General features: G+C 70.9%; 53 protein-coding genes and 1 rRNA gene. 37 read left to right on the top strand and 17 right to left on the bottom strand.

Features of this window, described 5'->3' with window-relative positions; genetic code table 11:
* From rrf to ACGFN2_RS31540, 9 genes are all read left to right on the top strand, one after another.
* Positions 1 to 91: ribosomal RNA gene (gene rrf / locus ACGFN2_RS31500) — 5S ribosomal RNA — on the top strand; the annotation flags it as partial.
* Between the two features lie 77 nt (positions 92 to 168).
* On the top strand, positions 169 to 837 hold the full coding sequence (locus tag ACGFN2_RS31505) for an HAD family hydrolase (RefSeq protein ID WP_393366069.1): 669 nt from the start codon (positions 169 to 171) through the stop codon (positions 835 to 837).
* Between the two features lie 92 nt (positions 838 to 929).
* Positions 930 to 2,168 carry an MFS transporter gene (locus tag ACGFN2_RS31510; protein ID WP_393366072.1) on the top strand — a complete coding sequence of 413 codons (1,239 nt, stop codon included), beginning with the start codon at positions 930 to 932 and terminating at the stop codon, positions 2,166 to 2,168.
* Positions 2,137 to 3,312: an acetoin utilization protein AcuC gene (locus ACGFN2_RS31515; protein ID WP_393366074.1), complete on the top strand. Its 1,176-nt coding sequence runs from the start codon at positions 2,137 to 2,139 to the stop codon at positions 3,310 to 3,312. The genes ACGFN2_RS31510 and ACGFN2_RS31515 overlap by 32 nt, the downstream gene beginning before the upstream one ends.
* 197 nt (positions 3,313 to 3,509) lie before the next feature.
* Entirely contained in the window at positions 3,510 to 4,325 is an 816-nt protein-coding gene (locus tag ACGFN2_RS31520) for a phosphatase (protein WP_362609082.1), read from the top strand.
* Between the two features lie 128 nt (positions 4,326 to 4,453).
* A complete protein-coding gene (locus tag ACGFN2_RS31525) occupies positions 4,454 to 4,663 on the top strand; it encodes a helix-turn-helix domain-containing protein (RefSeq protein ID WP_006604741.1) in 210 nt (69 codons plus the stop codon).
* A 120-nt stretch (positions 4,664 to 4,783) separates the two neighbouring features.
* Complete coding sequence (locus ACGFN2_RS31530) at positions 4,784 to 4,882, top strand: 30S ribosomal protein bS22 (protein WP_003948845.1); 99 nt, start codon at positions 4,784 to 4,786, stop codon at positions 4,880 to 4,882.
* Between the two features lie 198 nt (positions 4,883 to 5,080).
* Entirely contained in the window at positions 5,081 to 6,130 is a 1,050-nt protein-coding gene (locus ACGFN2_RS31535) for an NAD-dependent epimerase/dehydratase family protein (protein ID WP_362609083.1), read from the top strand.
* A gap of 14 nt (positions 6,131 to 6,144) precedes the next feature.
* Positions 6,145 to 7,140 (top strand): lysophospholipid acyltransferase family protein, encoded by a 996-nt coding sequence (locus tag ACGFN2_RS31540; RefSeq protein WP_362609084.1) that lies wholly within the window; start codon positions 6,145 to 6,147, stop codon positions 7,138 to 7,140.
* 49 nt (positions 7,141 to 7,189) lie between these two features.
* Here the strand turns inward: ACGFN2_RS31540 and ACGFN2_RS31545 are convergent, their stop codons facing one another.
* The 4 genes from ACGFN2_RS31545 to ACGFN2_RS31560 all read right to left on the bottom strand — a co-directional run bounded on the left by ACGFN2_RS31545 (position 7,190) and on the right by ACGFN2_RS31560 (position 11,593).
* Positions 7,190 to 8,386: a DUF5667 domain-containing protein gene (locus ACGFN2_RS31545; protein WP_393366077.1), complete on the bottom strand. Its 1,197-nt coding sequence runs from the start codon at positions 8,384 to 8,386 to the stop codon at positions 7,190 to 7,192.
* 273 nt (positions 8,387 to 8,659) lie between these two features.
* A complete protein-coding gene (locus ACGFN2_RS31550; RefSeq protein WP_362609087.1) occupies positions 8,660 to 9,445 on the bottom strand; it encodes an ECF subfamily RNA polymerase sigma factor, BldN family in 786 nt (261 codons plus the stop codon).
* Between the two features lie 330 nt (positions 9,446 to 9,775).
* Positions 9,776 to 10,717 carry an HAD-IB family hydrolase gene (locus ACGFN2_RS31555; protein ID WP_362609151.1) on the bottom strand — a complete coding sequence of 314 codons (942 nt, stop codon included), beginning with the start codon at positions 10,715 to 10,717 and terminating at the stop codon, positions 9,776 to 9,778.
* A gap of 597 nt (positions 10,718 to 11,314) precedes the next feature.
* Positions 11,315 to 11,593 carry a glutaredoxin family protein gene (locus ACGFN2_RS31560; RefSeq protein ID WP_393366079.1) on the bottom strand — a complete coding sequence of 93 codons (279 nt, stop codon included), beginning with the start codon at positions 11,591 to 11,593 and terminating at the stop codon, positions 11,315 to 11,317.
* 332 nt (positions 11,594 to 11,925) lie between these two features.
* Here ACGFN2_RS31560 and ACGFN2_RS31565 point away from each other — a divergent pair, with 332 nt between their 5' ends.
* From ACGFN2_RS31565 to ACGFN2_RS31580, 4 genes are read left to right on the top strand one after another with little or no spacing between them, the layout of a single operon-like run.
* Entirely contained in the window at positions 11,926 to 12,696 is a 771-nt protein-coding gene (locus ACGFN2_RS31565) for a redox-sensing transcriptional repressor Rex (RefSeq protein ID WP_362609089.1), read from the top strand.
* A complete protein-coding gene (locus ACGFN2_RS31570; RefSeq protein WP_362609091.1) occupies positions 12,693 to 14,060 on the top strand; it encodes a glutamyl-tRNA reductase in 1,368 nt (455 codons plus the stop codon). Before ACGFN2_RS31565 ends, ACGFN2_RS31570 begins: the two co-directional genes overlap by 4 nt.
* Positions 14,057 to 15,046 carry a hydroxymethylbilane synthase gene (gene hemC, locus ACGFN2_RS31575; RefSeq protein WP_362609093.1) on the top strand — a complete coding sequence of 330 codons (990 nt, stop codon included), beginning with the start codon at positions 14,057 to 14,059 and terminating at the stop codon, positions 15,044 to 15,046. The genes ACGFN2_RS31570 and hemC overlap by 4 nt, the downstream gene beginning before the upstream one ends.
* Positions 15,043 to 16,692 (top strand): bifunctional uroporphyrinogen-III C-methyltransferase/uroporphyrinogen-III synthase, encoded by a 1,650-nt coding sequence (locus tag ACGFN2_RS31580; RefSeq protein ID WP_362609095.1) that lies wholly within the window; start codon positions 15,043 to 15,045, stop codon positions 16,690 to 16,692. Before hemC ends, ACGFN2_RS31580 begins: the two co-directional genes overlap by 4 nt.
* Before the next feature lie 84 nt (positions 16,693 to 16,776).
* On the opposite strand, the gene ACGFN2_RS31585 is transcribed toward ACGFN2_RS31580, so the two are convergent.
* Entirely contained in the window at positions 16,777 to 17,568 is a 792-nt protein-coding gene (locus tag ACGFN2_RS31585; protein WP_393366083.1) for an alpha/beta fold hydrolase, read from the bottom strand.
* A 99-nt stretch (positions 17,569 to 17,667) separates the two neighbouring features.
* Here ACGFN2_RS31585 and ACGFN2_RS31590 point away from each other — a divergent pair, with 99 nt between their 5' ends.
* The 3 genes from ACGFN2_RS31590 to ACGFN2_RS31600 all read left to right on the top strand — a co-directional run bounded on the left by ACGFN2_RS31590 (position 17,668) and on the right by ACGFN2_RS31600 (position 20,088).
* Positions 17,668 to 18,615, top strand: coding sequence for a MerR family transcriptional regulator (locus tag ACGFN2_RS31590; RefSeq protein ID WP_393366085.1), 948 nt, complete (start codon positions 17,668 to 17,670; stop codon positions 18,613 to 18,615).
* Between the two features lie 150 nt (positions 18,616 to 18,765).
* Positions 18,766 to 19,755 carry a porphobilinogen synthase gene (gene hemB, locus ACGFN2_RS31595; RefSeq protein ID WP_362609100.1) on the top strand — a complete coding sequence of 330 codons (990 nt, stop codon included), beginning with the start codon at positions 18,766 to 18,768 and terminating at the stop codon, positions 19,753 to 19,755.
* A 150-nt stretch (positions 19,756 to 19,905) separates the two neighbouring features.
* Entirely contained in the window at positions 19,906 to 20,088 is a 183-nt protein-coding gene (locus tag ACGFN2_RS31600) for a CsbD family protein (protein WP_042155638.1), read from the top strand.
* Positions 20,089 to 20,202: 114 nt separating this feature from the next.
* Here the strand turns inward: ACGFN2_RS31600 and argS are convergent, their stop codons facing one another.
* Positions 20,203 to 21,966 (bottom strand): arginine--tRNA ligase, encoded by a 1,764-nt coding sequence (argS, locus tag ACGFN2_RS31605; RefSeq protein WP_393366088.1) that lies wholly within the window; start codon positions 21,964 to 21,966, stop codon positions 20,203 to 20,205.
* Positions 21,967 to 22,142: 176 nt separating this feature from the next.
* On the opposite strand from argS, the gene lysS reads away from it, so the two are divergent.
* Both lysS and ACGFN2_RS31615 read left to right on the top strand, forming a co-directional pair.
* Positions 22,143 to 23,891, top strand: coding sequence for a lysine--tRNA ligase (lysS, locus tag ACGFN2_RS31610; RefSeq protein WP_362609104.1), 1,749 nt, complete (start codon positions 22,143 to 22,145; stop codon positions 23,889 to 23,891).
* 123 nt (positions 23,892 to 24,014) lie between these two features.
* Positions 24,015 to 24,230 (top strand): hypothetical protein, encoded by a 216-nt coding sequence (locus ACGFN2_RS31615; RefSeq protein ID WP_362609105.1) that lies wholly within the window; start codon positions 24,015 to 24,017, stop codon positions 24,228 to 24,230.
* A 54-nt stretch (positions 24,231 to 24,284) separates the two neighbouring features.
* On the opposite strand, the gene ACGFN2_RS31620 is transcribed toward ACGFN2_RS31615, so the two are convergent.
* From ACGFN2_RS31620 to ACGFN2_RS31630, 3 genes are all read right to left on the bottom strand, one after another.
* A complete protein-coding gene (locus ACGFN2_RS31620) occupies positions 24,285 to 25,547 on the bottom strand; it encodes a DUF2637 domain-containing protein (protein WP_393366091.1) in 1,263 nt (420 codons plus the stop codon).
* A 211-nt stretch (positions 25,548 to 25,758) separates the two neighbouring features.
* Complete coding sequence (locus ACGFN2_RS31625; RefSeq protein WP_362609107.1) at positions 25,759 to 26,469, bottom strand: DUF3558 domain-containing protein; 711 nt, start codon at positions 26,467 to 26,469, stop codon at positions 25,759 to 25,761.
* Between the two features lie 234 nt (positions 26,470 to 26,703).
* The gene (locus ACGFN2_RS31630; RefSeq protein ID WP_393366093.1) at positions 26,704 to 27,624 is read right to left on the bottom strand and encodes a hypothetical protein; all 921 of its coding nucleotides are present in this window, start codon (positions 27,622 to 27,624) and stop codon (positions 26,704 to 26,706) included.
* A gap of 162 nt (positions 27,625 to 27,786) precedes the next feature.
* Here ACGFN2_RS31630 and ACGFN2_RS31635 point away from each other — a divergent pair, with 162 nt between their 5' ends.
* Positions 27,787 to 28,980 (top strand): RtcB family protein, encoded by a 1,194-nt coding sequence (locus ACGFN2_RS31635; protein WP_362609110.1) that lies wholly within the window; start codon positions 27,787 to 27,789, stop codon positions 28,978 to 28,980.
* A gap of 28 nt (positions 28,981 to 29,008) precedes the next feature.
* On the opposite strand, the gene ACGFN2_RS31640 is transcribed toward ACGFN2_RS31635, so the two are convergent.
* Positions 29,009 to 30,637 carry an alpha/beta hydrolase gene (locus ACGFN2_RS31640; protein WP_393366095.1) on the bottom strand — a complete coding sequence of 543 codons (1,629 nt, stop codon included), beginning with the start codon at positions 30,635 to 30,637 and terminating at the stop codon, positions 29,009 to 29,011.
* Positions 30,638 to 30,903: 266 nt separating this feature from the next.
* On the opposite strand from ACGFN2_RS31640, the gene ACGFN2_RS31645 reads away from it, so the two are divergent.
* Positions 30,904 to 32,379: an APC family permease gene (locus tag ACGFN2_RS31645; RefSeq protein WP_393366097.1), complete on the top strand. Its 1,476-nt coding sequence runs from the start codon at positions 30,904 to 30,906 to the stop codon at positions 32,377 to 32,379.
* Positions 32,380 to 32,430: 51 nt separating this feature from the next.
* On the opposite strand, the gene ACGFN2_RS31650 is transcribed toward ACGFN2_RS31645, so the two are convergent.
* Both ACGFN2_RS31650 and ACGFN2_RS31655 read right to left on the bottom strand, forming a co-directional pair.
* The gene (locus tag ACGFN2_RS31650; RefSeq protein ID WP_362609115.1) at positions 32,431 to 33,189 is read right to left on the bottom strand and encodes an SDR family oxidoreductase; all 759 of its coding nucleotides are present in this window, start codon (positions 33,187 to 33,189) and stop codon (positions 32,431 to 32,433) included.
* Positions 33,190 to 33,266: 77 nt separating this feature from the next.
* A complete protein-coding gene (locus tag ACGFN2_RS31655) occupies positions 33,267 to 33,602 on the bottom strand; it encodes a YnfA family protein (protein ID WP_362609117.1) in 336 nt (111 codons plus the stop codon).
* 124 nt (positions 33,603 to 33,726) lie between these two features.
* Here ACGFN2_RS31655 and ACGFN2_RS31660 point away from each other — a divergent pair, with 124 nt between their 5' ends.
* On the top strand, positions 33,727 to 34,467 hold the full coding sequence (locus tag ACGFN2_RS31660) for an AAA family ATPase (protein ID WP_393366100.1): 741 nt from the start codon (positions 33,727 to 33,729) through the stop codon (positions 34,465 to 34,467).
* On the opposite strand, the gene ACGFN2_RS31665 is transcribed toward ACGFN2_RS31660, so the two are convergent.
* Entirely contained in the window at positions 34,424 to 36,037 is a 1,614-nt protein-coding gene (locus ACGFN2_RS31665) for an FAD-dependent monooxygenase (protein ID WP_393366102.1), read from the bottom strand. The two genes, ACGFN2_RS31660 and ACGFN2_RS31665, sit on opposite strands and share 44 nt — an antisense overlap.
* Positions 36,038 to 36,159: 122 nt before the next feature.
* Here ACGFN2_RS31665 and ACGFN2_RS31670 point away from each other — a divergent pair, with 122 nt between their 5' ends.
* The 4 genes from ACGFN2_RS31670 to ACGFN2_RS31685 all read left to right on the top strand — a co-directional run bounded on the left by ACGFN2_RS31670 (position 36,160) and on the right by ACGFN2_RS31685 (position 38,569).
* The gene (locus ACGFN2_RS31670) at positions 36,160 to 36,810 is read left to right on the top strand and encodes a TetR family transcriptional regulator (RefSeq protein ID WP_362609121.1); all 651 of its coding nucleotides are present in this window, start codon (positions 36,160 to 36,162) and stop codon (positions 36,808 to 36,810) included.
* A gap of 70 nt (positions 36,811 to 36,880) precedes the next feature.
* Complete coding sequence (locus ACGFN2_RS31675) at positions 36,881 to 37,036, top strand: hypothetical protein (protein WP_393366104.1); 156 nt, start codon at positions 36,881 to 36,883, stop codon at positions 37,034 to 37,036.
* A 178-nt stretch (positions 37,037 to 37,214) separates the two neighbouring features.
* Entirely contained in the window at positions 37,215 to 37,730 is a 516-nt protein-coding gene (locus ACGFN2_RS31680; RefSeq protein WP_362609123.1) for a cupin domain-containing protein, read from the top strand.
* Positions 37,703 to 38,569: an SDR family NAD(P)-dependent oxidoreductase gene (locus ACGFN2_RS31685; protein WP_393366107.1), complete on the top strand. Its 867-nt coding sequence runs from the start codon at positions 37,703 to 37,705 to the stop codon at positions 38,567 to 38,569. The genes ACGFN2_RS31680 and ACGFN2_RS31685 overlap by 28 nt, the downstream gene beginning before the upstream one ends.
* A gap of 49 nt (positions 38,570 to 38,618) precedes the next feature.
* Here the strand turns inward: ACGFN2_RS31685 and ACGFN2_RS31690 are convergent, their stop codons facing one another.
* On the bottom strand, positions 38,619 to 39,215 hold the full coding sequence (locus ACGFN2_RS31690) for a hypothetical protein (protein WP_362609153.1): 597 nt from the start codon (positions 39,213 to 39,215) through the stop codon (positions 38,619 to 38,621).
* 325 nt (positions 39,216 to 39,540) lie between these two features.
* On the opposite strand from ACGFN2_RS31690, the gene hemL reads away from it, so the two are divergent.
* The 7 genes from hemL to ccsB all read left to right on the top strand — a co-directional run bounded on the left by hemL (position 39,541) and on the right by ccsB (position 47,248).
* The gene (gene hemL, locus ACGFN2_RS31695) at positions 39,541 to 40,848 is read left to right on the top strand and encodes a glutamate-1-semialdehyde 2,1-aminomutase (RefSeq protein ID WP_362609127.1); all 1,308 of its coding nucleotides are present in this window, start codon (positions 39,541 to 39,543) and stop codon (positions 40,846 to 40,848) included.
* A 57-nt stretch (positions 40,849 to 40,905) separates the two neighbouring features.
* Positions 40,906 to 41,586 (top strand): histidine phosphatase family protein, encoded by a 681-nt coding sequence (locus ACGFN2_RS31700; protein ID WP_362609128.1) that lies wholly within the window; start codon positions 40,906 to 40,908, stop codon positions 41,584 to 41,586.
* Between the two features lie 145 nt (positions 41,587 to 41,731).
* Positions 41,732 to 42,955 carry a hypothetical protein gene (locus ACGFN2_RS31705; RefSeq protein WP_362609130.1) on the top strand — a complete coding sequence of 408 codons (1,224 nt, stop codon included), beginning with the start codon at positions 41,732 to 41,734 and terminating at the stop codon, positions 42,953 to 42,955.
* A 78-nt stretch (positions 42,956 to 43,033) separates the two neighbouring features.
* On the top strand, positions 43,034 to 43,648 hold the full coding sequence (locus ACGFN2_RS31710; protein WP_362609131.1) for a TlpA disulfide reductase family protein: 615 nt from the start codon (positions 43,034 to 43,036) through the stop codon (positions 43,646 to 43,648).
* A gap of 4 nt (positions 43,649 to 43,652) precedes the next feature.
* On the top strand, positions 43,653 to 44,414 hold the full coding sequence (locus ACGFN2_RS31715; protein WP_362609132.1) for a cytochrome c biogenesis protein CcdA: 762 nt from the start codon (positions 43,653 to 43,655) through the stop codon (positions 44,412 to 44,414).
* A 3-nt stretch (positions 44,415 to 44,417) separates the two neighbouring features.
* Complete coding sequence (locus tag ACGFN2_RS31720; protein WP_393366111.1) at positions 44,418 to 46,160, top strand: cytochrome c biogenesis protein ResB; 1,743 nt, start codon at positions 44,418 to 44,420, stop codon at positions 46,158 to 46,160.
* Entirely contained in the window at positions 46,157 to 47,248 is a 1,092-nt protein-coding gene (ccsB, locus tag ACGFN2_RS31725) for a c-type cytochrome biogenesis protein CcsB (protein WP_393366113.1), read from the top strand. Before ACGFN2_RS31720 ends, ccsB begins: the two co-directional genes overlap by 4 nt.
* Before the next feature lie 151 nt (positions 47,249 to 47,399).
* On the opposite strand, the gene ACGFN2_RS31730 is transcribed toward ccsB, so the two are convergent.
* Positions 47,400 to 48,827, bottom strand: coding sequence for an alkaline phosphatase family protein (locus ACGFN2_RS31730; RefSeq protein ID WP_362609137.1), 1,428 nt, complete (start codon positions 48,825 to 48,827; stop codon positions 47,400 to 47,402).
* Positions 48,828 to 49,234: 407 nt separating this feature from the next.
* Here ACGFN2_RS31730 and ACGFN2_RS31735 point away from each other — a divergent pair, with 407 nt between their 5' ends.
* Positions 49,235 to 50,155 carry an aminoglycoside phosphotransferase family protein gene (locus ACGFN2_RS31735; RefSeq protein WP_393366116.1) on the top strand — a complete coding sequence of 307 codons (921 nt, stop codon included), beginning with the start codon at positions 49,235 to 49,237 and terminating at the stop codon, positions 50,153 to 50,155.
* A gap of 6 nt (positions 50,156 to 50,161) precedes the next feature.
* On the opposite strand, the gene ACGFN2_RS31740 is transcribed toward ACGFN2_RS31735, so the two are convergent.
* The gene (locus ACGFN2_RS31740; protein WP_393366117.1) at positions 50,162 to 51,499 is read right to left on the bottom strand and encodes a sporulation protein; all 1,338 of its coding nucleotides are present in this window, start codon (positions 51,497 to 51,499) and stop codon (positions 50,162 to 50,164) included.
* Between the two features lie 347 nt (positions 51,500 to 51,846).
* Here ACGFN2_RS31740 and ACGFN2_RS31745 point away from each other — a divergent pair, with 347 nt between their 5' ends.
* The 3 genes from ACGFN2_RS31745 to ACGFN2_RS31755 all read left to right on the top strand — a co-directional run bounded on the left by ACGFN2_RS31745 (position 51,847) and on the right by ACGFN2_RS31755 (position 52,672).
* Complete coding sequence (locus tag ACGFN2_RS31745; protein ID WP_393366119.1) at positions 51,847 to 52,068, top strand: hypothetical protein; 222 nt, start codon at positions 51,847 to 51,849, stop codon at positions 52,066 to 52,068.
* Positions 52,065 to 52,403 carry a hypothetical protein gene (locus ACGFN2_RS31750; protein WP_393366121.1) on the top strand — a complete coding sequence of 113 codons (339 nt, stop codon included), beginning with the start codon at positions 52,065 to 52,067 and terminating at the stop codon, positions 52,401 to 52,403. Before ACGFN2_RS31745 ends, ACGFN2_RS31750 begins: the two co-directional genes overlap by 4 nt.
* An 80-nt stretch (positions 52,404 to 52,483) precedes the next feature.
* Positions 52,484 to 52,672 (top strand): hypothetical protein, encoded by a 189-nt coding sequence (locus ACGFN2_RS31755; protein ID WP_393366123.1) that lies wholly within the window; start codon positions 52,484 to 52,486, stop codon positions 52,670 to 52,672.
* Between the two features lie 400 nt (positions 52,673 to 53,072).
* On the opposite strand, the gene ACGFN2_RS31760 is transcribed toward ACGFN2_RS31755, so the two are convergent.
* Positions 53,073 to 54,467 (bottom strand): hypothetical protein, encoded by a 1,395-nt coding sequence (locus ACGFN2_RS31760; protein WP_393366125.1) that lies wholly within the window; start codon positions 54,465 to 54,467, stop codon positions 53,073 to 53,075.
* A 375-nt stretch (positions 54,468 to 54,842) separates the two neighbouring features.
* Between ACGFN2_RS31760 and ACGFN2_RS31765 the strand changes: the two genes are divergently transcribed.
* Positions 54,843 to 55,001, top strand: coding sequence for a hypothetical protein (locus ACGFN2_RS31765; protein ID WP_393366127.1), 159 nt, complete (start codon positions 54,843 to 54,845; stop codon positions 54,999 to 55,001).
* Positions 55,002 to 55,009: the final 8 nt, after the last annotated feature.

A 55,009-nucleotide genomic window follows, 5' to 3' on the forward strand; every position in this document is an offset into this window, starting at 1 on the left:
GCCCGGTTACATTCCGAACCCGGAAGCTAAGCCTTTCAGCGCCGATGGTACTGCAGGGGGGACCCTGTGGGAGAGTAGGACGCCGCCGAACAATCATTGTGGGAAAGCCCCGCACCTTATGGTGCGGGGCTTTTTCGCGTTTCCGGGCAGGTCATTAGGCTCTTGGGTATGCGCTATGACCTGATCATTTTCGATAACGACGGTGTCCTGGTGGACAGCGAGCCGATCTCCAATCAGATACTTGCCGACCACCTCACCGCAGCGGGTCATCCCACCAGCTACGAGGATTCGCTGCGCGACTACATGGGCGGTGCGATGCACCGAATTCATGAGAGTGTGCTGCGGCGGTCCGGGAAGCGCCTGCCGGCTGGGTTCGACGAGAGCTTTCATGCCCGGGTCTTCGAGGAGTTCCGCAGGAGTCTGGAGCCCGTGACGGGCGTGGGCGAGGTGCTGGAGAAGCTGGCCGTGGACGGGGTGCCGTACTGCGTCGGGTCGTCGGGGAGCCATGAGCGCATTCGGGTGGCGTTGACGAAGACCGGGCTGTGGGAGCGGTTCGCGGGGGCCGGCGGCGGTGCCGGTGAGCGGGTCTTCTCCTCGCAGGACGTGGGTCGGGGGAAGCCGGCACCGGATCTTTTTCTGCATGCGGCACGGGAGATGGGGGTGGCGCCGGAGCGGTGTGCGGTGGTGGAGGACAGTCCGCTGGGGGTGCGGGCCGCGGTCGCGGCGGGGATGGACGTCTACGGCTTCACGGCGATGACGCCGCCGGAGAGACTGACGGAGGCCGGGGCCAGCGCGCTGTTCGGCCGTATGGCGGAGCTGCCGGCGCTGTTGCAGTAGGACACCGCCCCCGCCACCCGCCAGACGCCCGGTGGAATCGGTGCGGTGATCCATCTGCCCAGTGGTAGCGGGGAGTTCTACGCTGAGCGGCCATGACGGCCCCTCGGGTACCAGGAGCGCAGCTGCGGCACGGTCGGGCCTCGCTGGCCCTGAGCTTCTTCATCCAGGGTGCGGTCTTCGCCCTCCTCGTGACCCGAATACCCGCGATCCAGGACCGCTACGGGATCTCGGACGGTCTGCTGCCGGTGTTCCTGGCGGCGGTGCCCGTGCTGGCCGGGGCCGGCAGCGTCGTCACCGAGCAGCTGGTGAAGCGGGTGCGGCCCGGCCGGGTACTGCGCGGGGTGCAGCCGGTGGTGTGCCTGGCGCTGGCGGCGGTCGGGTCGGTCGGCTCGATGGCGCAGGCCGCGGTGGCGCTGGCCGTGTTCGGGCTGTCGGTGGGGGCGCTGGACGCCTCGATGAACATGCTCGGGGTGAGCCTGCAGCGGGCGTACGGGCGGAGCATCATGCTCGGGTTCCACGCCGCGTACAGCCTGGGCGGCATCGTGGGCGCCTCGCTGGCCTGGGCGGGTGCGCACGGAAGGCTGTCGCTCGCGCTGCTCTACGGGCCGGTGGTGGCCGTCCTGGTGCCGCTGGGGCTGATCGCGGGCCGCTGGTTCGTGGACCAGGACCGGCGGGCTCCGGACGGGAGCGGGGAGGGGCCTACGGGGGCCGTGGTGCCCCTCGCGATGCGGCTGTTGGTGCCGCTGTGTCTGGTGATGGCGTTCGCGTACATCGGGGACTCGACCGTCTCCAACTGGAGCGCGAAGTATCTGCAGGACGTCCTGGGGAGCTCCGAGCCGCTCGCCACCGTTCCGTACAACGTCTATATGGTCACCACGCTGCTCGGGCGGGCGGTCGGGGACCTGGGGGTGCGGCGCTTCGGGGCGGTCGCGGTGGTGCGGTCCGGGGCGGGGCTCGCGGCGGGCGGGTTCGCGGTGGTGGCGGCGGCTCCGGGGGCCTGGACGGGGATGGCGGGGTTCACGCTGCTGGGGCTCGGGCTCTGTGTGATCGTGCCCCAGACGTTCGCTGCGGCGGGGAGGCTGGCCTTCGAGAAGCACGGTCCCGAGGCCGCGGACCGGGCCGTGGCGCGGCTGAACCTCTTCAACTACGTGGGCTTCCTGATCGGCTCTCCGCTGGTCGGTGCGCTCGGCGAGATCTGGAGCTACCGGGGGGCCATGCTCGTACCGATGGTCCTGGTCCTGGTGACGCTGGTGTACGCCCGCTCGTTCGGTGCGCCGGAGGCCCGATACGGTGACGGACATGAGCGGCCGCGCACAGCTGATGTGGGATGAGGCAGTAACGGGCTACGACTTCGGGTCCGGGCATCCGATGGACCCGGTCCGGCTCGCGCTGACCATGCGTTTGGTGGAGGCGTTCGAGCTGGACCGCGGGCCGCTGGAGGTGGTCGCGGCCAAGCCGGCCGGCGACTCCACCCTGCGGCTGGTGCATCGCGAGGACTACATCGCGGCGGTGCGCAGGGCCTCGGCGGACCCGGCGGCCGCGGATCTGTCGTACGGGCTGGGGACGGCGGACGATCCGGCGTTCGTGCGGATGCATGAGGCGTCCGCGCTGATCGCCGGGCAGTCGGTGGGTGCGGCGGAGGCCGTGTGGCGGGGCGACGCGGCGCACGCGGTGAACTTCGCCGGCGGGCTGCACCACGCGATGCCGGGCGGGGCGGCCGGCTTCTGTATCTACAACGACGCGTCGCTGGCGATCGCCCGGCTGCTGGAGCTGGGCGCCGAACGGGTCGCGTACGTGGATGTGGACGTCCACCACGGCGACGGGGTGCAGGCGGCGTTCTGGGAGGACCCGCGGGTCCTGACGATCTCGCTGCACGAGCATCCCCGGACGCTCTTCCCGCAGACCGGCTGGCCGGAGGAGACCGGCGGGGCGGGCGCCGAGGGCACCGCGGCGAACGTGGCGCTGCCGGCCGGGACCGGGGACGAGGGCTGGCTGCGGGCGTTCCACGCCGTGGTCCCGGAACTGCTGGGGGCCTTCCGGCCGCAGGTGATCGTGACGCAGCACGGCGCCGACACCCACTTCGAGGACCCGCTGGCGCATCTCGCGGTCAGTCTGGACGCTCAGCGGGCCGTGGCGGAGGCCTGCCACGACCTGGCGCACGAGCACGCGGACGGCCGGTGGGTCGCGCTCGGTGGGGGCGGCTACGCGGTGGTGGACGTGGTGCCGCGCAGCTGGACGCATCTGGTCGCGATCGCGGCGGGCCGGCCGATCGAGCCGACCACGATGGTGCCGGAGCCCTGGCGGCACGAAGTGTTCCGCCGGACCCGGCAGTTGGCGCCGCACCGGATGACGGACGGCCGTACGCCGCAGTGGCGGGACTTCATCGACGACGGCTACGACCCGGCCGACCGGTTGGACCAGGCGGTGCTGGCCACCCGCCGGGCGGTCTTTCCGGCGCACGGCTTGCTGCCGTAGGACTCCCGGTCCCCCACGCTGCCCCTGTAACGCCGTTACGGCGCCCCGGAAGAGCTCCAGGGTGGCAGTTCCCCGCGAGCCCGTCCTCCGGCCGTCCACCGCTCCGTACGGCTGGGCCCGGCGCCGCGCCCCACGGATGTGTGACTACCCGTCGGTCAGGGCAACCGTAGGCCGACCAACCGGACAGTATGGGACGCGTGTTGGGAACCGGGGCGCTGCGGGCGCACCTGATCGAGGCGCGGCTCGCGGGCACCATCGCGACCACGCGGGAGAAGAGCCTGGCGCGCTACCGGCTCTTCGCGGCACGCGACCCCAGGGCGCTGCTGGGGCTGGACCCCGAACGGGACTGGCCGCTCGGTGAAGTACTGCGACTGATGGGGCGGAAGTGCGGGGTTTCGGCCGATCCCGCGCACAGTTCCGGCCCTGATGTGATCGACCCGGACCGTACGCTCGCCGCGCTGGACGGGTTCGCCGAACGGGTCGCCGCGGCGGCCGGCCGCCGGGCACCGGTGCTGCTCGGCACCGGCCATCCGCACCGGCTGCTGGAGTTCTACGCCGCCCTCGCAGACGCCCTCTCGGCGGCGGGCTGCCCCGTCCTCACCCCGGCGTATGGCGCCCGTGTCGACATAGCGACCCGGTTCGGGGTACGTCCCTGCACCCTCACCTACGTACGGGGAGTCGCGCTGATGCGAGAACCCGGCGTGGGGGGCGCGCCCGGGGCCGGGGGCGTACACACCCATTCCCCGCTCCCGGTACGGACCGCTCTGGCGGCCGCCGCGGACGTCCCCGGGCCGCTGCCGGCGCTGGTGATCGGGGACCACGGCTGGGTCTGCGGGGCAGGTCAGCTGGGCTTTGAGGCGATCGGACTGGCGGACACGGACGACCCGGCGCCGTTCGTCGGCCAGGCCGAGGGACGGGTGTCCGTGGTGGTGCCGCTCGATGACGCCGTGCGGGCCGAGGATTATCGGCCGCTGGCCCGTTACGTCATCAATCGTGCCGGTCTGTCACGTTAGGCGGCTGTTCGCTGCTCCTCTTCCCCACTCGCATCACCCGCCCCTAATCTGGGGAGTGAGCGCATAGCGACGAAGAGTCACCGGAGGGGAAGCCGGTGTCCGTCTTATGCGGAAGGTGCAGGTGTGACATGGCGGCAGACCAGAGGCCTCTGAACGAGGTCGTGTTCCTGACAGTGGCGGAGGTCGCCACGGTGATGCGAGTGTCGAAGATGACCGTGTACCGCCTGGTGCACAGCGGTCATCTGCCCGCGATTCGCGTGGGGAGGTCATTCCGGGTTCCGGAGCAGGCGGTTCACGACTACCTCCGGGAGTCCTTTGTGGGGGTGGAATCAGCCTGACGCGTCCGTCACCGACCCTCGGATTACGCCGTTCGCCCGGCGCCGGGTAGGCTGGCCCGATGTAGGTAGTGTGGGCTCGGACGCCCCGCACCGAGTGATTCGAAGTGAGCGAGGGTAGTCGTGGGCTCTGTTATCAAGAAGCGGCGCAAGCGGATGGCTAAGAAGAAGCACCGCAAGCTGCTCAAGCGCACCCGTGTTCAGCGTCGTAACAAGAAGTAAGCGACGCTGATCGCGAATTCGCGGCCCCCCATCGCCTTGTGCGATGGGGGGCCGCGGTGCGTTGTGGGCCGTATGGACGGTGGTCGGACGGAAATGCGGCCACGGGCATCCTGCGGTCATCACTGCGCAACAACGACCCGATAGCGTGGTCCGCACACCCCGACCAGGCGCGGTCGCGGCGGGAAGGAAGGGCTGATCTTGGGCAAGGTCGTGCTCGTCACGGGAGTCGCACGGCAATTGGGCGGCCGGTTCGTCCGCCGTCTCCAGCGCGACCCCGACGTCGACCGGGTGATCGGAGTCGACGCCGTGCCACCGGAGCACCATCTGGGCGGCGCCGAATTCCTCAGAGCCGATATCCGGCATCCGGCCATTGCCAGGGTCCTGGCCGAGACGGGCGTCGACACCGTCGTCCACATGGACATCAACGGCACGCCGTTGGGCAAGCGCGGCGGCCGCGCCTCGGTGAAGGAAACCAACGTCATCGGGACGATGCAGCTGCTCGGCGCCTGCCAGAAGGCCCCGAACGTGCAGCGGCTGGTCATCAAGTCCAGCACCAGCGTCTACGGCTCCGCGCCCCGGGACCCCGCCGTCTTCACCGAGACCACCACACCGAAGTCGCTGCCCAGCGGCGGCTTCGCCAAGGACATCGTCGAGGTCGAGGGGTACGTACGCGGCTTCGCCCGCCGCCGCCCGGACGTGGCGGTGTGTGTGCTGCGCTACGCCAACATCCTCGGGCCGTGCGCGGACTCCCCGCTCGCCGAGTACTTCTCGCTGCCCGTGTGGCCCACCGTCCTCGGCTACGACCCGCGGCTGCAGTTCGTCCACGAGGACGACGCCCTCGACGTGCTGCGGATCGCCGCCGCCGCGCCCCGCCGCGGCACGCTCAACAGCGGCACGTTCAACATCGCCGGAGACGGGGTGCTGCTGCTCTCGCAGACCTCCCGGCGGCTGGGGCGGCCCACCGTCCCGCTGCTGCTGCCGACCGTCACCTGGGCCGGTACGGCGCTGCGGTCGATCGGCATCACGGACTTCTCGCCGGAGCAGATCCGGCTGCTCACGCACGGCAGGGTCGTCGAGACGACACAGATGCGCGAGACACTGGGGTTCCACCCGAAGTACACGACGGCGGAGACCTTTGCGGAATTCGCCCGCAGCCGCGGACCCGGGCTGCTGCCGCCCGAGTCCCTCGCCCGCACCGTCGACCGGCTCGCCCACGTGCTGCCCGCACGCAGCGGCCCGACCCAGTGAGGAGTTCATCCACGATGGCGGACGCCAAGGTCATTCCCTTCGGCGAGGAGCCCCGGGCGCGCAGGAAGGCCAGGCGGGCCGGGCGCGGGGGAGGCGGTGCGCCGCTGGCGCCCGTACCGGAGGCACGGACCGAGCACCCGCCGGCAACGCCCCCGAAGCAGAGCCCCGGGCGGTCCCTGGACGAGCGGATCGCGGGCGGGCTGGCCTTTCTGCGGCGGCGGATCACCGGCGACTACGAGGTCGACGACTTCGGGTACGACGAGGAACTGACCGACCAGGTCCTGATGTCGCTGCTGCGGCCCTTCTACGAGAAGTACTTCCGGGTCGAGGTGAAGGGGATCGAGAACATCCCCTCCGACGGCGGCGCGCTGATCGTCGCCAACCACTCCGGGACGCTGCCGCTGGATGGCCTGATGCTGCAGGTCGGGGTGCACGACAACCACCCTGCGCAGCGTCATCTCCGGCTGCTGGCCGCCGACTTGGTGTTCGTGCTGCCGGTGATAAACGAACTGGCGCGCAAGGCGGGGCACACCCTCGCCTGCGCGGAGGACGCCCAGCGGCTGCTGGAACGCGGTGAGATCGTCGGGGTGATGCCGGAGGGCTTCAAGGGCATCGGCAAGCCCTTCGCGGACCGCTACAAGCTCCAGCGCTTCGGACGGGGCGGCTTCGTCTCGACGGCGCTCAAGGCCGGGGTGCCGATCGTGCCGTGCTCGATCGTGGGCGCCGAGGAGATCTACCCGATGATCGGGAACTCCAAGACGCTGGCGCGGGTGCTGGGGCTGCCGTACTTCCCGGTCACGCCGACCTTCCCGTGGCTGGGTCCGCTGGGCGCGGTGCCGCTCCCGACGAAGTGGACGATCCAGTTCGGCGAGCCGATCCCGACGGCCGGCTATCCGCCGGAGGCGGCGGACGATCCGATGCTGATGTTCAACCTGACCGACCAGGTACGGGAAACGATTCAGCACACCCTCTACAAGCTGCTGGTACAGCGACGCTCGGTGTTCTTCTGAGGGAAGGACCAGAAGAACACCGAGCGCGTCGGTGCCGGGGACCGCTCCGCTACTTCGGGAGGTCCTCGCCGTCGATGCCCAGACCGGGAAGCAGCCCCGGGATCAGCGGCGGGAGGGTGACGTCGGGCTGACCGCCGGTCTCCTTGCCCCGGTCGTGCGGTGACGGGCTGCTGCCCTTGGACGGCGGGTCGAGCAGCCCGCCGGTGTTGCCGCCGAGCAGGCCGTCCTCCTGGGACGGCGACGCCGACGGACGCGGGGCGTGCGAACCGCTGCGGTGCTTGCCGTGAGCGGACTTGCTGCCGGACGGCGCCGGGCGGCCTTCGGAGCCGGAGCCGGTGCCCCCGGAGGCGTGCGTGTCGCGGTGGTGGCGCTTGCTGTCCGGGGTGGGCGGCAGCAGCGAGCGGAGCGGGCCGACCTCCTTGTCCATGGCGTCGAAGACCGAACTGACCTCGTCCCGGACGTCCGTGAGCTGCACCGGGAGCTTGTCGCGCAGATGCGACCAGGTGCCGCGATGGGACCGGGTGAAGGAGTTCAGCGCCTGGATGGGGCCGAGCGAGCCGTCGCGTTCATAGGCCGCGTGCAGCAGGCGGTGGCCCTCGCCCGCGTCGTGCCGGATGCCGGAGAGCGCCTTGCGGATCTCACCGAGCGACTCGTGGTCGAGATCGGCGAGCCGGGCGCGCTCCATCAGCCGACGGACCTCCATCATGCGGGTGGAGGCCTGGTCCAGCAGGAGCCGCCCGCGGTCGGAGTCGTCGTCGGCCATACCCAGCCGGAGATCCTCCATGCCCCGCTTGAGGCCGTAGAGGGAGTCGCCGGGGAGGGCGTCGGAGCTGGCCGCCGCGACCCCGCTGAAGGCGCCGGCGGCGACGCCGACCGTCAGCCCGCCGGCCGCCAGCCCCTTGGAGAGGCGGGAGCGCGGGCGCAGTCGGCCGATCGATTTGGTGGCGCGGTGCGCGCCCTTGTGTTCGCGCTGCTCGGGCACCCTGGCACCGTCGGACGGAGCGCCTTCGGCGAAGGCGGCCTCCATCGCAGCGATGAGCTGGGCGCGCTGGACAGTCTTGACCTCGGTGGCCATCTCCGGCCCCGGGAGTTTCCCGAGGCCGTCGGCGACCGCCAACAGCCGTGCTTCGCCCGGCGCTTGCGCCGGCTCGACCTGGTCCTCGGCCGCCGCGCCCTCGAGGACCTGCTCCTCCAGGGCCTGGGCGAAGGCGTTGGCCCGCCGGTGCACCGAGACATTTGCGATCACGGGCGGCACCTCCTCTCGTCATCCCGCTCGACTCCCCGGACTGGCTTTGACTGTCCAGATGGACCGGAGGGTTGCACGCCCGGTCCGCGGCCACTCGAACGAGTGAGAGGCAGCGGGCATGGCGTGACCGCATGGAGCCTGCATCCCGCACAACGAGCGGCGCGGCACTCGGGTTACGCACTCACGATGATCTGACCGACCGGGTACGGGAGGTCACCAAGAGTGAGCGTATGACGGCGTGGGACTGGTCGTCGGCCCATGTGGACAGGGGGGTCAGCGGGCGTCTTCGGGGAGCAGCCGCGCGAGGGTGCGGACCGCGCGGTACTGGAGGGTCTTGATCGCGCCCTCGTTCTTGCCCATGACGCGGGCGGTCTCGGCGACCGAGAGGCCCTGCAGGAAGCGCAGCGTGACGCACTCCTGCTGTTGGGGGTTGAGCTTGCGTACCGCCTCCAGCAGGGCGGCGTTGGAGAGGGACTCGAGGACCGATTCCTCGGGGCTGCGCTCGACCTCGTTGGCGTCGAGCATCTCTCCGGTGGTGACTTCCAGGCGGAAGCGGGAGGACTTGAAGTGGTCGGCGACGAGGTTGCGGGCGATGGTCACCAGCCAGGCGCCGAAGTCACGGCCCTGCCAGGTGAACGTGCCGATGCGGCGCAGGGCGCGCAGAAAGGTCTCGCTGGTGAGGTCCTCGGCCGTGGCGCGGCCGCCCACGCGGTAGTAGATGTAGCGGTAGACCGTGTCGGCGTACTGGTCGTAGAGGCGGCCGAAGGCCTCGGCCTCGCCGGCCTGGGCGCGTTCGACCAGGTCCATCATGCGACGGCTGTCGCTGTCGGCGGGGCGGCGGGCGGTGGTCGTGCCGGTGCCGGAGCGGCGGGTTCTGCCGGCGGCCTTGCCGACCGCAGCGCTCCCGTCGGCCAGGGCGTAGCAGGGTCCGGCGGTGGGGACGGCTGAGGCGAATGCGGGGACGGCGTACGCGGTGGGGACAAAACTGCGCAGGTGGTCGACGAGTGTCGTACGCAGCGTAGCCAGGCCCGAGGCGTCAACCCCGACGTGTGGGTACACGGGACTCCCAGAGGCAGAGCTTCCATCACGTGCAGTGCGGGACCGTTCACTCGTCGTAGGGACGTGTGGGTTCCGGATTGCGTCTGAGGAGAATAACGCTTCGTACAGGCAGCGCTACACCCAGTTGCTCAAATCATCGATTAGTTACGGTCCGTGCCGGGTTGGTGGCAGAATCAGTATCGATTACTGAGCAACTATTGATCGGAAGGGAACGCAATCTGCCTGGTTGGAAGGCGTGTTGTGGCTGGCCGACAGCCGCGGGACTGACGGGACGGCGAGGGGGGTAGGGAGAGGGGATGGCCGTCCGGTCGGCGGGGTGATCAGACCTGGTCAGCGGCGTCGGCGCTGGAGCGCGACGGCGGCCGCTGCGCCGCCGGCGAGGGCCCCGACCCCGGCCGCGGCGGGGATGCCGATCTTGGCCGCTTTCCGGCCGGTGCGGTAGTCGCGCAGCCGCCAGCCCTGCTCCCGGGCGTGCTTGCGCAGCCGGCTGTCGGGGTTGATCGCGTACGGGTGCCCGACGAGCGAGAGCATCGGGATGTCGTTGGCGGAGTCGCTGTAGGCGGCGCAGTGCGACAGGTCCAGGCCCTCGCCGGCGGCCAGGGCGCGGACCGCCTCGGCCTTGGCCGGGCCGTGCAGCGGCTCGCCGACCAGCTTGCCCGTGTAGACCCCGCCGACGGACTCGGCGACGGTGCCCAGCGCGCCGGTCAGGCCGAGCCGGCGGGCGATGATGGTCGCGGTCTCGACCGGGGCCGCGGTCACCAGCCAGACCTTCTGGCCGGCGTCGAGGTGCGCCTGGGCCAGGGCGCGGGTGCCGGGCCAGACCCGCTCGGCCATGTACTCGTCGTAGATCTCCTCGCCGATCGACATCAGCTCGGCGACGCGGTGGCCCTGGACGATGGACAGCGCGCTGTTGCGGACGTCCGCCATGTGCTCGGGGTTCTCCGAGCCGGCGAGGCGGAAGTAGACCTGCTGCCAGGCGAAGCGGGCCAGGTCGCGCTTGTGGAAGAAGCGCCGCTTGTACAGGCCGCGGCCGAAGTGGAAGAGCGCGGCGCCCTGCATGACGGTGTTGTCCAGGTCGAAGAACGCGGCGGCCGCGGTGTCCCCGACGACCGGGAATTCGGGCTCCGCCGGCGTCTCCTCGACGGGCGGTGCCTCCTGGGAGGACTTGCGGGCGGCCTCGGCCGCGGCCTCCCCGGCCAGCACGCTGCGGGCCGTGGCGGGACGTCGGCGGCGCGGGAGCCAGCCCAGGTCGAAGAGCGCCCCGGAGGGCATCCAGCCGGTTCGGCGAGCGGGCGACATGCCGACAGCGTAGCCAGTTTGTTCGGTGCAGCCGGTTACGGGCGCGTGTCAGCGAGGCCCGGAGAGGGGGAAGGGTGCATTACGGCCAGCTCCGTGGGGTCCTAGGGGCCAGCTCCGCGGGGCCCTAGGTGAGGGGCGAACACTTCCCGTAGGGGAGGCGTGGGCCCCTTCGGGCCACAACGTTGCGGGGGGAAGGGGTATTCCCGGGGCGGGGCGTCGGGGCGGTGGGCGGTGGGGTGGCGCGGCGGTGGGCGGGGGGGGCGGGGGGGGGGGTGGGGGGGGGGGGGCCCCGCCGGGCGCGGCGGGGCCCCGCGGGGCCCCGGGGGGCCCGTGGGGGGGGGCCGCCGCGGGCCGGGGGGGGGGGGGGGGCCCCGGGGCGCCGGGGGGGGGGGGGGGGGGGGGGGTTGCCGGGGGGGGGGGGGGGGGGGGGGGGGGGGGGGGGGGGGCGCGGCGGTGCCCGGCGGGGCCGGGCGGTGGGATTGGCGCGGCGGGGCCAGGCGGTGCCCGGCGGGACCAGGCGGGACCAGGCGGGGCCAAGCGGGCCCGGGCGGTGGGGTTGGCGGGGTGGGCTCAGGTGCCCAGGGCCGTGCGGAGGCGTTTTGGGTCGACGCGCCAGAAGTCGTGCTGGGCGCCGTCGACGAGGATGACCGGAATTTGCTCCCAGTACTTGCGGTGCAGCTCGGGGTCCTCGGTGATGTCCTTCTTCTCCCACGACGCGCCGGTCTCGGCGCAGACCTTCTCGATCACGGCCTGGGCGTCGTCGCAGAGGTGGCAGCCCGGCTTGCCGACGAGGGTGACCATCCGGTCGGCGGGGCTCTTGCGGGGGCTGCGGCTGAACAAGGGGGCCATGCAGTCATTGTGCCGGGTCGCGACGGTGCCGGGTGCGGTCCGGTTCGACTACCATCGTTGGGCGATTTGTAGGTATCCGGGGGTATGGCGAAGAGGAGTGAGGGCGCGTGCTCCCGCTGCTGCCGCCCCGTCTGACCGGTGGCGCGAGTGAACGGTGTGACGTGGGAGTTGGTTCCGCGGAGGCCTGTAATACCCGCGTGACCCCGGTCACTTTGGGCGGACAAACCGGACACCATCTTTGTGCACGCGTTCACAAAGACATAGCCTGCAGAAGACAGGGCGGTCGGGTTCCATACGGCCGCCCGCAGCCCCGCTCTACCCGCAGGAGCACCGTGGCAACTGGCCGAACTCACCGACCGGCGACCCGAAGCCGAGGGATTCCCGAGGCCACCGTCGCCCGGCTTCCGCTGTATCTGCGTGCGCTGACCGCGCTCTCCGAGCGTTCGGTACCCACGGTCTCCTCCGAGGAGCTCGCGGCCGCGGCGGGGGTCAATTCCGCCAAGCTGCGCAAGGACTTCTCCTACCTCGGCTCGTACGGGACCCGCGGCGTCGGCTACGACGTGGAGTACCTCGTCTACCAGATCTCGCGTGAACTGGGGCTGACCCAGGACTGGCCGGTCGTCATCGTCGGTATCGGTAACCTCGGCGCCGCGCTCGCCAACTACGGCGGCTTCGCCTCGCGTGGCTTCCGTGTCGCCGCGCTGATCGACGCGGACCCGGCCATGGCCGGCAAGCCCGTCGCGGGCATCGCGGTCCAGCACACCGATGAGCTGGAGCACATCATCGAGAGCAACGGCGTCTCGATCGGCGTCATCGCCACGCCCGCCGGGGCCGCCCAGCAGGTCTGTGAGCGCCTGGTCGCGGCCGGTGTCACCTCGATCCTCAACTTCGCGCCGACCGTGCTGACCGTGCCCGACGGGGTGGACGTGCGCAAGGTCGACCTGTCGATAGAGCTGCAGATCCTCGCCTTCCACGAGCAGCGGAAGGCCGGCGAGGAGGTCGGTTCCGGCGGCGAGGGGTCGGCCGCCGCGCGCGCCGCCGCCGCGGTCGCGGACGACCGCAAGGGACCTGACGGGGACATGCCCGCCGTGATGCCGGCATGACACTCCTGGTCGTCGGACTGAGCCATCGCAGCGCGCCGGTGAGCGTGCTGGAGCGGGCCGCGCTCGCCCCGGAGGCGCGCGGCAAGCTGCTGCAGGACACGGTGTCGGCCGAGCCGGTCACCGAGTCCGCGGTGCTCTCCACCTGCAACCGCATCGAGCTCTACGCCGACGTGGACAAGTTCCACGCCGGAGTCGCCGAGCTGTCCTCCCTCCTGGCCCGGCACAGCGGTGCCGGCCTGGAGGAGCTGACCCCTTATCTCTACGTCCACTACGAGGACCGGGCGGTCCACCACCTCTTCTCGGTGGCCTGCGGCCTGGACTCGATGGTCGTCGGCGAGGGCCAGATCCTCGGGCAGATCAAGGACGCGCTGGCCGTCGCGCAGGAGCAGCACACCGCGGGCCGGCTGCTGAACGACCTGTTCCAGCAGGCCCTGCGGGTGGGCAAGCGCGCCCACAGCGAGACCGGCATCGACAAGGCCGGCCAGTCGCTGGTCACCTTCGGGCTGGAGCAGCTCGCGGGCGGCCGGGACGTCGAGGACTGGGCGCACGGCAAGCGGGCGCTGGTCATCGGCGCCGGTTCGATGTCGTCGCTGGCCGCCACCACCCTCGTACGGGCCGGTGCCGGCGAGCTGGCGGTCGCCAACCGCACCGTCGAGCGCGCCGAGCGGCTCGTGCAGATCCTCACCGAGCCGGGCGGGCCCGGTGCCGCCACCGGGGTCGCCGCCCGCGCGGTGGCGATGACCTCCGTCCCCGAGGAGCTGGCGCTCGCCGACATCGTGGTGTCCTGTACCGGCGCGACCGGCCTCGTCCTGGCGGGCGAGATGGTCGCCGCCGCGCGCGACGGGCGCGAGGCGCCGCTGGCGCTGCTCGATCTCGCCATGCCGCGGGACATAGATGCCGCGGTGCACCGGATCGAGGGCGCGCACCTCGTCGACATCGAGTCGCTGGCCGACGCGTCCGCGGACGCACCGATGGCGGCCGACGTGGACAAGGTGCGCGGCATCGTCTCCGACGAGGTCGCCGCGTTCGGCGCCGCCCAGCGGGCCGCGCACATCACCCCCACCGTGGTCGCCCTGCGCACCATGGCGGCGGATGTCGTTGCCGGTGAGATCACCCGGCTCGACGGCCGCCTTCCCGACCTGGACGACAAGCAGCGCGCCGAGATCACCCAGACCGTGCGCCGCGTCGTCGACAAACTCCTGCACGCGCCCACTGTCCGGGTCAAGCAGCTGGCCAGCGAGCCCGGCGGCGCCGGGTACGCGGACGCCCTGCGGGAACTCTTCGACCTCGACCCCCAGACGGTCGCCGCCGTCAGCCGGGCCGACACGCGCGCCGACAGGCACGATGCACGGGAGCGGGCATGACCGACAGCACGACGAGAGCACTGCGGCTGGGCACGCGGCGCAGCAAGCTCGCCATGGCCCAGTCCGGGCAGGTCGCCGAGGCGGTGCGCCGGCTGACGGGCCGCCCGGTCGACCTCGTGGAGATCACCACCTACGGCGACACCTCCCGTGAGCACCTCGCGCAGATCGGCGGCACCGGTGTGTTCGTCTCCGCGCTGCGCGACGCGCTGCTCGCCGGGGAGATCGACTTCGCCGTCCACTCGCTCAAGGACCTGCCCACCGCGCAGCCCGGCGAGCTGACCCTGGCCGCGATACCCGTACGGGAAGACCCCCGGGACGCGCTGATCGCCAGGGACGGGCTCACCTTCGAGCAGCTGACCGCCGACGAGGACCGGGTGGCCCGCATCGGCACCGGCTCGCCCCGGAGGATGGCGCAGCTCAACGCCTGGGCCAGGTCGCTGGGCCGGCGTGTGGAGACCGTGCCGATACGCGGGAACATCGACACCCGCATCGGCTTCGTCGAGAAGGGTGAACTGGACGCGGTCGTACTGGCCGCCGCCGGGCTCACCCGCATCGGCCGGATCGACGAGGCGACGCAGCTGCTGTCGCCCGACGTGGTTTTGCCCGCCCCCGGCCAGGGGGCACTGGCGATCGAGTGTGCCGCGGTCAACGTGGACCTCGCCGCCCGGCTCGCCGAGCTCGACGACCCGGACACCCGGGCCGCCGTGACCGCCGAGCGTTCCCTGCTCGCCGCCCTGGAGGCCGGCTGTTCCGCACCCGTCGGAGCACTGGCCGACCTCAAGCGTGACGAGCAGGCTGTCACCGAATTGCATCTGCGTGGTGTCGTCGGCACGACCGACGGCAGCACGCTGGTGCAACTGTCCACCACCGGGCACGTACCCGCCTCTCCCGACGACGTGGCGACCCCGCTGAACATGGGTCGTGAACTCGCCGCCGAGATGCTCGCCAAGGGTGCGGCCGGTCTTATGGGGGAGCGAGCACTTTGAACCCCACCGCCCCAAACCACTCCGCCTCCGGTCAGGTCACCTTCCTGGGTGCCGGGCCGGGAGACCCGGGTCTGCTGACGCTGCGTGCCGTGGAGGCGCTGGCCTCCGCGGACGTACTGATCGCTGACCCGCAGGTGCTGGACGTCGTGCGCGTGCATGCCCGCGCACAGGTGGACACACCACTCCAGGCATCAGCTGACGAGGCGTCAATCCCCGCGGATGTGCCTGCCCTTAGGGACACCGCCAATCTTGTCATGACGGCCGCCCGTGCGGGCAAGCGGGTCGTCCGTGCCGTTACCGGGGACCCCGGCCTCGACGGCTATGTCGCCGAGGAGATGCTGGCCTGCGCCGCCGAAGGCATCGTCTTCGAGGTCGTGCCCGGTATCGCCGCGGCCGTCGGCGTGCCCGCGTACGCCGGTGTCCCGCTGCGGGACGCGGAGGGCACCGACGTCCGTTTCGTCGACGCCCGCACCGCCGACGCGCGCTGCTGGTCCGAGGTGGGTGCCAGTGACGCCACCGCCGTCGTCTCGACCTCCCTCGACTCGGTGGCCGCGGCCGCCGGGGAGCTGGTGTCGGCCGGCCGCAAGCCGGACACCCCGCTGACCGTCACCGTCGCCGGCACCACCACCCGCCAGCGCACCTGGACCGCCACCCTCGGGTCGGTCGCCCAGGTGCTCAAGGCCGCCAAGGTGCTGCCGTCGCCGGACGGCGGCCAGCCGGTCATAGCCGTGGTCGGTGAGCGATGCGCCGCGGCGCAGCGCGACCGCCTCTCGTGGTTCGAGTCCAAGCCGCTCTTCGGCTGGCGGGTGCTCGTGCCGCGGACGAAGGAACAGGCCGCGTCGCTCTCCGACCAGCTCGTCTCGTACGGCGCGGTGCCGCACGAGGTCCCGACCATCGCCGTCGAGCCGCCGCGCACCCCGCAGCAGATGGAACGCGCGGTCAAGGGCCTGGTCACCGGCCGCTACGAGTGGATCGCCTTCACCTCGGTCAACGCCGTCAAGGCCGTCCGGGAGAAGTTCGAGGAGTACGGCCTGGACGCCCGCGCCTTCGCGGGGATCAAGGTCGCCGCGGTCGGCGAGCAGACCGCCAAGGCGCTGGTCGCCTTCGGTGTGAAGCCCGACCTGGTGCCGAGCGGCGAGCAGTCGGCCGCTGGTCTCCTGGAGGACTGGCCGCCCTACGACGCGGTCTTCGACCCGATCGACCGGGTCTTCCTGCCGCGCGCCGACATCGCCACCGAGACCCTGGTCGCCGGGCTGATCGAGCTGGGCTGGGAGGTCGACGACGTCACCGCCTACCGGACCGTGCGCGCCTCGCCGCCGCCGGCCGAGACCCGTGAGGCGATCAAGGGCGGCGGCTTCGACGCGGTGCTCTTCACCTCGTCGAGCACCGTGCGCAACCTCGTCGGCATCGCCGGCAAGCCGCACAACGTCACCGTGATCGCGTGCATCGGCCCGGCCACCGCGAAGACGGCCGAGGAGCACGGGCTGCGGGTCGATGTCATGTCGCCCGAGCCGTCGGTGCACAAGCTGGCCGAAGCCCTCGCGGACTTCGGTGCGGCGCGCCGCGATGCCGCCATCGAGGCCGGGGACCCGGTCACGCGGCCGAGCGAGCGGCGGCCGGGGTCGCGCCGCCGGGCCCGCAGCTGAGCGGTCGCAGCAGGAACGCGTGAAGGGCGCCCCTCCGGGGGCGCCCTTTGTGCGAGGGCCGGCGGCCGCTCTCGCCGAGCGGGACTACGCGGTCACCCGCTGCCCTTCACCCGCGGCGGCCCGGAGCAGCACCCCGGTGAGCTCGTCCGGGACGGAGAGCATCGGCCAGTGCCCGGTGGCGAGTTCGAAGAAGCCCACCTGGGGCTCCGCGAGCACCTGGAAGCGCGGGTCCCCCGACCGCACCAGGGACTCGACCATGGCGATGTTCATCCCCGTGCCGGTACAGAAGACGCCGGTGCTGGGCAGCTCGGCGGCAGCCCCCGACAGCCGGAGCGGCTGGGTGAGCGTACCCAGCGGCTGCGGCGCGGCCAGGCGGACGAGCCGGGCCAGCGCGTCCGCGGGGACGTCCGCGACGCTGTTCCAGGCCTGCACGTCGGCGGGTGACGGCGGGGGAATCCGCCAGCCGTCCTCGGCCTGTCCGGCCCGCTGCCGCCACCTGTCGCGGACCACCGGATCGGGCTCGAACTCCTCCACCAGGCTGTGCACCGAGAAGCCGTCCATCGGCAGGGGCGCCGACACGTACACGATCCGGGACACCCGTTCCGGGCGCCGGTCGGCGGCGCCCAGCGCCGGAAAGCTGCCGTGGCAGTGGGCGACGAGCACCACCTCCGGCGCATCCACATGATCGATGAGCTGCACCAGATCCTCGATATGGGTCTCCAAGTCCGTTTCCGGGACCGCCAGATGGCGGCGGTCGCCCATGCCTGTGAGCGTCGCCGCGTGGGCCTCGGCTCCCCGCTCCCGCAGCCGGGCCACCACGTCCCGCCACAGCCAGCCACCCATATGACCGCCCGCCACCAGCACATACGCCGTCATCAACGCCTCCTCGCACAGTCCGGCCGCGCGGCCGGACCCCCGTTGACCCGGCCGCGCATGCCGCTACCGTAGGAACTCCCCCTGAGGGAGGTTCAAGGCATGACCGTGCCCGCGTCCCCGGACGGCATGTGGAGCATCGGCGAACTCGCCGAGCAGGCAGGCGTCACCGTCAAGACCGTCCGCTTCTACTCGGACCGCGGCCTGCTGCCCGAGGCCGGCCGCAGCGCCGGGGGCCACCGCCGGTACGGCCCCGGGGCCCCGGACCGGCTCCGCCTGATCCGTTCGCTGCGCACCCTCGACCTGCCCCTGCCGCAGGTCGACCGGATCGTCGCCCAGGAGGACACGCCGGGTGCGGCCGACGTCCTGGAGGACGCCGTCGCGGGGCAGCTCAGGGAACTCGGCACGCAACTGGCCTCCCTGCGCTGGCGGGAGGCCGCCCTGCACCTGCTCCGCGACTGCACCCCCGGGGAGCGCGCCGACCGCCTGCGCCTGATCGGTGCCGTGAACCTCCCGCCCGACACGGACGCCCTGGCCCGCTTCTGGCGGCACGTACTCCCCGCGCGGCTCCCGGCCCGCCTGCTCTCCACGGTGCTCGAAGCGGCGGTGCCGCAGCCCCCCGCCGACCCGACCCCGTCCGAGGTGCTGGTCTTCGCCCGGCTGCACGCCGTCGCCACCGACCGCCGCGTCGTCGACATCAACCTCCGCCGCCTCACCCGCCGGACCCCCGACGCGGCCTGCCGCCCGGCCGTCCTCTACGAAGGGCTGGTCGAGGCCTGTGCGCTCGCCTCGGCGGACGTACGGGACCGACGGCCCCCGTACGCGGGCGAGGCCCTGGACTGTTTCGTCGCCGCCCACGCCGGACTGCACCACACGCGGGACACCCCCGCCTTCCGCCGCCAACTCAGCGCCCAGCTGGGGCAGCTCGCGCACCCCCTCATCGACCGCTACTGGCAACTCGTCGGCGAACTCCCCTCCGCCTCCCGGCAGCCGACCATCGGCGCCACGGACGACTGGCTCCGCGCCGCGCTGGACGCGCAGGTCGCCTAGGAGCGGGCCGGTGCGGTGCGGGCGGCGGCCGGTGCCGGGGCCGGGAACCGGGGCGCTGCCGGGGCTGCCGGGGGCGGGCCGCCGCCGGGCCCGGTCCCTCCGACGGGCCGTCGGCAAAGGCAGGCACAAAGCGGGCGTAGCGTGTTCGGTATGACGAAGTACGGAAGCTTCCCAGGGGCGCGGCCGCGGCGCCTGCGCACGACCCCCGCCATGCGGCGGATGGTCGCGGAGCACCGGCTGCATCCGGCGGACCTGATCCTCCCGGCGTTCGTCCGGGAAGGGGTCAGCGAGCCGGTGCCGATCTCCGCCATGCCGGGTGTCGTCCAGCACAGCCTCGACACCCTGCGCAAGGCCGCCGCCGAGGCGGCGGCGGCCGGGGTCGCCGGGATCATGCTCTTCGGCGTGCCCGAGGACGCGAAGAAGGACGCCCTCGGCACGGCGGGCACCGACCCCGACGGCATCCTCCAGCAGGCCATCCGCGCGGTGCGGTCCGAGGTCGGCGACGCGCTCGTCGTCATGTCCGACCTGTGCCTGGACGAGTACACCGACCACGGGCACTGCGGTGTCCTGGACGCCGACGGCCGGGTCGACAACGACGCGACGCTGGAGCGCTACGCCGAGATGGCGCAGGTCCAGGCCGATGCGGGCGTCCATGTCGTGGGCCCCAGCGGGATGATGGACGGCCAGATCGGCGTCATCCGGGACGCGCTCGACCAGACCGGCCACGAGGACGTGTCGGTCCTCGCGTACACCGCCAAGTACACGTCGGCGTTCTACGGGCCGTTCCGGGAGGCCGTCGGGTCGTCCCTCACGGGCGACCGCAAGACCTACCAGCAGGACCCGGCCAACCTCCGCGAGTCGCTGCGCGAGCTGGCGCTCGACCTGGAGGAGGGCGCCGACATGGTGATGGTCAAGCCGGCGCTGCCCTACCTCGACGTGCTGGCGAAGATCGCGGACGAGACGGACGTACCGGTCGCCGCGTACCAGATCTCCGGCGAGTACGCGATGATCGAGGCGGCCGCCGAGAAGGGCTGGATCGACCGGGACAAGGCGATCCTGGAGACGCTGACCGGCATCAAGCGGGCCGGGGCGAACATGATCCTGACGTACTGGGCCACGGAGGTCGCGCGGGGGCTGTGAGGTCCCGGCGGCCCGTAGGGCGCCGCTGCTCCCGTCCCCGGTATCCGGGGGCGGGAGCTTTGCTGTGTGACGGTGACGTTTTGTCCGCCTGGTTCCGGGCACGCACCGGTTGTCAGGGAAGACCGCGACCGGACCGAGGAGCGAGTCACCATGACTGCCAAGCGCAAGATGCAGGCCAAGGGCGCCCAGGTCATCGGCGCCATGAAGGAAGTCGTCGGCAAGGCCACGCACAACCGCAAGCTGGAGGCCGAGGGCAAGGCGGAGAAGACCGCCGGCCAGGGCCTCGACGTGAGCGAGAAGACCAAGGACGAGGTGCGCAAGCGCTGGCCGTGAGGCCGGCCCTCCCCGTCCCCGGCCCGGAACGGCCAACGGCCCCGTACAGCACAACACCTGTGCGGTACGGGGCCGTTGGGCCGGTGCGGGTGGCCGGTGCGGCCCGCGCGCCGGTCAGAGGCGCTCGGGCGTCCGGATGCCGAGCAGGGCCATGCCCTGGTGGAGGGTGCGGGCGGTCAGCTCGCACAGGAACAGCCGGTTCGCGATCTGGTCAGCGCCGCCCTCGGCCTTCAGGACCGGGCACTGGTCGTAGAAGGTCGTGAACAGCGAGGCGAGGCTGTAGAGGTACGCGGCGACCTTGTGCGGCTCGTAGGCCGCGGCGGCCTCGGCGAGGGTCTCGCCGAACTGGTCGAGGTGCAGGCCCAGCGCCCGCTCCGCCGGGGCCAGCGCCAGCTCCGGATGCGCCGCCGGCGCCACGTCACCGGCCTTGCGGAAGATCGACCGGATACGGGCGTAGGCGTACTGGAGGTAGACCGAGGTGTCGCCGTTCAGCGAGACCATCTGGTCCAGGTCGAACTTGTAGTCCCGGCTCGGCGACGTCGACAGGTCCGCGTACTTCACCGCGCCGATACCCACCTGCGCACCGTTCTCGGTGATCTCCTGCTCGGTCAGGCCGACCGCCGCGCCCTTCTCGCGCACCACCGCGGTCGCCCGCTCGGCCGCCTCGTCGAGCAGGTCCTCCAGGCGCACGGTCTCGCCCGCCCGGGTCTTGAACGGCTTGCCGTCCGCACCGAGGACCGTGCCGTAGCCCATGTTGTGCGCGGTGACGTCGTCGCTCAGCCAGCCCGCCCGGCGGGCCGTCTCGAAGACCATCCGGAAGTGCAGCGACTGGCGGACGTCGACGACGTACAGCAGCGTCGTCGCCTTCAGGTCGAAGACGCGGTCACGGATCGCGGAGAGGTCGGAGGCCGCGTAGCCGAAGCCGCCGTCCGCCTTCTGCACGATCAGCGGCACCGGCTGGTCGTCCTTGCCGCGGATCTCGTCGAAGAAGACCACCAGCGCGCCCTCGGAGCGGACGGCGACGCCCGACTCCTCCAGCTGCCGCGCCGTCTCGGCCATCATGGCGTTGTACGCGGACTCGCCGACGATCTCGTCGTCGCGGATCTCCATGTCCAGCTTCTCGAAGACCGAGTAGAAGTAGACCTTCGACTCGTCCACGAACCGCTGCCACAGGTCGAGGGTCTCCGCGTCGCCGGACTGGAGCGCCACGACCCGCTTGCGGGCCCGCTCCTTGAACTGCTCGTCGGAGTCGAAGACGGCGCGCGAGGCCTTGTAGACGCGGTTGAGGTTGCTCATCGCCTGCTCGCCGTCGACGTCGGCCGCCGGGGCCAGCTCGCCGGGGTTCTCGATCAGGTACTGGATGAGCATGCCGAACTGGGTGCCCCAGTCGCCGATGTGGTGCCGGCCGATCGTCCGCTCACCGGTGAAGTCCAGCATGTGGCGCAGGGCGTCGCCGATGACCGCCGAGCGCAGGTGCCCGACGTGCATCTCCTTGGCGACGTTCGGCTGGGCGTAGTCGATGACCGTGACGCCGGGGTTCTCCTTCAGCGGGACGCCGAGCCGGTCGTCGGCGGCGCGCGCGGCCAGCGTCTCGGTGATCGCCCGGTCGGTGACCGTGATGTTGAGGAAGCCGGGGCCGGAGACCTCGACCTCCTGGAAGAGGGCGTCCTCGCCGATCTCCCCGACGACCTTGGTCGCCAGCTCCCGCGGGTTGCCCTTGAGCTTTTTGGCCAGCGCCAGCATGCCGTTGGCCTGGAAGTCGGCCCGGTCGCTTCGTCGCAGCAGCGGGTCGGCGGAGCCGGCCTCCGGCAGGGCTGCCGAGAGGGCGTCCGCGACGCGCTGGTGGACCGATGCTGCGAGGGAAGTGACCGAGGCCATGGAGATGAGCTCTCTTCCAGAGGGAGGTGTTCGCTGGAGCGGAAAGGGTTTGCCAATGAGTATCCCACGGCACTACCACTGATTTTCCGTCTGGGAGAATGGGCACCGTCAGGCTTTTGTGCGTCCGCGCGCAGGACGGCGCAATCAGGAAGCACCAGGAAGAGGAAGGGCCGATCGTGGCTCAGCAGAGCACCGAGACCGACTGGGTCTCCAGGTTCGCGGACGAGGTCATTGCCGAGGCGGAGCGCCGCGCCCCGGGCAAAGTGACATCAGGTGCCTCCGCACCGGTGGTCGTCTGCGCCTCGGGCCTGAGCCCGTCGGGCCCGATCCACCTGGGAAACCTCCGCGAGGTCATGACCCCGCACCTGGTCGCCGACGAGGTCCGCCGCCGCGGGTACGAGGTCCGCCACCTCATCTCCTGGGACGACTACGACCGCTACCGCAAGGTCCCGGCCGGCGTCGCGGGCGTCGACGAGTCCTGGGCCGAGCACATCGGCAAGCCGCTGACCTCCGTACCGGCACCGGCCGGCTCGGCGTACCCGAACTGGGCCGAGCACTTCAAGGCCGCGATGAGCGAGGCGCTCACCGAGCTGGGCGTCGAGTACGACGGCATCAGCCAGACCGAGCAGTACACCTCCGGTGTCTACCGCGAGCAGGTCCTGCACGCGATGAAGCACCGCGCGGAGATCGACGCGATCCTCGCCCAGTACCGCACGAAGAAGGCGCCCGCCAAGAAGTCGCAGAAGCCGGTCGACGAGGCCGAACTGGAGGCCGCCGAGGGCTCCGGCGCGGCCGGCGAGGACGACGGCAGCAGCGGCTCGGCGGGCTACTTCCCGTACAAGCCGTACTGCGGACAGTGCGCGAAGGACCTCACCACGGTCACCTCGTACGACGACGAGACCACCGAGCTGGCCTACACCTGCACCGAGTGCGGGTTCGGCGAGACGGTCCGGCTGAGCGAGTTCAACCGCGGCAAGCTGGTCTGGAAGGTCGACTGGCCGATGCGCTGGGCCTACGAGGGCGTGATCTTCGAGCCGTCCGGTGTCGACCACTCCTCGCCCGGCTCGTCGTTCGTCGTCGGCGGCCAGATCGTCCGCAAGATCTTCGGCGGCGACCAGCCCATCGGCCCGATGTACGCCTTCGTCGGCATCAGCGGGATGGCCAAGATGTCCTCCTCGCGCGGCGGGGTCCCGACCCCGGGCGACGCGCTGAAGATCATGGAGGCGCCACTGCTGCGCTGGCTGTACGCGCGCCGCAAGCCCAACCAGTCCTTCAAGATCGCCTTCGACCAGGAGATCCAGCGGCTCTACGACGAGTGGGACAAGCTGGAGGCGAAGGTCGCGGACGGCACGGTGCTGCCGGCCGACGCCGCCGCGTACTCCCGCGCCGTCCGCACCGCCGCCGGTGAGCTGCCCCGTACGCCGCGCCCGCTGCCGTACCGCACCCTCGCCTCGGTCGCGGACATCACGGCCGGCCACGACGAGCAGACGCTGCGGATTCTGAGCGAACTGGACCCGGACAACCCCGTCACCTCGCTGGACGAGACCCGGCCGCGGCTCGGCAAGGCCGAGCACTGGATCGCCACCCAGGTCCCGGCCGAGCAGCGCACCATCGTCCGCGAGGAGCCCGACGAGGAGCTGCTCGGCACCCTCGACGAACAGGCCCGCGGCTCGCTGCGGCTGCTGCTCGAAGGCCTCGACACGCACTGGTCGCTGGACGGTCTGACCACGCTGGTCTACGGCGTGCCGAAGGTCCAGGCCGGTCTGGAGCCGGACGCCAAGCCGACCCCGGAGCTGAAGGTCGCCCAGCGCGCGTTCTTCGCCCTGCTCTACAACCTGCTGGTCGGCCGGGACACCGGGCCGCGGCTGCCCACCCTGCTGCTGGCCGTCGGCGCCGGCCGGGTGCGCAAGCTGCTCGGCGGATGACGCGCCGCGCGGTGCCGCTGCCGGGGAGTCGTAGACACCCCGGTGCGGCCTCCGCCTGAGGGAGGAGCAGGGTTCGGCCCCGGGGACGAGGATTCCCGGGGCCGAACGCTTCAGGCTGAAGCCATGAGAGGGTTAATCGGCTTCATCATCATGATCCAGGGCGCGATGGGCTTCCTCGGGCAGGTCTTCTTCGACGGCGCCTGGGGGCTGCTGCCGCACTGGTTCCACCTGCCGTCCCCCGCCTACGTCGGCCTCTTCGCGGCCGGTGCGGCGCTCGCCGTCTGGGGCGACACGGCCAAGAAGCGCAAGCAGCAGCGGGCGAACTCCGGGGCGGTGTAGGGGCGTTGCCGGGGCCGGTCCCCTACGGGAGGTGTCCGGCCCCCGGTGTGCGGGTCACGCGATGTGCTCGTCCATCATCTCCGCGTTGAGGCGGTCGCTGAACTGGTCCATGCAGCGGTTCAGGTCCCGCGACTGGAGGCGCACCCCGTACTGCGCCTGCAGGTTCGCCGCGAACGCGCCCGGTGTGGGCATGCCTTCGCCCTCTATCGAGTGCCGGAACACCTGGTACAGCTCCTCGTCGGTCGGGGCCGTGACCGGTGCCTGGGCGGGCTGCGGGTCCGCGTCGGGGGTGCCCTTGCCGAGCGGGCGCGTGCCACCCGCCCCGGTCGGCACCGGGACCTGCGGCCCGGGCTCCGGCGCGCGCGGCGCGGGCACCGGGCCCTGCTCGGGCGCCGGCGCCTGCTGGTGCTCGTCGTACGCGAGCTGCTGCTCCTGCTCCGGGACGTACGCCGGGTCGTAGTCACCCTGATACGCCACCTGCTGCGGCGCAGCGAACCACTGGCTCGGCAGCTCCGCGGCGGGCTCCTGGGACTCCGGCTCCTCGGCCCTCGGCTCCTGGGGCCTGGGCTCCTGGGGCCTGGGCTCCAGGGCGGGTGTCACGGACTGCCGCGGCGCCGGCGTCACCTGCGGTTCGATGCCCGCCGCGGCGAGCCCCGCGGGAGCGGTCTCCGCCAGCGGCACCCCGTACCGCGCGAGCCGCAGCGGCATCAGGGACTCCACGGGAGCCTTACGACGCCAGCCCCGCCCGAAGCGCGAACGCAGACGTGCCTGGTACACGAGCCGTTCCTGCTCCAGCTTGATCACCGCGTCGTACGACCGCAGCTCCCACAGCTTCATCCGCCGCCACAACAGGAACGTCGGGACCGGCGACAGCAGCCAGCGCGTGAGGCGCACACCCTCCATGTGCTTGTCCGCCGTGATGTCGGCGATCCGGCCGACGGCGTGCCGGGCGGCCTCGACGGTGACGACGAACAGCACCGGGATGACGGCGTGCATGCCCATGCCCAGGGGATCGGAGGCCACGGCGGCGTTGAACGCCACCGTCGCCACCGTCAGCAGCCACGCCGCCTGCCGCAGCAGCGGGAACGGCATGCGTATCCAGGTCAGCAGCAGATCCAGGGCGAGCAGGACACAGATGCCCGCGTCGATGCCGATGGGGAAGAAGTAGGCGAAGCTGCCGAAGCCCTTCCTGACGGCCAGTTCCCGCACGGCCGCGTAGGAGCCGGCGAAGCCGATGCCGGCGATGACCACCGCGCCGGTGATGACCACCCCGATGAGTATCCGGTGTGTGCGTGTCAGCTTCAGTGGCGCGGCCACCCGAGAACCCCTCTTAGTCGGTCTGTTGCGAGCGACAGCCTGGCACACGCGTACGGGAGGGCGTGTGCCGGTACGGAGGGGGCCGGGTCACGATGAGGTTCCGGCCGGTGGCGGGCCGGGGTGCTTCACGTCGAGGGGGCGGCCAGGGGCCCGGCCCCGGACGGGAGGTGCCCCCGGCCGGGGCCGGGGGCACGGGAGGGGGAGGCCGGGGTCAGCCGTTGGTCTTGGTGGCGGCGCTGACGGCTTCCTTGGCGGCGGCCTGGGCCTTCTTGAGCAGGTCGGCGCTCTTGGGGGAGTCGGCGCCCGCCAGGCCGGCACCGTTGTAGTTGATCGTGACGACGATGTTGGAGGTGCGGGCGACGATCGTGGTGTTCTTGAAGTCGTTGTCCTCCTTCTTCACGTCGTAGGTGATCGCGGTCGCCTCGTCGCCGGTGCCGGAGGTCTTCACGGCCGTCAGCTTCTTGGCGCCCTTGGTGTCCTTGGCGTCGGTGACCTGCTTGGTGTAGAAGTCCGTGGCGCGCTTCTCACCGGAGCCGACGCCCGGGTCGGAGTCGTAGCGCTGGTAGCCGATGTCGAGCCAGCGGAACTGCGTGCCGTCGACCCCGTTCTCGTCGGAGCTGCTCCAGGAGCAGGTGCCGTGGGCGGAGTTGTCCGTGGAGGTGCCCCGCTCGCCGGCGTCGTCCTTCGCCTTGGGCAGCATCTTCTTGACGCTGTCCTTGGAGAACGCCGAGCACGGGTTCGGCAGCTTCTTGAACTTCGCCGGCGCGACGCTCGGCTTGGGCTTGGCGGAGCCGCTGGAGGCGGTGGAGGCGGAGGCGTCACCGGAGCTGTCGCTGTCCGAGCCGGAGCAGCCGGCGACGAGCAGCACCGGTACTGCTGCGCAGGTGAGAAGGCTGGCGAGGCGCTTGGCTGAACGGTGCATGGTTCCTTCGCTGTTCGTCGTCGTCAGGCCGGCGCGGGCGCACGGCCGTGGCGGGGTTCCGCCTTTCCTCCCGTACGGGCAGGGTCAGGGCCTGTGGACGATCCCCGGGCAGGCCCTTAGGGGGCACGGTACGCGGCGCGGCGAGCGGGTGACCGGTTCCGGCGGATGAGCGCAATGCCCAAACCTGGCGCATTTCCTCGTACTTGCCAATTCGGGCAATGCGTCTAATCCGGGCTATTCGCTGAGGCTGTCGGACAGCTCACCGGCCAGCGAACGGGCCTTGTCCTGCAGTTCCTGGCTGTCCGGCAGCTTCGCCTTGTCCGTGGACCACTGGTCGTAGGTGAGCGTCACGATGACGTTCGACGTGCGGAAGACCACAGTGACGTCGCGGTGCACGCCGGAGTCCGCTGTGACCAATTTGTCATTGAGGAAGGCCGCGTCCCCGAGGTCGTCCAGGACGCGCGGGGCGGTGGAGTCGCCCAGGCCCGCGCTGGGGTCCGCAGTGGGGTCCGCGCCGGCGTCGCCACTGGGGCTGGAGGCCGCCGAAGGGCTCCCGGAGGCCGCCGCCTCCCCCTTCTCGCCCTTGGCGTCCGGCGCGCTGTTCGTGGTGGTTCCCTTGCCCTGCTCCTTGCCCTTGCCGCCCTTCGAGGCGGACGGGCTCGGGCTGCCGGGCGAGGCGGAGCCCGCGCCGCCGGGCGGGATCTGGGCGTCCAGCTCCTTGCTGTCGTAGATCCCCTGCGCCTTGTCGTCATCGCTGACCGCGGCGTCGTACGACACCACGCGCTGGATGTCGAGGCCCAGGTGGCGGGTGCCCGCGGTGGTCTCGCGGGTCCAGCGGCAGCCGACGCGGCGGTCGGTGTCGTAGGTGATGTCCGGCTGGCCGCCGTAGATCTTCTTGGCGTCGGTGCGGGAGAGCTGCTGGCCGTCGCCGGGCAGCAGGTCGCGGAGGGTGCCGCGGGCGGGCAGCCCGCAGGCCTCGGGGAGGGTCTGGTAGCGGCCCGGTTCGGCGGCCTGGCTCGACGTGCTGGTGCCGCCGCTCTTGGCGTCACCGTCCTCGCCGTCGGAGCCGGAGCCGCCGGTGCAGGCGGTGAGGCCGGCGGCCAGTGCCGCGGCCACCACCAGTGCGGCACCGGGTACGAACGGCTTGCGTGGCATCGTTCGCGGCTCCTTCCCCTACGAAATGCGGTTGCCGCCGGTCGGCGGCCGATGGACACAATGTCTATCGCACGTCTTGCCGCGCACGCCGGTCCGCCGTCCAAGATCCGGTAGTTTGTCCGGCTTTTGCGTTTTTCATGAATTCGGGGGAATGAGGGAGTTATGTCGTACGTCGAGGTACCGGGTGCCCAGGTACCGATCCGGATGTGGACGGACCCCGCCACGGTCGAGGGCGTCGCGATGCAGCAGCTGCGCAATGTCGCCACCCTGCCGTGGATCAAGGGCCTGGCCGTGATGCCGGACGTCCACTACGGGAAGGGCGCCACGGTCGGCTCGGTGATCGCCATGCGCGGCGCGGTCTGCCCGGCGGCCGTCGGGGTCGACATCGGCTGCGGGATGAGCGCGGTCCGCACCTCGCTCACCGCCGACGACCTGCCCGGCGACCTCTCCCGGCTGCGCTCGAAGATCGAGCAGGCGATTCCGGTGGGCCGGGGGATGCACGACGACCCGGTGGACCCGGGGCGGCTGCACGGCTTCCCGACGGCCCGGTGGGACGACTTCTGGGCGCGGTTCGACGGGGTCGCCGAGGCGGTCAAGTTCCGTCAGGAGCGGGCCACGAAGCAGATGGGGTCGCTCGGTTCGGGCAACCACTTCATCGAGTTCTGCCTCGACGACGACGGGGTGGTGTGGCTGATGCTGCACTCCGGCTCCCGCAACATCGGCAAGGAGCTGGCCGAGCACCACATGGGCCAGGCCCAGAAGCTGCCGCACAACCAGGGCCTGGTCGACCGGGATCTCGCCGTCTTCATCGCGGACACCCCGCCGATGGCGGCGTACCGCAACGACCTGTTCTGGGCGCAGGAGTACGCGCGCCACAACCGCGCCGTGATGATGGCCCTCTTCCAGGACGTCGTCCGCAGGGAGTTCAAGAAGGCCCGGGTGACCTTCGACGAGGTGATCTCCTGCCACCACAACTATGTGGCGGAGGAACGCTACGACGGCATGGACCTGCTGGTGACCCGTAAGGGTGCGATCCGGGCGGGCAGCGGGGAGTACGGGATCATCCCGGGCTCGATGGGCACCGGTTCGTACATCGTCAAGGGCCTGGGCAACGCCGCGTCCTTCAACTCCGCCTCGCACGGCGCCGGCCGGAAGATGAGCCGGAACGCCGCGAAGAAGCGGTTCTCCACCCGGGATCTGGAGGAGCAGACGCGGGGTGTGGAGTGCCGTAAGGACTCCGGTGTGGTGGACGAGATCCCGGGTGCCTACAAGCCGATCGAGAAGGTCATCGATCAGCAGCGGGACCTGGTCGAGGTCGTCGCCAAGCTCAAGCAGGTCATCTGCGTGAAGGGCTGAGGCGGCGCCCGGCCCGTGAAGCGCCGGCTCAGGGGCGGCGGCCCGCCGTCGCGCCGCCGCCGGTGGCGACGCCGCCGCTCGGCCTGGGCGCGGCGAAGGGGGGCGTGTCCTGCCGGCAGGCCGTTCCGGGCGGCGGGAGGGTGCCGTCGATGAGGTAACGGCTCTCGTGGGCGTTGACGCAGCTGCTGGGGTTGGTCAGCGCGGTGTGCCCGTACCCGTGGTGGGTGAGCAGGCGGGCGTGGGCCAGTTCCCCGGCCAGGGCCTGGGCGCCCGAGTAGGGGGTGGCGGGGTCGTAGGTGGTGCCGACCACCAGGACGGGGTGTGCCGTCGGCCGGTTCCACGGGCCGCGGTAGGAGTTGGCGGCGAGCGCCGGCCAGGTGGCACAGGGCTCCGCGGCCCAGGTCCAGAAGCGTCCGGCCTCGCCCGCCCGCCGGGCGCTGAAGTCCTCCAGCGCGTGGTAGACGCCGGGGTCACCCGGATTGGGGCTGTCGCTGCAGAACACCGCGGCGGCCTGCTCGTCGCCCAGATACGGGTTCGGGTACGGGACCGGCGGCGCGGCCGGGAGCGGGGACGGCGCCGGAATCCGGCCCTGCCACAGGGCCTGCAGCCGTTCGGCGAGGTTCGTCCAGCCGGGGTGGAGGTGGTAGAGGCCGTTCACGACGTCACCGACGGTCCGGCCGTAGGTCCAGGTGCCCACGGGGTGCTCCCGGAGCCGCCGCAGCAGCTGGTCGAACTTGTCCCGGGTCGCCTTCGGGCCGCCGGCCGAGAAGGCGCAGCGGGCGGTGGTGGTCGCGCCGCACTTGGTGAGGAACTGGTCCAGGGTGGCGGCCGCCCCGAGGTCCGCGCCCATACGGAGGAAGGTCGTGAGCCGGGGCGCGGCGGAGGAGGCGTGGTTCGTCCAGGCCTGCGGGTCGATGCTGCTGTCGAGGACCATCGCGTGGACCCGGCCGGGGAACAGGTTGGCGTAGGTGGCGCCCAGGAACGTGCCGTACGAGATCCCGAGGTAGCTGAGCTGCGGTTCGCCCACTGCCTGCCGGAGCAGGTCGAGGTCGCGGGCGGTGTCGGCGGTCGACACATGGCGCAGCAGCTCGGGGTCCCGCCGTTCACAGCGCCGGCCCAGATCCCGGTACGCGGCGATCCAGGACGCCCGCTGCCGCGCGTCCACCGGGAAGCCGGCCGGTTTGCCGGTCACCCAGGCCCTGGCTTCCCCGGGTGTCGCGAAGCAGTTCACGGCGGTGCTGCTGCCGATCCCGCGCGGGTCCCAGCTGACGATGTCGAACCGCTCGCGCACCTCGCGCGGGAAGAGCGGGTAGAGCTGCGGCATCTGCACGGTGCCGGGCCCGCCGGGGCCGCCGGGGTTGAAGAAGAGGGTGCCGATGCGCCGCCGGGGGTCGGTCGCGGGCCGCTTGATGACGGCCAGCTCGATGGTGCGGCCGCGGGGGTTCCGGTAGTCCAGCGGTACTCGCGCGCTGGCGCAGTCGAAGGCGCTGCCCCGGACGCAGGGGCGCCACTCCAGCCGCGGGGCGCCCGCCGATGGTGACGGCGGGCCGCCGGCCGCGGCCGGGTCCGGCCCGGTCAGTACCGCCGAGCAGGTCAGCACGGCGGCGACGGCCGCGGCGCGACGCCTGCGGCCCGTTATCGGCCCGGATATGAGCATGCCTCGTCCCTCCACGGCTGAGCGTCCGATGCCGCCCAGGTGCGGGACGCCGGCACGCATCCGGTGTCCACGACACCCGGGTCCGGCCCGGTGCGCGAGCCGGCCGCGGCCGAATGGCCGAGCGGCCGCCACCCGGGCCGAGGGGGCGGCGGCCGGGCGCACGCCGTGTCACCTCCGCGGGAAACGCGACATAACCGGCCAGAATGGGGCGCTGGTCGGGGTCTGTCGCGGCGTGCGGAGCCGTACGGGGGCTGAGGAAGGGTGAGGTGACCGAGGTGGCGGACGCGCCGACGGGCGGACAGAACGGCGACGGTTCCGTCGAACTCGGCGGCTACCGGCAGGAGCTGAAGCGGACGCTCGGCCCCTTCCAGGTGTTCGCGATCTCGTTCGCGTTCATCTCGGTGGCGGTCGGCATCTTCTCGACCTACGACGATGTGCTGCAGAACGCGGGGCCGGTCGGGATCTGGCTGTGGGTCATCGCGACGGTGGGCCAGATCCTGGTGGCGCTGGTGGTCGCGCAGCTCGCGGCCCGTATCCCGCTCAGCGGGTCCTCCTACCAGTGGGCCTCCCGGCTGGCCAACCCGAAGGTCGGCTGGGGGTTCGGCTGGCTGACCTTCTGCTATCTGGCGATCGCCGTGCTGGCCGTCGACAACGCGCTGGCCAGCCAGGCCTTCATGCCGCTCGTCGGCCTCGCGCCGGACGAGGACACCGCGCGGCTGATCACCCTGATCGTGCTGTTCCTGCAGGCCGTGCTCGCCGTGGCCTCGACGCGCCTCGTCAGCCTGATCAACTCGGCCGCGGTCGGGGTCGAACTGGTCCTCGTCGTGGTCCTGGTGCTCGCGCTCACCATCGCCGTGGTGGTCACCGGTGACGGCGCGGCCGGCAACCTCACCTCGCGCGGTGTCGCCGCGCACGCCCCCCACTACTTCGGTGTCGGCGGCGGGCTGATGCTCGCGATGATCATGGGCCTGGCCACGCTCGTCGGCTTCGACTCCGCCGCGAACCTGGCCGAGGAGGCCAAGGACCCCCATCGCAGCGTCCCGCGCGCCATCGTGGGATCGGTCGTGGCGGCCGGGGTGCTGGGCATGCTGTTCCTGCTCGCGCTCACCGTCGCGATCGACGACATCCCCCGGATCAGCGCCAGCGGCTCACCGGTCGCCGCGATCATGCGTGATCACCTCGGTCCGGTGGTGGAGCGGACGCTGCTGGTCGCGATCTCCTTCGCCTTCTTCGGCGCCGGGATGGTGGTGATGGTCGCCTGCTCGCGGATGATCTTCGCGATGTCCCGCGACGCCCGCTTCCCCGCGCACCGGCTGATGCGGCGGGTCAGCCCGCGCACCCGGACCCCGGTCCCGGCCACGGTCCTGATCTTCGCCCTCGGGGTCGTCCTGATGGTCGCGCTGCCGGGGGCCGCACTGCTGGAGCTGATCACCGCGTCGACGATCCTCCCGGCCCTCATCTACGGCTCGACGATCGTGCTCTACCTGGCGGTCCGCCGGGGGCTGGACCGCCGGAAGGGCGCGTTCGACCTCGGGCGCTTCGAACTGCCGGTCGCGATCTGTGCGCTGGTGTGGACGCTGTTCGCGCTGTTCGTGCTGGTGGCGCCCCGGGAGGCGCTGGTCTCCGTGGTGATCGTGGTCGGCCTGCTCCTCGCGGGCGGGCTGTTCTTCCTCCTCATGCTGTGGTTCGACCGTGCGGCACTGGAGAGCGAGCCGGGCGAGGCGGCCGCGTTCAAGCACTGAGGCCGGGGCGGCACCGGCGGGGCCCCGGCCGGGGCCGCCCCGCCGGGTGGCTCAACCGCGCCGGTGGACCTTGGAGTTGGAGGCCTGGGCGCGGGGGCGGACCACCAGCAGGTCGACATTGACATGGGAGGGGCGGGTGATCGCCCAGGTGATGGTGTCGGCGACGTCGTCCGCGGTGAGCGGCTGGTCGACGCCCTCGTAGACCTTGGCGGCCTTGGTGGTGTCGCCGCGGAAGCGGGTAGTGGCGAACTCGTCGGTCTTGACCATGCCCGGGGCGACCTCGATGACGCGCACCGGCTCGCCGCACAGCTCCAGGCGGAGGGTCTCGGCGATGACATGCGCACCGTGCTTGGCCGCGACATAACCGCCGCCGCCCTCGTAGGTGCCGTGACCCGCGGTGGAGGAGAGCACGACGACGGTGCCGTCGCCGGAGGCGGTGAGCGCGGGCAGCAGTGCCTGGGTCACATGGAGCACGCCCAGCACATTGACCTCGTACATGGTCCGCCAGTCGGCGGGGTCACCGGTGGCGACCGGCTCCGCGCCGAGCGCGCCCCCGGCGTTGTTGACCAGGACGTCGATGGAGGGGAGGCGGCCGAGCTCGGCCGCGAAGGCGTCCACGGCCGCGCGGTCGGTGACATCGAGGGCGTAGGCCTCGGCATCCGGCAGCTCGGCGGCGAGCGCCTCGATGCGGTCCTTGCGGCGGGCGGTGAGCACCACGTGGTAGCCGGCCGCGGCCAGCGCTCGCGCGGTGGCGGCGCCGATGCCACTGCTCGCTCCGGTGACGACGGCGGTACGGGCCTCGGCGGTCATGCGGTCTCCTCGGGCGATGGGGCCCCTGCTCGTCACGAGCCGGGAAGGACGGTCCGCCGCCAGGATATGCAGGCCGGTCAACGTCCCCTGGGGGCGTACATGATCACTGCCACGCCGGCCAGGCAGACCAGCGCGCCGATCACGTCCCAGCGGTCGGGGCGGTAGCCGTCGGCGACCATGCCCCAGGCCAGCGATCCGGCGACGAAGACACCGCCGTACGCGGCGAGGATGCGGCCGAACGCGGCGTCCGGCTGGAGCGTGGCGACGAAGCCGTAGACACCGAGCGCCAGTACTCCGGCGCCGATCCAGGCCCAGCCCTTGTGCTCGCGGACGCCCTGCCAGACCAGCCAGGCGCCACCGATCTCGAAGAGGGCGGCGACGACGAACAGCGCGACGGAGCGGGCGATGAGCATGGGCACAGCGTACGGAGCGGGGGGCGGGGGCCGGGGTGGGCGGGCCGGTGGTTGGTGGGTGGCTTGTAGCGGGGTGGGCTCGTGGGCGGGGTGGCTGTCAGTGGGGTGTGAGAGCTTCGGGGGCATGCTGATCGAACGGGCTTACGTGGACGTTCCGGAGGGGTCGGGGAGGGCCGAGGACGGCTGGCCCTGGACGGTGCCGTGTGTGCGCCAGCTGGCGGAGGAGGGACTGGCCTTCGGCGCCCCGGTCACGTTCCTGGTGGGGGAGAACGGCTCGGGGAAGTCGACCCTGGCCGAGGCGCTGGCGGAGGGTTTCGGGCTGGATTCCTACGGGGGTTCGGCCGGATACAAGTACGCCGGCTCACGGGAGGCCTCCCTGCTCGGCGGGCTGATGCGGTTCGACCCGACGCACGAGGGGCGCCGGATGGTGCGCGGGCCGCGGGTCCGCCGGCGGGGGTTCTTCCTCCGGGCCGAGACGGCGATGGAGGCGCTGAACCGGGAGCGGAGCGCGCTGAAGCTGTCGCGGTCCCCGGACGACATGAGCCATGGCGAGGGCTTTCTGATGGCCTTCCGGGAGCGGTTCGCGCAGCGCGGCCTGTATGTGATGGACGAGCCGGAGGCGGCCCTGTCCTTCTCCTCCTGCCTGGAACTGGTGGGCCTGATGGACGAGTTGGGGAGCAGCGGCGCGCAGATCATCTGCGCCACCCACTCCCCGCTGCTGACGGCGCTGCCCGGCGCCGAGATCGTCGAGGTCGGCGAGCACGGGATGCGGCGGGTGGAGTGGGCGGAGCTGGGGCTGGTCGACCACTGGCGGCGCTATCTCAGCGACCCGCGGTCATATCTGCGGCATGTGCTGGCGGGGTGAGGGCGGTGGCTATGGCAGCGGCGTCCTCGGCACCGGTCCAGTGGGCGAGCGCGTTCCGCAGCGCCGCGGCGCGCGCGGCGGGGGCGGTGGCGTCGGTGGCCCAGGCGATATAGCCGTCGGGGCGCACCAGCAGGACGGTGCGGCGGGCGCTCCGCCAGGAGGCTGTCACCACACCTGCCTCGGCGGGGCGTGAGGAGTCCCCGCCGTTCGCCGCCGTCGGCGCGAGGCCCGGCTCGTCGGCGGGGGTGATGAGGACGAACCGGCCCCGGCGGAGGAGTTCGTAGAGGCGCCCGCCGCCCGCCAGGTGGATGTCGGGGGCGCGGTGGCCCGCGAGGGGGTGGGCGCCGGGCCCGGCCGGATAGGCGATGCCGAGACCGGAGATCGTGCGGACCGCCCGGCGGGACAGCGGCGGCAGATGGTTGACGAGCTGGGCGGCGAACGAGCGGACGGCCAGTCCGGGGGCGCTGTGCAGCAGGGCGATCCGGATGAGGGCGCCGCTGCTGCGCAGGGCCTGCCGGCCCACCGGGTGGCGCTCGGTCTGATAGCTGTCCAGCAGGCTGTCGGCGGCGCGGCCCCGGAGCACCGCGGCCAGTTTCCAGCTGAGGTTGGCGGCGTCCTGCAGGCCGGTGTTCATGCCCAGGGCGCCGGCGGGGGAGTGCACATGTGCGGCGTCACCGGCGAGGAAGACACGGCCGACGCGGTAGTCGGGAACCTGGCGCTCGTCGCTGTGGAAGCGGGAGACCCAGCGGGCGTCGTGCATCCCGTAGTCACTGCCGAGGGCGAGCCGGGTCAGCTCGCGGATCTCGTCGAGGCCGGCGGGCGCGTCGTCGTCGGCCTGGCGGTGGCGGTTCCAGCCGATGACGCGGTACCAGCCGCCGCCGAACGAGGCGATCAGCGCGAACGCGTCGCCGTTGGCCTGGAGGGTGAGGGGTGACTCGGGCTTCTGGGCCAGCCGGACATCGGCGAGGACCAGGGACCGGATCACGGACTTGCCGGGGAACGGCAGGCCGACCGCCTCCCGGACGGTGCTGCGGACGCCGTCGGTGCCGACCGCATAGGCGGCGCGGACGGTGCCGAGGCCCTCGGCGGTCCGGAAGCGCACCGTCACCCCCTCGGCGTCCTGGTCGAGGCCGAGCACCTCGGCGTCGTGCCGGAAGGTGACACCGGCCCGCCGGGCCCGGCGCTCCAGCAGCCGCTCGACCTCGTACTGGGGCGTGACCAGGACGAAGGGGAAGCGGGAGCGGAGCCGGGTCGGGTCGATGGTGGCCCGGCCGAAGAGGCGGAGGCCGGTGACCGGATGGCCGCCGGCGATCAGCTCGTCGGCGAGGCCGCGGGCGTCGAGCTGCTCCAGGGTGCGGGCGTGCACGACGAGGGCGCGGGTGAGGTTGCTGATCTTGGCGGGGCGGCGCTCCAGGAGGGTGACTCCCAGCCCTGCCTCGGCCAGGTCTCCGGCGAGCAGCAGGCCGGTCGGGCCGGCGCCCACGACGAGGACGTCCGTGTCGCGTACCGCGCGGGTCTCCTCGGCCCCGGTCGCGTCGTCCGGGCCGGTCTTGCGGTTCATGGCATCCATGGTCTCCGCCTCCAGTGGCAGTGCTCGCAACAGCAGGTCAACGCATGTTGGTCAACGCTTGTTGGCAAGCGTAGGGCGGTCAGGTCTGGCATGTCAACAAGCGTTGGCCTACTGTTGTGGGCATGGCCGAACACGCCCCCTCCATGGACGCCGGGCCGGGAACCGCCCCCGCCGCCCCGACTGACGCCCCCGCGCCGGGTGGCGCGGCCGACCCCGCCCGCCCCCGCCGCTCCGCCGCGACCCGGGCCGCGATCCTCGCCGCCGCCAGGGACCGCTTCGCCGCGGACGGCTACGAGCGCGCCACCATCCGCGCCATCGCCAGGGACGCCGCGATCGACCCGTCGATGGTGATGCGCTACTACGGCAACAAGGCCGGCCTCTTCGCGGCCGCCTCCGAGATCGAGGTGCACGCCCCGGACCTTTCCCACCACCCGCGCGACGAGGCGGGCGCCCGGCTCGTACGCCATTTCCTGGAGCGCTGGGAGTGCGACGAGACGCTGACCGCGATGATGCGGGTCGGCGTCACCAACGAGGCGGGCGCCGAGCGCATGCGCGGGGTGTTCGCCGAGCAGATCAAGCCGGTCCTCGCCGCGGTCTGCCCGGTCCCCGAGGAAGCGCCGACCCGCGCCGCGCTGATCGCCTCCCAGATACTCGGCATGGCGCTGTGCCGCTACGTGCTGCACCTCCCGCCGGCCGTCGGCCTCAGCCACGACGAGGTCATCGCCTGGCTGGCACCCACCGTCCAGCGCTATCTGACGGCCGAACACCCCTGAGCGGCGCCCGCTACCCCCACCCACGCTGCGCGACGCGGCGGCCGGGGCGGCGCTCCCGGTAGTGCGCGCGGTGCGTGACGACCAGCTGGGGTGGGCGACGCCCTGCGCCGAGTACGACGTACGGGCGCTGCTCGACCACCTCTTCCAGGCGGTCGTCGCCTCCGGTCGCCGGCCGCGAAGAAGGACGTGGATTTCGGCCACACCCCGGACCGCCCGGCGCCGGTGACCTGGAGGCGCTGCTGACGGAGACGGGCCGCGCCCCGCACGGGAGGCCTGCTGAAGCGGACGGCTGACGGGGCGTCGGCCGCCGCCCGGACATGGCTGGATGAAGAGCGCGCCGCCCGGACTTCGTGCCTAGGGTGAAGCCACCGGCAGTCGTGCAACGAGGCGGAGGCAGCCCGCAGATGGAAGAGCACCGCACCGCCCGTGACCGCCTCCCCGAGGCACTGGCCGAGTTCTACGGGCTGGTGCCGCTGCCCCGTGAGGGCGGGCGGTACCGCTCCACCTGGGAGGGCCCCGAGCGCCCCGACGGGCGGCCCGAGGGGACGGCGATCGTGATGCTGCTGACCGCCGAACCGGGCGACTTCTCCGCCGTGCACCGGCTGCCGTCCGACGAGATCTGGCACTTCTACCGGGGCGATCCGCTCACCCTCCACCTCCTCCGGGAGGACTCCGGCGGGGGCACGTCCCGGACGGTGGTCCTCGGGCCGGACGTGCTGGACGGGCAGCACGTCCAGTTCACGGTCCCGGCCGGGACGTGGATGGCGGCCGAGGTCGCCGACGGCGGCTCCTGGGCGCTCTTCGGCTGCACGATGGCGCCCGGTTTCACCTTCGAGGACTACGAGCACGGGGACGGCGCCGCATTGGCCGCGCGCTTCCCCGAGGAGGCAGAGTGGATCACCGCCCTGAGCCGGCCGTGACCGACACCCCGGCCGGAGACACCCCGACTGGCGCCACCCCGGCGGGCCACACCCCGGCCGAGGCCAGCAACCACTCCGCCCTCCCCGACCTCCGGGGCCAGGTCGTTCTCGTCACCGGCGCCGCCGGCGTCCTCGGCCGCGGTATCGCGCTGCGGTTCGCCGCCGCGGGCGCCGCCGTCGTGGCGCACTACCGCACGGGCGCCGACGCCGCGCGGGAGCTGGTCGCGCGGATCGCGGCGGACGGCGGGAGCGCGCTGGCGCTCCAGGCGGACCTGGCCGTGGAGGAGGAGTGCCACCGGCTGGTGACGGAGGCGGCCGGCTGGCGCGGCCGGCTCACCGCGCTGGTGAACAACGCGGGCGTGCAGCCGACCCAGGAGCTGGCGGCGATGTCGCTCGCCGACTGGCGGGCGGTGGCGGACCCGAACGTGCACAGCGTCTTCGCCTGCACCCAGGCCGCGGCGGCCGTGATGCGGGCGGCCGGCGGCGGATCGGTGACCCATATCGCCTCGATCGAGGCGGACCGCCCGGCGCCGTCGCACGCCCACTACTGCGCGTCGAAGGCGGCGGTGGTGATGCACGCCCGCGCCGCGGCACTCGAATACGGCCCGGACGGCATCCGTGTCAACAGCGTCTCGCCGGGCCTGATCGGCCGGCCCGGCCTGGCGGAGGACTGGCCGGAGGGGGTGCAGCGCTGGCAGGCGGCGGTCCCCACCGGGCGGTTGGGCACACCGCAGGACGTGGGCGACGCCTGTGTCTTCCTCGCCTCGCCGATGGCGGCCTGGATCACCGGGCACGATCTGGTCGTGGACGGCGGCGTCTCGGCGCGCCCCACGTGGTGAGGGGCCCGGCGCCGCCCTCCTGGGCAGGCGCCGCGCCCGCGCTGAACCGTTACGGCCAGACCAGGCAGTACGCCTGGTGCCCCGCCTCGTGCAGCCGGTGGCTGAAGTCCTGCCACTCGTGCAGCAGCTGGTAGACGCCGAAGGCGTCCCGCGGGCCGCCGCGGTCGGGGACCGTGGACCAGATGAAGGCGGCCGCGCCGACCGACTCCTCGCCGACCCCGCGCAGCGGATCGACCACGGTCATGGGGAGCTTGACGACGGCGTAGTCGGGGTGGAGGACGACAAGCTCCAGCGGCGGAACCTTATGGAGCGGTATGCCCTCTATACCGGTGAGGACCATGGCGGCCATCGTCTCCGGCTTGATCTTGCTGAACATGCCGCCCATGCCGAGCTCGTCACCGCCGAGCTCCTCGGGGCGCATGGAGACCGGTACCCGGGCCGCGGTCGCGCCGTTGGGCGCGCCGAAGTACCTGTACGTCACCCCCATGCGGCCGCCTCTGATTTCCCCGCCCGTGGTCCTGTCGCCCGTGGTGTCCTCGCGCGTGGTCCGCTCGCCCGCGGTGTCCTCGCGCCGGTGACGGCCGCGCTGGGCGCGCTCGGGACCCCGGTCATTGGTTCCCTCGCCCAGTTCGCCACCGCGATGCATATCTCCACCCGACCACTCGCAGCCCCAGCCGCGCAACCCGATCATCGTCTCAGAGACCTCCCCCGTCACCGGCGTGTGAAACGCCCGGCCGCACGCCCCCGTGCGCCTCTGAGACCATTGCTTGCGTGACTTACTCGTACGTCTCCACAGTTTCGCAGACGAGTGGGGGCTGACGCCCGGTCGAAAGCGAGAGGAATCAAAAAAGGATCGAGAATGAACCGAGCGGCGCCTGAAGGCGTACCGCGAGGGGATTCCCGCACCGATGTCAGCCGGGCCGCGTCCGCGCGCCGCCGCCCTCCCTCCGTTCATGCAGGTCAGGATCGCCGTGTCTTTTCCCTATGAAGCCCCTGTTTCGCAGTCGCTGTTCGACCGTGCGTCCGCCGTGACGCCGGGCGGCGTCAATTCACCGGTGCGGGCGTTCCGCGCGGTGGGCGGTACGCCCCGGTTCATGGTGTCCGGTACCGGTCCGTACCTCACCGACGCCGACGGCCGTGAATACGTCGACCTCGTGTGCTCGTGGGGACCGATGATCCTCGGCCACTCGCACCCCGAGGTCATCGCCGCGGTCCAGGAGGCCGTCGCACGCGGTACGTCCTTCGGTACGCCGGGGGCCGGTGAGGTCGAGCTGGCCGAGGAGATCGTGGCCCGGGTCGAGCCGGTCGAGCAGGTGCGGCTGGTCTCCAGCGGCACCGAGGCGACGATGTCGGCGATCCGGCTGGCCCGCGGCTTCACCGGCCGCCCGAAGGTCGTCAAGTTCGCCGGCTGCTACCACGGGCACGTGGACGCGCTGCTGGCCGCGGCCGGGTCGGGCGTGGCGACCCTCGGTCTGCCCGACACGCCGGGCGTCACCGGCGCGCAGGCCGGCGACACGCTCGTGCTGCCGTACAACGACCTGGAGGCGGTGCGGGCCGCGTTCGCCGCGCACCCGGGCGAGATCGCCTGCGTGATCACGGAGGCGTCGCCGGGCAACATGGGCGTGGTGCCGCCGCTGCCGGGCTTCAACCAGGGCCTGAAGGACCTCTGCTCCGCGAACGGCGCGCTCTACATCTCCGACGAGGTGATGACCGGCTTCCGCGTCAGCAAGTCCGGCTGGTACGGGATCGATGGGGTACGTCCCGATCTGATGACCTTCGGGAAGGTCATGGGCGGCGGCTTCCCGGCGGCGGCCTTCGGTGGCCGCGCGGACGTCATGGCGCATCTCGCCCCGGCCGGCCCGGTCTACCAGGCGGGCACCCTGTCCGGGAACCCGATCGCCACCGCCGCCGGTGTCGCGCAGCTGCGGCTGCTGGACGACGCCGCGTACGAGCGGCTCGACGCGGTCTCGGCGGAGCTGCGGGGCCTGGTCACCGCCGCGCTGGCGAAGGAGGGCGTGGCGCACCGCCTGCAGGCCGCGGGCAACATGTTCACGGTCTTCTTCACGGACGCCGAGGTGACCGACTACGACTCGGCCAAGAAGCAGGAGCTGTTCCGCTTCACCGCCTTCTTCCACTCGATGCTGGCGCAGGGCGTCTACCTCCCGCCGTCCGCCTTCGAGTCGTGGTTCGTCTCGACCGCGCACGACACGGCGGCCGTCGAGCGGATCGCCGCCGCACTGCCGGCCGCCGCGCGCGCCGCGGCCGCCGCGACGGCCTGACACGGCTCCGGCGCACGCGCCGGGCGACCGCTTGAGACGACTGAATGAATGGGTGACATGAGCAGCGAAGACATCACCGTCGTGCATCTGATGCGGCACGGCGAGGTGCACAACCCCGACGGCGTGCTCTACGGCCGCCGACCCGGCTACCACCTCTCCGACCTCGGCCGGAAGATGGCCGACCGGGTGGCGGAGCATCTCGCGGAGCGCGACATCACCCATGTCGTCGCCTCGCCGCTGGAGCGCGCGCAGGAGACCGCGGCGCCGGTCGCCGGCGCGCACGGGCTGGACCTGGCCAGCGACGACCGGCTGATCGAGGCGGGCAACGTCTTCGAGGGCAAGACCTTCGGGGTCGGCGACGGCGCGCTGAAGAAGCCGGGGAACTGGCGGTACCTGACGAACCCGTTCCGGCCGTCCTGGGGCGAGCCGTACATCGAGCAGGTCGTCCGGATGATGGCGGCGCTCGGCGCGGCGCGCGACGCCGCGCGGGGCCACGAGGCGGTGGCGGTCAGCCACCAGCTGCCGATCTGGATCGTGCGCAGCTTCGCGGAGCGGCGGCGGCTGTGGCACGACCCGCGGAAGCGGCAGTGCACGCTGGCCTCGCTGACGTCGTTCACCTTCCAGGGCGACAAGATCATTTCGGTGGGGTACAGCGAACCGGCGCGCGACCTGGTTCCCTCCCATCTTCTGGCGGGCGCCAAACCCGTCAAGGGAAAGGCCAAGGCATTCGGTGCCTGACGCTGCATCACATGGCGCAACGTCAAAAGCCCGCGGAATGAAATACCTGAGCGACTGACCCGGAGTCCCCGACGCTCGACATGCCCTCCACTCGGTTGTCCGTTTATATGGATATTGAGTTCGGCGAGCACGAGGGGACGAGGGAATGCGCGCGATCAGTCGGCGAAACCTGCTGAGTATGGGAGTCGGCGCGGCCGCGGCGCCGGTCGTCGCCGGCTGCTCCTCGTCGGACTCGGACACGGGGGCCAACAAACAGCGTGTGAAGAACGCCGTTCAGGCCCGCCCCCAGCTCATCGGTGACGGTTCGACAGCCCATTCCGGAGCCCAGCCGCACCAGCCGAAATCCCCCGAACGGCTGGAGCCCGGTCAGACCCCGCCACAGTTCGTGGTGTTTTCCTGGGACGGCGCGGGAGAGGTCGGCAACGGCCTCTTCCCTCGCTTTCTCAAGCTCGCCAGGGACCACGGCGCGGCCATGACCTTCTTCCTCTCCGGGGTGTACCTCCTCCCCGAATCCCAGCGGCACCTCTACGAGCCGCCGAACAACCCGCGGGGCGCCTCCGACATCGGCTACCTCAGTGACGACCACATCAGGGAGACGCTGAAGTACGTGCGGGAGGCCTGGCTGGACGGCCACGAGATCGGCACCCACTTCAACGGGCACTTCTGCTCCGGCACCGGCGCCGTCCGGCACTGGACCCCGGAGGAGTGGCAGTCCGAGATCGACCAGGCGGTGGCCTTCGTCACCCGGTGGCGTACCCACACCGGATTCACCGATATGGACCCGCTGCCCTTCGACTACCGGAAGGAACTGGTCGGCAGCCGGACGCCGTGCCTCCTCGGGCAGCGGAATCTGCTGCCCACCGCCAGGGAAATCGGCTGGCGCTACGACGCCAGTTCACCCGGCGGTGTGCAGATGTGGCCGAAGAAGAAAATGGGCCTCTGGGACTTCCCGCTCCAGCAGATCCCGTTCCCGGGCCACTCTTTCGAGGTCCTCTCGATGGACTACAACATCCTCGCCAATCAGTCGAAGAATTCGACGAAGGCCCCGCCGGTCAACTACCCGGGCTGGCGGCAGCAGGCCACCGACGCCTACATCTCCGGATTCCGCCGCGCCTACGAGACCAACCGGGCCCCCTTCTTCGTCGGAAACCACTTCGAGCAGTGGAACGGCGGCATCTATATGGACGCCGTCGAGGACGCGATCAAGCACATCGCCAATGAGCAGACCCGGGATGTCCGTCTGGTGTCGTTCCGGCAGTTCACCGACTGGATCGACGCACAGGACCCGGAGGTGCTGCACAAGCTCCAGCGCATCCCCGTCGGGCAGCGGCCCGCCGGCGGCTGGAAGGCGTACCTGACAGCGGCCTGACAAGCACCGCCGCGGGACGGTCCGGCCGGCGAAGGGGGGTGTGGAAGATCCGGAATACGCCCATGCGAAACTTTTCACATGAGTGCCTGCCGCGCCCCACGCCGCCTTGCGAGCCGCCGTCGCGTCACCCTGCTCACCGCGGGCGCCGCGGTCGCCGCGCTGACGCTGAGCGCCTGCGGCGACGGCGCTTCCGGCGGCTCGGCCCAGACCCGGTTCGTCCAGGGCAAGAACGGGGTCGACACCGTCAGGAAGGCCGAGCGGCAACCGGCGCCCGAGCTCTCCGGTGAGACCACCACCGGCAAGCAGCTCGACGTCGCCGACTACAAGGGCAAGGTCGTCATCCTCAACGTCTGGGGATCATGGTGCGGCCCCTGCATCGCCGAGGCACCGAACTTCTCCAAGGTCGCGAACGAGACCAAGGACAAGGGCGTCCAGTTCCTCGGGATCAACACCCGCGACTCCGAGAAGTCGCAGGCCACCAGCTTCGAGGAAGAGCACAAGGTGCCCTACCCGAGCCTCTTCGACCCCACCGGACGGCTGATGCTGCGCTTCCCCAAGGGCAGCCTCAACCCGCAGTCCATCCCCTCCACGATCGCCATCGACCGGCACGGCAAGATCGCCGCACGCTCGATCGGCCCGCTCGCGGAGGACGACCTGCGCAAGATGGTCGACCCGCTGATCGCCGAGAAGTGATCACGTGACCCTGCTCGCCGCCGCCGCGGAGAACCAGACCGTCCTCAACGGCACCCTCCTCGCCGCCGCCCCCATCGCGCTCCTCGCCGGGCTCGTCTCGTTCTTCTCGCCCTGCGTCCTGCCGCTGGTGCCCGGCTACATGTCGTACGTCACCGGCGTCACCGGCACCGACCTCGGCGAGGCCAGGCGCGGCCGGATGCTGGCCGGCGCCGGACTCTTCGTCCTCGGCTTCACCGCCGTCTTCGTCTCCGGCGGCGCGCTCTTCGGCTTCGTCGGCCGGGACCTCCAGGAGTACCGGGACGTCATCTCGCGCGTCCTCGGCGTCCTGATGATCGTGCTCGGGCTGGCCTTCGCCGGGGTCCTCAAGAACTTCGGGCAGCGCGAGTTCCGCTTCCACAAGAAGCCCGCCATGGGGCTGGCCGGCGCCCCGGTGCTCGGCGTGCTCTTCGGCGTCGGCTGGACGCCCTGCCTGAGCCCCACCTTCGCCGCCGTCAGCACCCTCACGTTCTACGATGCCAGCGCCGTCCGCGGCGCCCTGCTCACCGTGGCGTACTGCCTGGGCCTGGGCCTGCCGTTCATCGCGGTCGCGCTGGCCTTCCGCCGGGTGCTCGGCGCCTTCGGCTGGGTCAAGCGGCACTATCTGCTGGTCATGCGGCTCGGCGGCGGCATGATGATCGCGCTCGGCATCCTCCTGGTCACCGGCGTCTGGGACAGTCTGATGTCCGAGGTGCAGGCCTGGACGCAAAGCACCACCGTTGGGATCTGATTGATGTCCACCAAGACCGGCACCCCCCGCGACGAGGGCCCCGCGGCCGACGCGGGCAGCGATCTCGGCGCGGCCGGGTCCCAGCTCTCGACCGCGCCCACGGAGGACGTCACCCTCCCCTCGCTCGGCCCCCTCGGCTGGGCGCGCTGGTTCTGGCGGCAGCTGACCTCGATGCGGGTCGCGCTGCTGCTGCTCTTCCTGCTGTCGATCGGCGCCATCCCCGGCTCGCTGATCCCGCAGACCAGCATCGACCCGGTCAAGGTCGACCAGTTCAAGGCCCAGCACACCACCCTCGCCGACCTCTACGACGCGCTCGGGATGTTCCACGTCTACAGCTCGGTGTGGTTCTCGGCGATCTACCTGCTGCTGTTCATCTCGCTGATCGGCTGCATCGTGCCGCGCAGCTGGCAGTTCGTCGGACAGCTCCGCGGCCGCCCGCCGGCCGCCCCGCGCCGGCTGACCCGGCTGCCCGCCTACACCACCTGGCACACCGCCGCGGCGCCCGAGGAGGTCCTCGGGGCGGCACAGCGGATGCTGAAGAAGCGGCGGTTCCGCGCCCACCGGGACGGCACCGCCGTCGCCGCCGAGAAGGGCTATCTGCGGGAGGTCGGCAACCTCGTCTTCCACCTCGCGCTGATCGTGATGCTGGTGGCGTTCGCCGTCGGCAGCCTGTGGAAGTCCGAGGGCGGCAAGCTGATCACCGAGGGCGACGGCTTCGCCAACAGCCTCACCCAGTACGACGACTTCAAGTCCGGTGCCTTCTTCGACACCGACACCCTGGAGCCCTTCGGCTTCACCCTCGACAAGTTCGAGGCGACCTACGAGCGGACCGGCCCGCAGAAGGGCACCCCGCGGGTCTTCCGCGCCCACATCAGGTACTTCTCCGGCGCGGACGGCAAGGAGCACAAGACCGCGATCGAGGTGAACACCCCCCTCGACATCGCCGGCTCCAAGGTCTACCTGCTCTCGCACGGCTACTCGCCGGAGGTCACCGTCAAGGACGGCCGCGGCAAGGTCGTCTACAAGGGCGCGGTGCCCTTCCTCCCGCAGGACCCCAAGAACTTCACCTCGACCGGCGTGGTGAAGGTGCCCGGCGCGCAGACCGAGGACGGCAAGCCCAACCAGCTCGGCTTCCAGGGCTTCTTCGTGCCGACCTTCGGCGGCAAGGGCTCCGGCTCGATGTTCTCCCAGTTCCCCGCGCTGGACTACCCCGTGCTGACGCTCACCGCCTACCACGGTGACCTGGGCGTCGGCTCCGGGCTGCCGCAGAACGTCTACCAGCTCGACAAGAAGCGCCTCAAGCAGTACAAGGACAAGGGCGCCCCGGTCGCCAAGATGATGCTGCCCGGCGAGACCATGAAGCTCCCCGGCGGCGACGGCAGCATCAAGTTCACCGGCATCAAGAGCTGGGCCAGCTTCAAGATCAGCCACCAGCCCGGCAACGGCCTCGCCCTGACCGGCGCGGCCGCCGCCCTGATCGGCCTGGCCGGTTCGCTGTTCATCCAGCGGCGCCGGGTGTGGGTACGCGCCGAGACGGACACCGACGGCCGCACCGTCGTCGAGCTGGCCGGCCTCGGCCGCAGCGAGTCGGCCCGGCTGCCGGAGGAACTCGCCGAACTCGCGCTGGCGCTGGAACCTGACGCCCCGCTCGCCGCGGCCGCCGGCGACGCCCCCGACCCCGAAGACCCCGCGGAGCCCACTGACTCTGACGGACCTGCTGACCCCTCTGAAGGAGCGCGCGCGTGAACCTCGCTGCCGCAGCCAACGAGACAATGGCGCACAACAGCAACCTGCTGGTCTATTCGGCGATGGCGGTCTACACACTCGCCTTCCTCGCCCACATGGCCGAGTGGGTGTTCGGCAGCCGCAGCAAGGTCGGCCGCACCGCCGCCGCCCTGACCGTCCAGGCGAAGGCGCCCGCGACGGCGTCCGCCCGGTCCGGTGCGAGCGGCTCCGCCGGAACCGCCGTACTGGAGCGCCCCAAGGTCGTCACCCGGTCCGTCGCCGGCAGCCGCGACGTCCCCGACGGGCCGGGCGCCGCGGGCGGCAGCGAGAAGGGCGACCTCTACGGACGGATCGCCATCTCGCTGACCGTGCTGGCCTGGGGGCTGCACGTGGCCGGCGTCGTCACCCGCGCCCTGTCCGTGCAGCGTGCCCCCTGGGGCAACATGTACGAGTTCTCCACCACCTTCGCCGCGGTCGCGGTGGGCCTCTTCCTGCTGCTGCTCGTGCTCAAGAAGAACGTCCGCTGGATCGGGCTCCCGCTGGTCACCACCGTCCTGCTGGACCTCGGTCTGGCCGTCTCGGTGCTCTACACCGCCAGCGACCAGCTGGTGCCCGCGCTGCACTCGTACTGGCTGTGGATTCACGTCAGCTGCGCGATTCTCTGCGGCGCGGCGTTCTATATCGGTGCCGTCGCCACCCTGCTGTTCCTCTTCCGCGACCGCCACGAGGCCAAGCTCGCCGACCCGACGGGCAAGCAGCCGGGGGCCTTCGCCACCTCGGTGCTGGAGCGGCTGCCCTCGGCCGCGTCGCTGGACAAGCTGGCCTACCGCATCAACGCCACCTTCTTCCCGCTGTGGACGTTCACCATCATTGCGGGCGCCATCTGGGCCGAGGCCGCCTGGGGCCGCTACTGGGGCTGGGACCCCAAGGAGGTCTGGTCCTTCATCACCTGGGTCGCCTACGCCTGCTACCTGCACGCCCGCGCCACCGCCGGCTGGAAGGGCCGCAAGGCCGCCTGGCTCGGCCTGATCGCCATCGTCTGCTACCTGTTCAACTACTACGGCGTGAACATCTTCGTGACGGGCCTGCACTCGTACGCGGGGGTCTGACCGCCGCAGTCCGGGCACCCCAGGTGCCACGCGGCGGTGCACACCGCCACCCCGGTGCCGTACGGGACCGCCTCGCCCAGGGGCCGCCCGTACGGCACAGCCGTTGTACGGGGCGCCCCTGCGGCACCGCCGTGTCCCGGCCCGCACCCCCTCAGCGCCGCCTGCGCCGTCCGCGCTCCTGGCGCGGGGCCCGCTGACCGCCGCCCGGCAGCGTCGGCTTCGGCAGGTTCGCCACCTCCCACTGCGCCTCCGCCAGCTGCTCGGCGGTGTCGTCCGGCAGCCGCGGCGGGCGCCGCACCCGGTGGCGGAAGCCGAACGCCGAGGTCAGATCGCCGAAGGCGGACCGCCGCCAGTCACTGATGTTCGGCTCCGCCACGCCCGTCCAGCGCTCCAGGAACTGCAGCACCGAGGTGTGGTCGAAGGCGTCGCCCGCGGCCCAGCCGCCCACCGTCCACGGCGACACGATCAGACACGGCACCCGGAAACCGCCGCCGATCGGCAGGCCCCGGACGAACTCGTCCTTCGTCCCCGCGGGCGGCACCGGCGGCGGCACATGGTCGAAGAGCCCGTCGTTCTCGTCGTAATTGAGGATGAAGACCGTCTTGGCCCACACCTTCCGGTTGGACGCGATCGCCTCGATCTTCTTCGCGACGTAGTCGGCACCGGCGGCCGGCAGATAGTCCGGATGCTCCGACTGATGGCTGGTCGGGATCAGCCAGGACACCGCCGGCAGCCGGTCGGCGCGGGCGTCGTCCTCGAAGGTGCCGGCCGGCTGCGCCCGCATCCCCCGCTCGTAGAGCGGCTCCCCGGGCTTGGCGTCCCGGAACGTCTGGAACTGCTCCAGGAGATTGCAGCCGTAGTCGTCCTCCTCCTGGTACACCTTCCAGCTGATGCCCGCCGCCTCCAGCCGCTCGGCGTAGGTCGTCCAGCGGTACGGCCGCGGCGCGGTGTTGTTCAGCACCGGCCCGCCCAGGGTGCCGCCCGGGTCGAGGGTGCCGGTCATCCAGTACAGCCGGTTGGGCCAGGTCGGGCCGAAGACCGAGCAGAAGTAGTTGTCGCAGAGCGTGAAGGTCTCCGCCAGGGCGAACTGGAAGGGGATGTCGGCGCGGGTGTGATAGCCCATCACGTACGGCCCGTTGACGCCGTCGGCCTTGCGGTGCGCGGGCAGCCAGCGGTCCATCTTCCCGCCGTTCCACGCCTCGTGCTGCACCGACCAGGCATGGCTGGTGGAGGGGATCGCCTGCGCGCTGGAGGTGTGCGTGTTCAGGCGGAACGGCAGCAGATAGCCGTCCGGGTTCTGCGCGTCCGGCTGATGGAAGACCGACCGGCCGTCCGGCAGCGTCAGCGCGTCCGGGTCGGCGAAGCCACGGACGCCCCGCAGGGTGCCGAAGTAGTGGTCGAACGAGCGGTTCTCCTGCATCAGCATCACGACGTGCTCGACATCGTGCAGCGAGCCGTGACGTGCGGGTCCGGCGGCGACGGCCTTCTGGACGCTGGGCGGCAGCAGCGACAGCGCGGCGGCGCCGCCGACCGCGCCGGCCGCGGAGCCGAGGAGTCTGCGTCGGGTCATGTCAGGCATATGTGCCACTCTCCCTGAGTCGCGGGAGCCCTCCGTGGGCCGACATGACTGTGGCGGCGGCTGAGTTCCCCGGGCAGGGGGAGGTTGCTGAACGATGCATCAATTGGCTGTGAACGGCGCTCAGTTGGCCGGACCTCGCTACGACCCGTACGCCACACGAAGCAGCGCCCGACGGACCGCGCGCCACCCGCAACTACGTGTTTACCAAGCCTCTTCAGGACACGCGGCTCAGGCCCGGAGTTCCCCCGGGTGCCGGGTAGGGACGCTCCCGGGGCAGCAGCGCGGCGGCCGCGGCGGTGTCTGCCGACACCGCCCGGGTACGGTCGCCTTGACGTCTCTTACCGATCGCCGCCTGTCCCGGCGGTCTGCGCTACCGGGGCGGCGGTACTGAGGGAGTGGATACGGGCATGCCGTCTGACGCTGAGCGGATTACAGGCGAGAGGTTCACCTCGGCCGACGCTGTACAGGTGCTGGCCGCGGCGTGTCGGCGGGCGGGGCTCGACGCTGACGGAGCGCACCTGATCCGCTTTGGAGAGAACGCGCTGTTCCGGCTGTCTTCCCGCCCAGTGGTGGTGCGGATCGCCCGTTCTACGGAATACCTGGAATCGGCCCGGGGCGAGGTCCAGGTTTCGCGCTGGCTGTCGCATGAGGGCTTCCCCGTGACGCGCGTGGTCGACGACCTGGAGCAGCCCATGGTTGTCGACGGCCATCCGGTGACCTTCTGGCACCTGATTGAGGAGGGGGCCCGCAAGGCGACGTACGGAGAGCTGGGTGCGGCCCTCCGTGATCTGCACTCGCTCAGCCTGCCGGACACGCTGAACCTGCCTCCGTACCCCGTCCTGGACCGGACTGACCGACGGATCAACGCGGCGGTCGACATACCGGAGGATGACCGGGCGTTCCTGCGGAAGCGCGCGTGTGAGTTGCGGGACCGTGTGGCGGACCTTCGGTTCGAGTCCGAGAAGGGGCCTATACACGGGGACGCTCACGTGCAGAACCTGATGGTGGACCGGAATGATCAGGTGATCCTGATCGATCTGGAGCGGTTCAGCTTCGACCACCCCGAGTGGGACCTGATGGTCACCGCCACCGAGCACCACAGCCTGGGATGGCAGACCAAAGAACAGTACGGCGCCTTCGTCGGCGCGTATGGGAGGGATCTCCGTACGTGGTCGGGCTTCTCCACCCTCCGCGCAGTGCAGGAATTCAACATGACGACATGGCTTATGCAGAACGTGTCCGAGAGCGCCGAGACGGCTGCGGAGTACGCCCGCCGAATCTCCTCGCTCCGGAACGAGGACGCACCGCGCGACTGGAGTCCGGGGTGACCTCGGCTACTCGTCGTCCAGCTGGTTCATCGTGTCCCGCACCTGCCCGCTGAACTGCTGAACGGCAGGGTGCGTCCCGTACGCGGACACCTCACGTTGGAAGTCGCCCACGTACCGCTGGAACCGAGCCGACTCCAGAGCATCCCCGGCTTCGACAGCAAGGCCGGCAGTCGTCACGGCGGCGTCAAGGTCGCCGTTGAGCAGTTGGCTCTGCGCGAGCACCATGCGGCAGAACCCGAGCGTACGGGCGTATTTGGGGTCAGTGAGTTCGACAGCGCGTTCGGCGAAGTGGACGGCCTCGGTGCCCTGTCCGAGATCGCAGAAACAGTGGCAGAATTCCCCGATCAGCTCGGCTTTATCCATGTACGAGAGCCATTCGGGATCGTCTGCGCTGTCGGCACGCTCGAAAAACCTCTCTGCCTCGCTCATCGCGCGGACAGCACCCTTGTGGTCCTGCGCTGTCGACAGGGCGCGTGCCTCATGGGCGGAGAACAGCGCCATCGCACGGGGTGTGGAGGCGGCCTTGCCACCTTCCACCGATGCGCGGGCCAGCGTCAGAGCCCGGGGCACCTGGCCCAGGTAGTTGGCCTGGTGGCTCATGTTGGCCAGGATGCGCGCGCCCATCATGCGGTCGCCCGCCACCTGGGTCAGCCGCAGTGTCGACAGCATGTAGCGGTCGGCAAGGGCATGGTTTCCGCTGTCGTACGCGGTCCAGGCGAGAAGCTGTGACATCTCCGTTGCGGCCTGGAACAGCGCCTCACCCACCTTGGTGCTGTAGCTGGCTCCCAGCAGAGGCAGCACGTCTTCCCGGAAGTAGTGCCGGAACGCCTTATGCGCGTGTCCGCCGCCGAACTGGAAGTCCAGTTGCATGAAGAACCCTGCTGCGGTCCGGATCGCAGCGACGTCACGCATGCCGACCCGACGGGCGGCGGGAACATCGTTCGGCACACCTTCCGGGCGGGAGACGAGCCACGAGAGGGCGGCTGAGTGCACATCGACGTCCGGGAGCTGCGGCTCGCCCGACGGCCCGTCTTCTGGACGCTGGCGCGTAAGGCCGTCCAGAGCACTCAGCGCCTCGGCGAGCGAACCGGCGTAGCCCATGCCGACCGTGGGAGTGGGAGCCGGCGCGGCACCGGGGAATCCCAGATCTTGCGGGGTGACCCTCCGCCGCAACTTGTCGCTCAGCGCCTCCGCGACGAATAGGGCTGTCTGCCGCTGGATACCTCTCCCGTCCAGCCATCGCTGAACGGCCACGTGCGTCGTACCGAGATGTTCGCCGTGCCGCTGCGCGATCTCACGTACCCGCTTGGCCAGTCCCTTGTTCGAGGCTCCGGCCTCTGCCATGACTGCGGCCAACCTACGGTTCGGTTCTCTGCGCACGTTCTGCGTACACCCCCGGGCGTCACGTCAAGTGTTCATGGTGTCACACCAGGTGCTGGCCGGGAGGGTTCATCGCGAACCCCCTGGAGCGATACCGCGAACCCCTTGTGTGCACGTGAACCCCCTTATGAACACTGCCTCTTGGCCAAAGACCGTCGTTGACTGTCGAGACAAGACACCCCGGCGGTGCGTGACGGCACCCCGGGGCATGGCCAACCTGATGGAAGCAGGTCGACATGCGGAACCATATCGGCGAGGTTTTCGAGTGGCTGCTGAAAGTCTTACTGCCCGCTCCCGGGCACCATCGCGCGGTGGGGACGAGCCCAGTGGTGGGCTGCGTGGACACGCCGACCATGAGCCTCAGCGTGCAGCGGGCCCCTGACCTGTACGTCTGGGGCTTGATCCGCGGCGAGGACGTTCAGCCCGTCCGCCCCTACCTCGTTGCCCACGAGCAGCAGATGCAGCGCCAGACGGACGCTGGCCGCTGTGCCGGCTCGCTGTACGACTCGCCGTGGATGGCGGTGGCATCGTGAGCGCCAACCTGCGTCTCCTACCTTGGTCCGGTCCGGCCGGACAGCGCTCTTACCTGTCGACCGACGATGGAGACAGCTCTCTCTCGCGGCTCGCCGACGAAATGGAAGAGATCCAGCTCGAAACGGGAGTTGAGCTGCTCGACCACGCGGCAATGATGCTCAAAAACCAGAAGGTCAGCGCCGTGGAACTCCGCTTCCTGAGCGCTCGGTTGTGCGAGGCACTTCGGGATGCGCTGAGGGTGGCTGAGAGCCGAGGCGGACGGCTGCCCGAACCCGAGGACGACGATGCCGAGTGGGACGAGCTGCCGACATCTGCCAGCGGGACAAGCGGATGAGCCGGACCACACGGGAGACCCCGGGATGGGAGATCGCACCGGTAGCGAGCAAGTCCGTGAACCGTGGACCACACGGAGAGATGGCGCTGACGCTCCAGATCACCCGCCATGGGGACCCGGTCGCAACTGCTCCGCTGCGGCTGACCGTAGCTGAGGCGGAGCGGGTCCACGCTGCGCTCTGCCATGCGCTCGACCAAGAGCCCGTGCCCGACGATGCGCCGGAGTGCCGCAAAGCGATCCAGTACCCCGGCGGCCGACAACGCTTCTGACGCCTGGCCGGCTTGCGACCGGCCGGACGCGTTGCGCGCAAAACCGCAGACATGACGCCGGACCACCCTCAAACCCTGGCGGGCGCGGGGCGGTCCGGTAGGGGATCGCTCCCAAACGAACACGAACCCCGGTGCTAACGGTACCGGGGCCCTCGTTGTGTCCTCCTGTGGCGTGGCCCGGCAGGGGCAGTGCTCAGCCAGCTTGTGGGGAAAGGGACTTGAGGAATGGACGGCATCGGGGACGGCGTATTAGACGGTGATGACTTGGACCCTGGCGCGGTCCTGTGGGTGCGCGGGGTGGACTACTTGGCCGGCTGGCGACATGCGACGCGGGCGGCGACTGAGCTGGCGATGTGCTGGTGGCAGCGGGAGTGGATGAATGCCCAGCAGAATGTGCGATCTATGATTCCTTGGCGTCTGAGGATTCTGGCGGCCTAATAGAGATCGGCCCCCCTGACCATGCGGACAATAGGGAGGAAGGGCTGGGGTTTGCGAATTCTAGAGCGCTACTCAATGAAGGTGCAAGTGCTGACTTGGCAATTTCAGATACGACAGATTCAAGTCCGTCGGTCAAATTATCCAGACCTTCAATGAACATGACGCTCTCACCGTCAAGGGGGCCTCCGTATGGCCTCCGCCTGTTCCTGCTTGAGCCGGCTGAACGCGCCACAAAGTGATCGCGGGCGTCACCGCCAACTTTTTCCGTGGTTACTACCACAGGGATGTCTGGTTGGAAGATCCCAATCTTGGCGCCGAATGAGTATGCGTTCCCTCTGTTGAATTCTTTGTCCTTGAGTTCAAAGAGTGCAATTCGGCCATAGATTTCCGCGATGCAGTCGACCTCTTCGCCGGAATAGACCTGCTCCATTCTAATGTTTGAAATTGGGACTCCGAGGTCGATGAGCTTCTGAAGTACCAGAACGGATAGCCAGCGATTGCCATCCAGCATTAGGCGGCCAAAGTCGGTAATGCTGAGAGCCTTCTCCTGCCTTTCGGCCGAGAGGCGTCTGCCGCATGCGCATTTCAGGCCCGTGCCATCGAGCTGTTCGAAGGAGTCTGCGGAGGGGAGGCGATTTATCTGTGCTGATGTTTCTCGGCAAATTACAACTACCTCGGTGTCTACCAATCCTCTGTCAATTAGCTTCTGCACGAGATCGTCAATTCTGCTGCGTTCTTTGGGTGGAATTTGCTTCGCGGCATGGCCGAGGAGTAGACCGCTTGCGGATTTGATGGCGATTGCGAGCATCCTTGCCGGCTTCTCGGATAGGGTCTCGGCTGCCCTCAAGTCCTCAGCGGTAGGGGCTTCGGTGTTGTTGGGTTTCCCGTTTTCAATCTCGCGAAGACGCCGAATTCTGTCTCGCTGCTCAGTCAGATTGATTCCTGGCCAAACCTGGGAGAGGTGTCCTTCGAACTCGGATGTATCCGGATTTTCGGCGGAAGGGATGGCGTATGTGACTGTGACGTAGCTCTCTTTCTCTTCGGTAGTTACGAGCTCCCCATTTTCGTTGCGGCTGCGTCGAGGGCGGGTTGCCTCGTGGATGTTCACGATGATCAAAACGCTTCCGAAAGTGAATACCTCGGAGTCGATTGGTTCGTCTTCGAACCGATAGCTGGGTGCCGAGCCTGGATCGCGATTCTTGAAGGTCGATTCGGGCAGGCCAAAGAGCTCTGATTGACGCTTGATTAGCGGTCTGATCGTCGCTTGATAAGTTGCCGGAAGTTTCTCGGTGAGCAATCCGATGGCGTCGGTAGGGTGCTGGTCAACGCTGGCACTCTTGAAGATTCTGCGAAGCATTGATCCACGATGCCACGACCTAGAGAGCGCTGCCATGGGGTTGGCGCCTTCGTTGCCGAGCTGGTAGCCGTACTACTGGCCTCCTATGACCTGCCTGATTGCCAGCGGAGGTTCAGCTCTAAGCATGCTTGGTGCGTGGCACGGGCGCTGGCCGGCGCTGGTGCGGGGCGGAGACAAGAGCGCAGGCCCGTCCGGGGGCTGAGCCGCCTTGAGTAAGAAGAGACAGTTTCGACAGTTGGCCGGAGCGTGGGCTCAGACGGCGTGGAGCGTGTGGGGCTGTCGGCGGTGATGCGGTAGGTGAGTTGGGTGCGGTCGGCGTCGGCACGGAGTTCGTCGAGAATCAGCGGGCGTTGGTCGGTGCCGAGGGTGACGCGGGTGGCATGGACGATCGGAGTCGGCGAGATCGCGCCGATTGGCCTGCCCGTGCAAGGTGATGTCGTGGTCGTCTGCGATCTGCAACAGCTCCTCCAGGTCGCGCGGTTGCCGCATGAGGCGGTCAGGGTGGTACGGGAGGACGTGCGCACGCGTCCCTGACGGGCCTC

It is taken from the genome of Streptomyces sp. NPDC048612, assembly GCF_043199295.1.
GTDB lineage: Bacteria > Actinomycetota > Actinomycetes > Streptomycetales > Streptomycetaceae > Streptomyces.

Bases quoted from the DNA above. Each gene is read 5' to 3' on its own strand.
- ACGFN2_RS31665 (WP_393366102.1), bottom strand. From the start codon at position 36,037: ATGGATGCCATGAACCGCAAGACCGGCCCGGACGACGCGACCGGGGCC.
- ACGFN2_RS31740 (WP_393366117.1), bottom strand. From the start codon at position 51,499: ATGGCAGAGGCCGGAGCCTCGAACAAGGGACTGGCCAAGCGGGTACGT.
- argS (WP_393366088.1), bottom strand. From the start codon at position 21,966: ATGGCCTCGGTCACTTCCCTCGCAGCATCGGTCCACCAGCGCGTCGCG.
- ACGFN2_RS31710 (WP_362609131.1), top strand. From the start codon at position 43,034: ATGAGTGCCTGCCGCGCCCCACGCCGCCTTGCGAGCCGCCGTCGCGTC.
- ACGFN2_RS31660 (WP_393366100.1), top strand. From the start codon at position 33,727: ATGCTGATCGAACGGGCTTACGTGGACGTTCCGGAGGGGTCGGGGAGG.
- ACGFN2_RS31635 (WP_362609110.1), top strand. From the start codon at position 27,787: ATGTCGTACGTCGAGGTACCGGGTGCCCAGGTACCGATCCGGATGTGG.
- hemC (WP_362609093.1), top strand. From the start codon at position 14,057: ATGACCGACAGCACGACGAGAGCACTGCGGCTGGGCACGCGGCGCAGC.
- ACGFN2_RS31585 (WP_393366083.1), bottom strand. From the start codon at position 17,568: ATGACGGCGTATGTGCTGGTGGCGGGCGGTCATATGGGTGGCTGGCTG.
- ACGFN2_RS31760 (WP_393366125.1), bottom strand. From the start codon at position 54,467: ATGCTTCGCAGAATCTTCAAGAGTGCCAGCGTTGACCAGCACCCTACC.
- ACGFN2_RS31680 (WP_362609123.1), top strand. From the start codon at position 37,215: ATGGAAGAGCACCGCACCGCCCGTGACCGCCTCCCCGAGGCACTGGCC.
- ACGFN2_RS31615 (WP_362609105.1), top strand. From the start codon at position 24,015: ATGAGAGGGTTAATCGGCTTCATCATCATGATCCAGGGCGCGATGGGC.
- ACGFN2_RS31540 (WP_362609084.1), top strand. From the start codon at position 6,145: ATGGCGGACGCCAAGGTCATTCCCTTCGGCGAGGAGCCCCGGGCGCGC.
- ACGFN2_RS31730 (WP_362609137.1), bottom strand. From the start codon at position 48,827: ATGCCTGACATGACCCGACGCAGACTCCTCGGCTCCGCGGCCGGCGCG.
- ACGFN2_RS31670 (WP_362609121.1), top strand. From the start codon at position 36,160: ATGGCCGAACACGCCCCCTCCATGGACGCCGGGCCGGGAACCGCCCCC.
- ACGFN2_RS31555 (WP_362609151.1), bottom strand. From the start codon at position 10,717: ATGCCCTCCGGGGCGCTCTTCGACCTGGGCTGGCTCCCGCGCCGCCGA.
- ACGFN2_RS31640 (WP_393366095.1), bottom strand. From the start codon at position 30,637: ATGCTCATATCCGGGCCGATAACGGGCCGCAGGCGTCGCGCCGCGGCC.
- hemB (WP_362609100.1), top strand. From the start codon at position 18,766: ATGACGAAGTACGGAAGCTTCCCAGGGGCGCGGCCGCGGCGCCTGCGC.
- ACGFN2_RS31525 (WP_006604741.1), top strand. From the start codon at position 4,454: ATGGCGGCAGACCAGAGGCCTCTGAACGAGGTCGTGTTCCTGACAGTG.
- ACGFN2_RS31655 (WP_362609117.1), bottom strand. From the start codon at position 33,602: ATGCTCATCGCCCGCTCCGTCGCGCTGTTCGTCGTCGCCGCCCTCTTC.
- ACGFN2_RS31705 (WP_362609130.1), top strand. From the start codon at position 41,732: ATGCGCGCGATCAGTCGGCGAAACCTGCTGAGTATGGGAGTCGGCGCG.
- ACGFN2_RS31735 (WP_393366116.1), top strand. From the start codon at position 49,235: ATGCCGTCTGACGCTGAGCGGATTACAGGCGAGAGGTTCACCTCGGCC.
- ACGFN2_RS31590 (WP_393366085.1), top strand. From the start codon at position 17,668: ATGACCGTGCCCGCGTCCCCGGACGGCATGTGGAGCATCGGCGAACTC.
- ACGFN2_RS31600 (WP_042155638.1), top strand. From the start codon at position 19,906: ATGACTGCCAAGCGCAAGATGCAGGCCAAGGGCGCCCAGGTCATCGGC.
- ACGFN2_RS31560 (WP_393366079.1), bottom strand. From the start codon at position 11,593: ATGGCCCCCTTGTTCAGCCGCAGCCCCCGCAAGAGCCCCGCCGACCGG.
- ACGFN2_RS31625 (WP_362609107.1), bottom strand. From the start codon at position 26,469: ATGCACCGTTCAGCCAAGCGCCTCGCCAGCCTTCTCACCTGCGCAGCA.
- ACGFN2_RS31570 (WP_362609091.1), top strand. From the start codon at position 12,693: ATGACACTCCTGGTCGTCGGACTGAGCCATCGCAGCGCGCCGGTGAGC.
- ACGFN2_RS31755 (WP_393366123.1), top strand. From the start codon at position 52,484: ATGGCGCTGACGCTCCAGATCACCCGCCATGGGGACCCGGTCGCAACT.
- ACGFN2_RS31510 (WP_393366072.1), top strand. From the start codon at position 930: ATGACGGCCCCTCGGGTACCAGGAGCGCAGCTGCGGCACGGTCGGGCC.
- ACGFN2_RS31720 (WP_393366111.1), top strand. From the start codon at position 44,418: ATGTCCACCAAGACCGGCACCCCCCGCGACGAGGGCCCCGCGGCCGAC.
- ACGFN2_RS31700 (WP_362609128.1), top strand. From the start codon at position 40,906: ATGAGCAGCGAAGACATCACCGTCGTGCATCTGATGCGGCACGGCGAG.
- ACGFN2_RS31630 (WP_393366093.1), bottom strand. From the start codon at position 27,624: ATGCCACGCAAGCCGTTCGTACCCGGTGCCGCACTGGTGGTGGCCGCG.
- ACGFN2_RS31650 (WP_362609115.1), bottom strand. From the start codon at position 33,189: ATGACCGCCGAGGCCCGTACCGCCGTCGTCACCGGAGCGAGCAGTGGC.
- ACGFN2_RS31515 (WP_393366074.1), top strand. From the start codon at position 2,137: ATGAGCGGCCGCGCACAGCTGATGTGGGATGAGGCAGTAACGGGCTAC.
- ACGFN2_RS31690 (WP_362609153.1), bottom strand. From the start codon at position 39,215: ATGCATCGCGGTGGCGAACTGGGCGAGGGAACCAATGACCGGGGTCCC.
- ACGFN2_RS31505 (WP_393366069.1), top strand. From the start codon at position 169: ATGCGCTATGACCTGATCATTTTCGATAACGACGGTGTCCTGGTGGAC.